Source organism: Blastococcus sp. CT_GayMR16 (assembly GCF_004570875.1).
GTDB lineage: Bacteria > Actinomycetota > Actinomycetes > Mycobacteriales > Geodermatophilaceae > Blastococcus_B.
The window spans coordinates 273,886-329,688 of the sequence record NZ_SPQK01000002.1; the positions used below are offsets into that span (position 1 = coordinate 273,886).

Sequence of the window (55,803 nt, forward strand, 5' to 3'; positions counted from 1 at the left end):
GAGAGCGGGTCCGACGAGGAAGGCCCGTCCCTCAAGAAGTCCGAGGGCTGACCGACCGCACGCCGCCAGGGCCGCCCCCACCGCACGGTGGGGGCGGCCCTGTCGTCTGTCGTTCGCCCGCTGCGGATGATCAGGTCACCTGATCACGTGGGGTCCTGGCTCACCGTCGACAGTGAGTCAGGACCCTTAACGATCAGGTGACCTGATCAACTTCTAGGCGGGGAGGGTGAAGAGACCGTCGTCGGTCTGCTCGACCAGGCCGTCGGTCAGCAAGGAGCCCAGGCAGCGCGACCGCTGGACGGCGTCGTCCCAGACGGCGTCGAGTGCCACGGCCGGCACGGGCGCATGGGCGGCGCGCAGGACGTCGAGCAGCCGCCCGCGCACCTGCCGGTCGGTGCCCGCGAACTTCTGCACCCGGCGCGGCGGTCCGTCGTGCGGCGGGGACCCGGCCAGGACCCACGCGCAGCGGTCACGGACCGGGCACGCACCGCAGCGCGGCGGCCCCGCGACGCAGACGAGCGCGCCGAGCTCCATGGCCGCCACCGAGAACCTCGCCGCCCGCACCGGATCCGGCGGGGTGAGTGCGGCGATGTCGGCCAGATCGGCGGCGCGGGCGTTCCCGGCTTCGGCCCGCCCGTGCACCAGCCGGGCCACCACCCGCCGGACGTTGGTGTCGACGACCGGCTGCGGGTGCCCGTAGCCGAAGCAGGCGACCGCCCGCGCGGTGTACGTGCCGACGCCGGGCAGGGCCTCCAGCGCGGCGACGTCGTCGGGCACCACACCGGCGTGCCGGTCGACGACGGCCACCGCAGCCTCCCGCAGCCGCAGGGCCCGCCGCGGGTAGCCGAGCTTGCCCCAGGCGCGGATGACCTCGGCCGGTGAGACCCCGGCCAGCGCAGCGGGCGTGGGCCAGCGGTCCATCCACTCCCGCCAGACCGGCTCCACCCGGGCCACGGGCGTCTGCTGGAGCATCACCTCGCTGACCAGAACGGCCCAGGCGTCCACACCGGGCCGCCGCCAGGGCAGATCGCGGGCAGCACCGGCGTACCAGTCGACGATGACCTCACCCGGGCTGTCGTCCGCACGGGAAGGGGAGCTGCTCACGGGATCCCAGTCTGCCGTGCCGCCGCAGCGGCGTGCCGAGCCGTACCGGCCCGGAGCCGCCCGATAGCGTTCCCCGGGTGTTGCACCCGGTCGGCAAGTTGCCTGCCGCCGTCTACTGGCGGCGCCGGTTGCTCCTGCTGACCCTGCTGCTCGCCGTCCTCGGCGGCGCCGCCTGGCTCGGGGTCACCCTGCTGGCCGGCCGGGACGGTGCCAGCGGAGCCTCGTCGACGGCCGGCTCCTCCCGCCCGGTGCCTGCCCTGGAGCGCGTGGTGCCCTCGCTGAGCGCCGTCGCGACGCCGACCCCGCCACTCGTGGCGCCGCCGGCCGACGCCGTCGTCACGGCCGCCGCCGTGCCGGACCCCGTTGCGGGCGGACCGTGCACCGACGACATGCTCGGTCTCGAGGTCCGTAGCCCGGGCACCGCCGCGGTCGGCAGCAAGCCCACCTTCGAGCTGCTGGTCTCCAACGTCTCGGCCGTGCCGTGTGTCCGCGCCCTGGACAAGGGCCTGCAGGAGCTGCTGCTCTTCGACCTCTCGGGCAACCGGATCTGGGGCAGCAACGACTGCTTCCCCGAGACGAGCAGCGACCCGCGCACGCTGGCGCCGGGTGAGGTCGTCGCCATTCCGCTCGTCTGGGGTGGGCTCACCAGCGAGCCGACCTGCACGGCCGCGCGCGCGAACCCCGGGCCCGGCGACTACGTGGTGCGCGGCCGCCTGGACACCAAGGTCTCGCCGGACGCGCCGCTCACCCTGGGCTGAGCGTCGAACGGTCCGGCTGGCGGCGGCCGAAGAGGAAGTACGCGAGCGGGGCGCCGCCCACCGAGTTGACGAGGACGACCACGGTGGCCCAGACCCACTTCGAGCCCCGGATCTGCACGGCCGGCCGGCGTCTGAGATCGGCCAGCGCCGCGATCTTGAGGAGACCCTCGACGACGCTGCCGAGCACGATCAGCCTGCGGTTGCGCTCGCTGAGATCACGCCAGCGTCGTGTGGGCATCCTGAGTCCTCCGGCTCGTGCCGCTCGCTTCAGCTGTAGCGGTCGAGGATCGAGGTCTCGGCCAGCCGGGACAGCCCCTCGCGGATACCGCGGGCCCGTGCCTCCCCGACACCTTCGACGGCCAGCAGGTCCTCGATGGTCGCGGCCAGGAGCTTCTGCAGGCCGCCGAAGTGGTCCACCAGCCGGTCGATGATGCCCGACGGCAGCCGCGGCACCCGGTTGAGCAGGCGGTACCCGCGGGGGCTGACGGGGGAGTCGAGAGCGTCCGGTGACGTCGGCAGCCCGTAGCAGCGGGCGACGGCGGACAGGTCGAGCAGCTCGGTGGCCGTCAGCGCGCGCAGGTCGGTGAGGACCTGGTCGATGGTGCGCGGACGCCGCCCACCGCCCGGCAGGTAGTCACGGACGAGGAGACCGCGGTCCTCCTCGACCCCGGCCAGCATCTCGTCGAGCTGGAGGGCCAGCAGCCGGCCGTCGGTACCCAGTTCGACGACGAAGCCTTCGATCTCGTCTGCGATGCGCCGCACCATCTCCAGGCGCTGGCTGACGCTCATCGCGTCGCGGACGGTGACCAGGTCCTCGATCTCGAGCGCCGACAGGGTGCTCGCCACCTCGTCGAGGCGCAGCTTGTAGCGCTCCAGGGCGGCCAGGGCCTGGTTGGCCCGCGCCAGGATCGTCGTGGGGTGCTCGAGGGTGTACCGGCGCCCGGCCACGTAGACGCTGATGATGTGCATCGACTGGCTGACCGAGATCACCGGGAAGCCGGTCTGGATGGCGACCCGCTCGGCCGTCCGGTGCCGGGTGCCCGACTCCTCGGTCGGGATCGTCGGGTCGGGCATCAGGTGCACCCCGGCCCGGACGATGCGGGTGCCGTCGTAGGAGACGATCACCGCGCCGTCCATCTTGGCCAGCTCGCGCAGCCGGGTCGCCGAGAGGGCGACGTCCAGGGCGAACCCGCCGGTGCAGAGGGACTCCACGACGCGGTCGTAGCCCAGGACGATCAGGGCTCCGGTCCGGCCGGCGAGGATGCGCTCCAGACCGTCGCGCAGCGCGGTCCCGGGGGCGATGCGGCCGAGGAGTTCGCGCAGGGCGACCTCGGGGTCCACGTCGGCGGGCACGCGCGCTCCTGACGGTCGAGTGGTACGGCGGCCGAGTCTACGTGTCCCGGGCGACCGGTAGCGCCGTGGTCGCGACGCGTAACGAGACTCTAGAGAGCTAGAACAAGCGCTGGAAGGCGGTACCCAGGTCGGGCACCTCGACCAGCCGCATCCCGGGCGGGGCGGCGCCGGCGTCCGGGGGGACGAGGGCCACCTTGTAGCCCTGCCGGGCGGCCTCGGCGAGGCGCCGTCCGGTGCCACCCACGCGGCGGATCTCGCCGGAGAGCCCGACCTCGCCCAGCGCCACCATCCCCTCCGGCAGGGCGCGGTCCTTCGACGCCGACGCGATCGCGAGCGCGAGTGCGAGATCCGCGGCGGGCTCGGCGATGCGCACCCCGCCGACGGAGGCGGCGAAGACGTCGGCCTCGGCGAGCTTCACCCCGCCGCGGCGCTCGACCACGGCGTTGATCATGGCCACCCGCTGGGCGTCCAGGCCGCTGACCGCCCGCCGCGGCGAGCCGCCACCTCCGGTGCTCGCGACCAGGGCCTGCACCTCGGCCAGCAGCGGCCGGCTGCCCTCGAGGGTCACGGTCACGCAGCTGCCCGGCACCGGCGCGGTCCGCCGGGAGACGAAGAGCGCCGAGGGGTCGGACACGCCCACCACCCCGGCGTCCCCGATCTCGAAGCAGCCGATCTCGTCGGCCGGACCGAAACGGTTCTTGATGGCCCGCACGAGGCGCAGCGACGAGTGCCGCTCCCCGTCGAAGGAGATGACGACGTCGACCAGGTGCTCCAGCGTGCGAGGTCCGGCGATGGCGCCGTCCTTGGTGACGTGGCCGACCAGGATCGTCGTCATCCCGCGGCTCTTCGAGACGGCGGTCAGCGCACTGGCCACCGCGCGGACCTGGGTCGCTCCGCCGTCGGTGCCGTCGCCGGGGGAGCGGACGGTCTGGACGCTGTCGAGGACCAGCAGCGTGGGGTTGACCTGCTCGATGTGGCTCAGGACGGCGGCCAGATCGGTCTCGGCGGCCAGGTAGAGCCGCTCGTGCAGCGCGCCGATCCGCTCGGCCCGGAGCCGGACCTGCCCGGCCGACTCCTCCCCGGACACGACCAGCGCGGGCCCGTTCGAGGCGGCGACCCGGTGGGCGACCTCGAGCAGGAGCGTGGACTTCCCGACTCCCGGCTCGCCGGCCACGAGCAGGACGGCGCCAGGCACGAGACCGCCGCCGAGGACGCGGTCGAACTCCTCGATGCCGGTGGGTACGGCGCGGGCGCCGGCCAGTTCCACCTCGGCGATCGGCCGGGCGGGTGCGGTCACCGGGCCGGCGGACACCGCGCGCAGGGACGCCGCCGTGGCGCCGAACTCCTGGATGCTGCCCCACGCCTGGCACTCCGGGCAGCGGCCGACCCACTTGGCGGAGGCGTAGCCGCATTCGGAACAGCGGTGGGCGGGACGGGCGGTCTTCACTCCGGCGGGCGGCACGACATCGACGCTAACCCCGGGGTCGGACAGTTCCGGGGAGGACGCGGATCGCGGCCGGCTCAGCCCTCTTCTGCGGTGCGCTCTTCCTCGTGGAAGTCGAAGGCCTCGCCGCGCGTCCCGTCCTCGCTCGACGTGGCGACGGTGAGCGGGAGGGTGATCTCGCCGGCGTTCTCGAAGGTGAAGGTCACCTCGATGTACTGCCCGCTGGTGAGGTCCTCGTCGAGGTCGGTGAGCGTCACGGTGAACTCGTCACTGCCCACGAAGACCGACGTGCCGGCCGGGATCTCGATCTCCCCGTCGGAGCCGCGGGACCCGGTGCTCGTGCCGGTGCCCGAGCTCTCGATCTCCGCGGAGCCGAAGCCCTCGCCGTCGACCCCGACCAGGGTGTCGGCCTCGGTACCGCCGTTCACCAGCGCCACCTGCAGCTCGGCGTCGTCGCCCCGCTCGTAGCTGCCGCTCCGGGGGTTCACCAGTTCGGCCTGGCGCACGGAGATCTCCCCGACCTGGCCCTGGGCCCCGGTCTTGTCGCGCTCCTGGGAGGCCGTCTGCGTCACCTGCCCCGCGCTGCAGGCGGACAGCACAACGGGGGAGAGGAACAGCACGCCCATGGTGGCGGCGCGCAGCGCGCGGTTCACAGCCGTCGACCTCCAGCAGGAAACATCGGGCCACCGCGGGATCGGCGGCACGGGGTCGAGCGGAGCGTAACGGGCGGGCCGGGCGGTCTGCCCGGAGGGAACCCTCATCGTCGGCGAGTCCGCCCATCAGGTCCGGTCCGCGCGTCGCCCTGCCGATCCAGAAGGGGATCAGGTTTCGGGCGAAGGAGGGCACGTGCGAACGGGACTGCCCTTCGACGACGTCCTGGCGGCGGCTCAGGCCGGCGCGGCGTGGGCCTTCGAGGTGCTCTACCGCAGCCTGTCGCCGTCGGTCACCGGCTACCTCCGGCTGCACGGGGCGGTCGAACCCGACGACCTGGCCAGCGAGACCTTCATCGGCGTCTTCACCGGGCTGCCGGGATTCTCCGGGGACGAGGACGCGCTGCGCGCCTGGGTGTTCACCATCGCCCACCGCCGGCTCATCGACGACTGGCGGCGCCGCAGCCGCCGTCCTCAGGTCGCCGACGACCCGGGCGACCTCACCGAACTTCTCGGGGGCGACGTCGAGGACGACGCCCTGGTCGGTGTCGGCACCGAGACCGTCCACCGGTTGTGCGCCGCACTCCCGGACGACCAGCGCTCGGTCCTCCTCCTGCGGATCCTCGCGGACCTGACCATGGAGCAGGTGGCCTCCGCGATGGGCCGCTCGGTCGCATCGGTGAAGGCACTCCAGCGCCGCGGGCTCCGGGCGCTGCGCACCCAGGTGGAGAACGCCGAGGAAAGAGTCGGCGCGAACGCGCACCCCTACGAGTCACTCCGGCGATGACAGGAGTGAGATGACCACAGCAGCCGACGACACCACCGACGAGGCCGCCTTCGAGGCGTTCCTCGCCGGACGGCCCCTGCCCGAGGAGGCGGACGGCGGAACTTCCGCCGTCGCGGCCTTCGCCGGTGCGGTCCGGGCGACGGCGACCCTGCCGGGACGGCCGAACGCCGCTCTCGCCGACCTGCTGGCCAGCGGTCTTCTCACCGACCAGTCGAGCCCGTCCACCCGGACGGCCCCATCGGCCGGGAGTTCGCCGCGGCGCTCCCGGGTCCGGAGACGGAGACGCTTCGCCATGTTCTTCCCCGCCCTGCTCGCCAAGTTGCTGTCCGCCGGTGCCGTCGCGCAGGCGGCCACCGGCGCGGGCGTCGTCCTCGTCGCCTTCACCGGAGCCGGTGCCACCGGGGTCCTGGGCGACAACGTCCAGGACACCCTCTCCACCGTCGTGGGCGCCGCCGACGAGACGACCGACGACGTGACGACGCCGGACGAGACGCTCACCGCCGACGAGACGACGACCGACCCCGGAGAGGTCGAGGTGCCGGAGGTCGTGACCGAGGTGACGGTCGAGGCCGAGTTCACGCCAGAGGAGTGGGCGGCGAACGGACCCGTCGAGGGCCAGAAGTTCAGCGACTGGGTGCACGCGGCATTCCCGGACGGCAAGGCCGACGGCCAGGTCGTCAGCCACTGGGCGCGCCTGAAGCACGTGGACCTCGAGGAGGTCGACGGGATCGAGGACGTCGAGGGCATCGACGACTCGGACACCAACCAGCCGACCGCCGAGGTCGAGGCGGAGACCGAGGACGCCGGGGAGGACTCCCGCGGCAACGGAAACGGTCACGGCGGGCACGGGAACGGCAATGGCAACGGGAACGGCCGCGGGCACAACTGACCCCGGCGGGGCTGCGGTCAGCTGATCGCAGCCCCGCCGAGCAGCAGCAGCACGACGTCCTGGACCGTCAGCAGCATGACGGCGGGAAAGGCCAGGCGGCGGAAGCGAAGAGTCCCGGCCAGCGCGGCGATGGCGACCGCGGGCACCGCGAGACCGAGGCCGATCCAGCCCGCGACCGTGGGAGGGCCGTCCGGGCCGACCACGAGCACGACCGACGCAGCCCCCAGCAGCAGCGCGGCGGTCAACGCCGAGACGCGCGCACCGAGCCGGTGCGGGAGGCCGCGCACGCCGGTCGCCAGGTCGTCCTCCAGGTCGGGCGCGACGTTGGCCAGGTGCGCCGCCGCGCCCAGCGCCCCGCCTGCGGTGACGAGCCACCAGGGCGCGATCGGCGTCCCGGGCGCGGCCGCGACGACGCCGGCGGGCAGGGCGCCGAACCCGGTGACGTAGGGCAGCAGGGACGCCGCGGTCCGCTTCAGACCCGCGTTGTAGGCCCAGCCGCTCGCCACCAGGACGAGCAGCAGCAGCCCCGGGAGGACGCCGAGCAGGAGCGACAGGACGACGGCCACCGCGGCCGCGACGAGGGCCGCCGAGCGCAGTCGTGTCGGCTCCACCGCTCCCTGGACGACGGGCTTGTCGGCCCGTGCGACAGCCCGGTCGCGGTCGGCGTCGAGCCAGTCGTTGCTCCAGCCGATGGACGCCTGACCTGCGAGGACGGCGACGCAGACCAGTGCCACCCGCGCGCCGGGAAGTCCCGCGGCGACCGCCAGGAGGGTCGCGACGGTCGTGACGGCGAGCGCCGGCCCCAGGTGGGTCGCGAGGGCCAGTGCGCGCAGGGTGCGGAGCGGCCCACCCGCCGTCCGAGGCACATCGGTCACGCTGTGTCAACCCCTCCGACGTCCCACATCAAGGCCCTGACCTGCAGATTTACGGCCCGGGGCAGATCCGTTCGTCAGTCTGCCGTGGTAACCTAGGGACAGCGAAAGGGGTCACATCCACATGGGCTTCACTGTCGGCGAGACCGTCGTTTACCCGCATCACGGTGCCGCACTGATCGAGGCGATCGAGCAGCGCACCATCAAGGGCGTCGAGAAGGCCTACCTCGTGCTGAAGGTCGCTCAGGGCGACCTCACTGTGCGCGTTCCGGCTGACAACGCAGAGATCGTCGGCGTGCGTGACGTCGTCGGCCAGGAGGGCCTGGACAAGGTCTTCGAGGTCCTGCGCGCTCCGCACACCGAAGAGCCGACCAACTGGTCGCGTCGCTACAAGGCCAACCTCGAGAAGCTGGCCTCCGGTGACGTGAACAAGGTCGCCGAGGTCGTCCGCGACCTCTGGCGCCGTGACAAGGACCGTGGGCTGTCGGCCGGCGAGAAGCGCATGCTCTCGAAGGCCCGCCAGATCCTGGTCAGCGAGCTCGCGCTCGCCGAGGGCACCAACGAGGACAAGGCCGAGATCCTTCTCGACGAGGTCCTCGCCTCCTGAGCACGCTGCACCACCCCAGAGACACCCAGACCACTCCCGTGCACGCTGTCGGCATCGTCGCAGCGGCCGGGAGTGGTCTGCGTCTGGGGGCAGAACTGCCGAAGGCGCTCGTGCCGCTGGCCGGCCGCCCACTCGTGTGCTGGGCCGTCGACACCCTCCGCGCCGGCGGCGTGGCGCAGGTCGTGGTCGTCGTCCCGGCCGACGAGCGGGCCGCGTTCGCGGCGGTCCTGGCCGCCGACGTCGTCGTGGTCGACGGCGGCGCGACCCGCACCGCGTCCGTCCGTGCCGGCCTCGTGGCTGCCGCCGAGGACGCCGACGTCGTCCTCGTCCACGACGCAGCCCGCCCGCTCACCCCGCCGGACGTCGTCGGCCGGGTCCTGACCGCACTGGCCGACGGCGCCCGCGCCGTCGTGCCCGTCCTGCCGGTCGCCGACACCGTCGTCGTCGTCGACGAGGGCGGCGTGGTGACCGACGCCGTTCCCCGGGCGCCGCTGCGCCGTGTGCAGACCCCCCAGGGCTTCGACCGCGCCACGCTCGTCGCCGCCTACGCCGCGCTCGAGGACGACGCCGAGCACACCGACGACGCGTCCGTCCTCCGCGCGGCGGGCGTTCCGGTGCATACCGTCGACGGCGACGAGCGGGCCGCCAAGGTGACCGTCGCGCACGACCTGTTTCTCGCGGAGCTGCAGACATGACCGATCTTCCCCGCGTCGGCATCGGCACCGACGTCCACCCGATAGAGCCTGGGCGCGCCTGCCGGCTGGCCGGCCTGGAATGGCCCGGCGTCGACGGCTGCGCCGGGCACTCCGACGGAGACATCGTGGCCCACGCGATCACCGACGCGGTCCTCTCCGCTGCCGGGCTGGGGGACATCGGGGGGCTGCTCGGCACCGACGACCCGCGCTGGGCCGGCGCACACGGCAATGCCGTGCTGGAGCACGTCCGGGAGGTGCTCGCCCAGGCCGGGTGGCGGGTGGGCAACGTGGCGGTCCAGATGATCGCGACCACCCCGAAGCTGGGTCCTCGGCGGACCGAGGCGGAGTCCGTGCTCTCTGCGGCGCTCGGCGCTCCGGTCAGCATCAGCGCCACCACCAGCGACGGGCTGGGGCTCACCGGTCGCGGCGAGGGCCGGGCGGCGGTAGCGACAGCGCTGGTGCTCCGGGAAAGAAGAGCGCGCCGACGCCCGTAGACTCCCCCCAGTGAGCCTCCGCCTGTACGACACGGCCGCCCGTGCGGTCCGCGACTTCACGCCGCTGCGTGCCGGCCAGGCCTCCGTCTACGTCTGCGGGCTCACCGTCCAGGGACGGCCGCACGTCGGCCACGTCCGGGCCGCCCTCGCCTTCGACGTGCTGCGCCGTTGGCTGATGGTCGGCGGGCTCGACGTCACCTACATCCGCAACGTCACCGACATCGACGACAAGATCCTCGCGAAGGCGGCGGCTCACGACGTCCCGTGGTGGGCCTGGGCGTACGAGAACGAGCGGGCCTGCACCCGCGCCTACGACGTCCTCGGGATCCTGCCGCCCACCTACGAGCCGCGCGCCACCGGCCACATCCCCGAGATGGTCGCGCTCATGCGTCGGCTGATCGACCGCGGGCACGCCTACGCCGTCGACGGCGACGTGTACTTCGACGTCCGGTCGTTCCCGGCCTACGGGGAGCTGACCGGGCAGAAGCTCGAGGACCTGCAGTCGGCTGCGGACACCGAGACCGACGAGCGCAAGCGCGACCCCCGCGACTTCGCCCTGTGGAAGGCGCACAAGGACGGCGAGCCGGAGACGGCGTCGTGGGACACCCCCTGGGGCCGCGGCCGGCCGGGCTGGCACCTGGAGTGCTCGGCCATGGTCGGGCGCTACCTCGGCAGCGACTTCGACATCCACGGCGGCGGGCTGGACCTGCGCTTCCCCCACCACGAGAACGAGCAGGCGCAGTCGCGCGCCGCCGGTGACGGGTTCGCCCGATACTGGCTGCACAACGGCTGGGTCACCCTCGGCGGCGAGAAGATGAGCAAGTCCATGGGCAACACCGCCCTGGTCGACGAGGTCGTGCAGCGGGTCCGCCCCGTCGAGCTGCGCTACTACCTCGCCACCCCGCACTACCGCTCCACCATCGAGTTCACCGACACCGCGCTGGACGAGGCGGGCGTCGCGTACCGACGGCTGGAGTCCTTCGTCCGCCGGGCCGCGGAGCGGGTGGGCGCGGACGCCGGATCTCCCGTGCTCTGCGCCGAGTTCACCGCGGCGCTCGACGACGACCTCGGCACCCCGGCCGCCGTCGCGGCGATCCACGAGACCGTCCACCAGGGCAACACCGCACTGGCGGACGGCGACGACGCCGCGGTCGCCGGCGCGCTCGGCTCGGTGCGCGCGATGCTCGGTGTCCTCGGCCTGGACCCGCTCGACCCCCAGTGGGCCACCGGCGGCAGCGACGAGCAGCTGACGCACGTGACCGACGGACTCGTCTCGCTGGCCCTGGAGCAGCGGCAGGCGGCGCGGGCCCGCAAGGACTTCGCCGCCGCCGACGCGATCCGCGACCAGCTCACCACCCTCGGCGTCTCCGTCGAGGACACCCCCCAGGGACCCCGATGGGAGCTGACCCGCTGATGGCCGGCAACAGCCAGCGCCGCGGCCGCACGACCGGTGCCGGCAAGAAGACCGCGACCGCAGGGACCGGCGGCAAGAACCGCCGCTCGCTCGCCGGACGCGGCGCGACCCCGCCGGCGGAGGCCCGTCCCGGGCATCCGGCGCAGCGCCGCGCGACGGCCGAGGCCAATTCGCGCGCCGAGCGTGCCCGTGCCCGGGCGCGCTCCGAGGAGACCCCGGAGCTGCTGCTCGGGCGCAATCCGGTCGTCGAGGCCCTGCGGGCGAGGATCCCCGCGAACGCGCTCTACGTCGTCACCGGCGACACCAGCCGGGGTGGCACCGACGAGCGGATCACCGAGGCGATCGCGCTGGCCGGCGACCGTGGGCTGCCGCTGCTGGAGGTCGGCAAGGCCGAGTTCGACCGGATGTCCCAGGGCGCCCTGCACCAGGGCATCGGCCTCCAGGTGCCGCCGTACGACTACGCGCACCCCGACGACCTGATCGACCTGGCCCACAACTCGGGGCGCCCGCCGCTGATCGTGGCGTTGGACGGCGTCACCGACCCCCGCAACCTCGGTGCCGTCGTCCGCTCCGCTGCCGCGTTCGACGCGCACGGCGTCGTCGTGCCGCAGCGTCGCGCCGTCGGCATGACGGCATCGGCCTGGCGGACCAGCGCCGGCGCGGCCGCCCGGATCCCGGTGGCCCGCGCGGTCAACCTGGGCCGCGCGCTCGCCTCCTACCAGGAGGCCGGGTTGCAGACCGTGGGTCTGGCCGCCGACGGCGACACCGACCTCGACCGCTACGACGGCTTCGCCGACCCGGTCGCCCTGGTCGTCGGCGCCGAGGGCACGGGGCTCTCGCGCCTGGTGCGGGAGCGCTGCGACGTCGTCGTCCGCATCCCGATCGACCGCGACACCGAGTCGCTCAACGTCAGCGTCGCCGCCGGCATCGCGCTCTACGCCGCCGGTATGGCGCGGCGATGACATCGCGGTCGGACCGCACCGCGCCCAGCGGCCGTCCCCTGATCCGCTGAGCCCCACGTCCGACTCCTCGCGGCGGCCGCCCACGGCGGTGCGGCTCGATCTGCAGCCGCATCCCGAAGGTGGCTGGTACCGCCGTACCTGGACCGCCCCTGTCACGGTCGACGGCGGGCGGCCGGCCGCCAGCGCGATCCACTTCCTGCTGATGCCGGGGGAGCAGTCGGCGCCGCACGTCGTGGACGCCGACGAGCTCTGGTTCTGGCACGGCCCGGGAACCCTCACGCTGCTGGTCGGGGAGGAGCGGCGGGTGCTGGGGCCGGAGAGCCCGCAGGTCCTGGTCCCGGCCGGGACCAGGCAGGCGACCGAGCCCGCCACCGACGAGGTGCTGGTCAGCTGCGTCGTGTCGCCCGGCTTCACCTGGGACGGGTTCCACCTGGCCTGAGGCTCAGCCGAGCAGTTGGGCGACCGTGTAGATGACCAGCCCGGCCAGCCCGCCGACCACGGTGCCGTTGACCCGGATCCACTGCAGGTCCCGGCCCACCTGCAGCTCGATCCGCCGGCTGGTCTCCTCGGTGTCCCAGCGGGCGACCGTGCTGCTGACGAGGTCGGCGATGTCGGCGGAGAACCGCTCGACCAGATAACCGGCGATCGTGTGCGAGTGCCGCTGCACCAGCTCGCGGACCGTCGGGTCGGTCTGCAGCAGCCGGGCGCCGTCGCCGATGAGCCCGGCGAGCCGCGACCGCAGCTCGGAGTCCGGGTCGGCGGCCGCGCTCAGGACGGCGTTCTTGGCGTTGGTCCACAGCGATCCGGACCAGGCGCGGACGGCGGGATGCTCGAGCAGCTCCTTCTTCAGCTCCTCGATCCGTGCGGCGGTGTCGGGGTCGGTCCGCAGCGCGTGCACGTAGGCCCGCAGCCGGGCGTCGTAGGAGCGCCGCAGCTCGTGCCGCGGATCGGTTCCGACCTCCTCGAGGAAGGCCTCGAGACCGGCGAAGACGCGGTCGAACACGCGGTCGTCCACCCAGTCCGGCACCCACGACGGCGAGGCGTCGCCCAGCTGGGCCCGGAAGACCAGCCGGTTCTCCTGCAGGAAGCGGGCCAGTCCGCGCAGGGCGGCCGACATGACCTCCTGGTGCCGGTCGCCCTCGACGACGAGCTCCAGCACACGCGCCACCACAGGTGCGGCGGGCGTGGCGTGCAGCTTGCGGTCCACCAGGTCGGCGACCGCCGGCTCGAGGTCCTCGTCGCGCAGCAGCTCCGAGAGCGCGGAGACCGCAGCCGCGGCGTCCCCGGCGAGCCGTTCCGCGCGACCCGGCGACGCCAGGAACCCGCCGAGCCGGCCGGGCACGTCGATCGTGGTCAGCTTCGCCTCGACCACGCTGCGGGTCAGGAAGTTCTCCTGGACGAAGGTGCCGAGCGATGCGCCGATCTGGTCCTTCTTGCGCGGGATGATCGCGGTGTGCGGGATCGGCAGCCCGAGCGGGTGCCGGAACAGCGCGGTGACCGCGAACCAGTCGGCGAGCGCACCCACCATCGAGGCCTCGGCGGTGGCGCGGACGTAGCCGACCCAGCTGCCGGCGTCCCGGCCGAACAGCACGCACGCGAGGAAGACGACGGCGGCCAGCAGGAACAGGCCGGTCGCCAGCCGCTTCATGCGGGTCAGATCGCTGGCGCGCTCCGGGTCGTCGAGCGAGCCCGCGAGGGGGACGGACGGTCGGGGTTCCGGCACTTGCACCAGCGTAGGGACCCCGCCGTCCGCCGTCCCACTCAGCTGGCCGAACCCAGGGTGACGTCAGCGGTCCGGGTGTCGTTCCCGCGGCGCACGGTCAGGGTGACGGTGTCGCCGGGGGCCTTGCTCCGGACCGCCGCGGTCAGCTCGGTCGAGGTGGTGACGGGCCGGTTGCCGACCGCGGTCACGACGTCGCCGCCCTGCAGCCCTGCCGCCGCCGCCGCGCTGTCCGGCTCCACCGAGACGATCTCCGCGCCGGTCCCGACGCCGGAGTTCTGGTCGTCTGCGGCGGTCTGGGTGCTCACGCCGAGGAAGGCGCGCGTCGCCGTGCCGTTCGCGATGAGCTCCTTGGCGATCCGCTGTGCGGTGTTGGACGGGATGGCGAACCCGACGCCGATGTTCCCGCTCTGCGACTGCGACCCCGGGGCGCCGGAGGCGACGGTCGCGATCGCGCTGTTGATGCCGACGACCTCGCCGGCGCCGTTCACCAGCGCCCCGCCGGAGTTGCCGGGGTTGATGGCCGCGTCGGTCTGCAGCGCGTCGATGACGGTGGCGTCGTCCTGCGTCGAGCCGGTGGCGACCGCCCGGCCGGTGGCGCTGATGATGCCGTCGGTGACGGTGTTCGACAGGCCCAGGGGAGCGCCGATGGCCACGGCCACGTCGCCGACCTGCACCTTGTCGGAGTTCGCGAAGGTGGCCGGGGTGAGCCCGCTCGCGCCGTCGAGACGGACGACGGCGAGGTCTGAGGCCGGGTCGGTGCCGACGACGGTGGCGTCGTAGAGCGTGCCGTCGGCGGTGCGCACCTGCACGGCGCCCGTGCCGGCGCCCTCGAGGGTGACGACGTGGTTGTTGGTCAGCACGTAGCCGTCGTCGGTGAGGACGACGCCCGAGCCGCTGCCGGAGTTCGAACCGCTCGAGACGTAGATGGTCACCACGCTGGGGGCGGCCTTCGCCGCCGCGGCGGTCGCGGTCGTCGCCGTCTCGGGGTTCTTGATGGTGACGTTCTGGGCCGAGGCGCTCGTGCTCGACGTGGCCGCAGGGTCGTCGATCAGCCCGGCGACGCCGGCCCCGGCGCCGCCACCGATGAGTGCGCCCGCGACGAGCCCGGCGATGCCGATGCGGAGGCGGCCGGCCCGGCGGGACGGCGCGACCTGGGCCGGAGGCCCTGCTGCGGGCTCCGGAGCGGGAAGGGGGTGTCCGCCGTAGCCCGGGTAGTTCGGCGGGGCCGGCGGCTGCTGGGCCTGCGGCGGCGCCCAGGGGGCGTGCCCGCCGTAGACCGGCTGGGCAGGTGTGGTGGCGGCTGCCTGCTGGGGCGGCGTCCCCGGCGAGCCCGCCTGGGCGTCGCGGTCCGCGCCGGGCTCGGTTCCGTGTTCGCTCACTTCTGTGGTCCTCCCTCCGCGCGGTCGAGTGACCGCCGCGAGGCCCCACTCTGCGTGCCGCCGCTGGCCCGCTGCTGGAGGTGGCCTGTGAGATTCCTGGAAGTCAGCGTGGGACGTCGTCGAGGATCGAGCCGCGGGCGACGAGCTCGGTGACCGCCCAGACCGCCAGGACCTGGGCGGCCAGCAGCCCGACCAGGACCAGCAGCTGGGCCGCTCCGGCGTCCAGCGGACTCCCACCGCCGAGCAGGACACCGACGAAGGCGCCGGGGAGGGTCACCAGGCCCACGGTCCGCGTCTGGTCCAGTCCGGGCACGAGCGCGGTCGCGACGACCGGACGGCCCACGAGCAGCACGGCGTCCCGGGGGAGGAGACCCAGGGCCAGGGCGGCCTCCAGTTCACCGCGTCGGTCGTGGAGCTCGTCGCGCAGCCGCCGCCCGGCGAGCGACGTCGCCGTCATGGCGCCGCCGATCAGGATGCCGGCGATGGGGATGACGGCGATGCCGCGCAGCGGGACCGCGCCGCTCGCGAGCACCAGCGCCACCACCGGTGCCGCCCCGCCGGCGATCGGCAGGGCGGTGGGCAGCACGCGGCCGAGCACTCCGGGGTGCCGGACGGTGTGCCCGGTGACGCGGCCGGCCGAGGTCAGGGTGGCGACGGTGAGCATCAGGACGACGAAGACGGCCGACAGCAGCAGCGACCGGACGACGACGAGGAGCACCGCCGACACCGCGGCGAGCTGCACCGTGGCGCGGACGACGGCGATCACCACCGGACGGTCCTGGCCCAGGCCGGACAGGCGCCCGGCGACCGCCGCCAGCACCGTCAGGGCGATCAGGACGGCGGCCAGCCGCGGGCCGACGTCGACGACGGAGGAACTCACGGACGCCGATCCTGCCCGGGGGTAGGAACCGGCGTCGGCCGATGCGGCGTCAGCCCGGCGGTGCGGCCTCCCCACGGGCGTGCCGGTCCGTCGGCGGGATCAGCGCCATCGGTGACGTGCAGTGCCGGAGCAACCAGAGGTGCGGCCCGTCGAGCGAGCGGTGCAGCAGGGTGCCGTGGCCGGCGCTGATCATGATCAGCGGCGACGGGCAGGTGGCGCGGAGCACCTGGTTGGCGCGCGCTGCGGGTAGCTCGGAGTGCTGGACCGTCAGGTCAGGGAACCGCTGGGCCCACTCGTCGAGGTCGTCGACCCAACTGGCGGGGACGGTCCGTCCGGACGACCGGGTCTGCAGGACCGACAGCGGGACGCCGGACCGTTGCGCGGTGGCCGCGGCGAACAGGGCGACCGCCTCGTCGTCGGCCCGGTCCCCGACGCCGAGGACCGCGACTGCGGGCCGTCCCTCCGGCTCGGCACCCCGGCGACGGGGCACGATGACGACCGGTGCGGGGGACCGGGCCGCCACCTTGGCTGCCATGGTGGCCAGGACCATCTCGTCGGCCGCACCCGTCGTCGAGCTGCCGAGGACCACGAGCTGACCGGCGGCAGCCGCCCGCAGCAGTGCGGTGACGGGGTCACCCGGCACGACCTCGGTCGAGGACTGCACGCCCGGTTCGGTGTGCCGCGCGACGGTGTAGGCCACAGCGGTGATCCCCCGGGCGCGGGGGAGTTCCGGCGGGGGCCCGCCGGTCGCAGCGGGATGTCCCAGGTAGGGCGCGGCGTGCAGGATCCGCAGCGGTGCGCTGCGGCGGGCCGCCTCCTGGGCCGCCCACCGGACCGCGCCCAGCCCGACCTCGGTCCCGTCGACGCCGACGACCACCTCGCGGCCCGGTGGATCCTCGCCGTCCTTGGCCGACGCCGCGTTGGCGTCCTCCTCGCGGCTGGTCGGGGCGAGCGGGGCTGACATCGACACGGTGCACCTCCGGGAGCAGTGGGTCCGTCCCTGGGTCGAGCGTCCTCGCCGCGATGCCGTGAGGGAAGACCCCACCGCATCCAGTGCATCAGCCACCGCCGAAGGGGTAGTGCAGAGCGAGCGCGTGGGTTCCGAACGCCCGCGGGCCGCTCGCATCGGCTTGTCCGAGCGAACCTGGAGGCCGCCTGTGTCCATCGCCCGACCGCTCTCCCGGGTGCTGCTGGGCGGCGCGCTGCTCGGCGGTGCTGCGTTCGCCGTCGCCGGAGGACTGGCCCTGGGCGGTCCGGGACTGATCGGCGTGGGCCTCGCGGCGACGCTCGCCGGCTGCACCGCCGCCGGGATCGCCCGGGAGTCGCCGGCCGCCGGCCGCGGCTCGGCCGTCGAGTCCGCCGTGTGGGCAGCGGGCTGGACCGCTGCGGCGGTGCTGGTCGTCGCCGGCGTCGCCACGGTCGCCGGCGGGACGGTGGCCGCGCTCGCCGTCGCAGCGGGGGTGATCGTGTTCCTCGGTCTCCGCCTGAACCGGGCGCGCCGGGCCACTGCCGGCACCGGCTCGAGGAGGGGACGGCAGCGGCCGGTCCATGGTGGGCCCACGCAGCGGCCGGTGCATCGGGGCGGCACGACCGGGCTCGCCCGCTATCTCCAGCCGGTGGGAGCACTGACGACGCGCGCACTCGGCGACGAGTGGCTGCGGACGACGGCGGCGCTGGCCGGCCGATTGGACCCAGCGGCCCGGCAGTCGCTGGTGGCCCGTCGCGAGGAAGCGCTCGACGAACTCGAACGGCGCGACCCCGACGGCTTCGCCCGCTGGTTGGCCGCGGGACCGACACCGGCGAGCGACCCGGCCGAGTTCGTGCGGGGAGGACCGGTGCAGCACGGTCCCGTGGCGGACACCGACGCCGCCTGAGCGTCGAGTCGCCCCCTACGATCGACGCGGTCACCTTGGTGGCCGTCCGCCGACGTGGCGCAATTGGTAGCGCACCCGACTTGTAATCGGGCGGTTAGGGGTTCAAGTCCCCTCGTCGGCTCCAGACCCCCTCCCGGCGGGTCGCCCAGGGCGGCGGAACATTCTTCCCGAGTTTTTCGGAATAGGTCTTTACGACGCCTGAGGTGTGCAGTAGTTTCCTCCGCGCCGACAGGTCGTAGTCCCCGATCAATGGCCCGCAGAGGGCCCGCCGGCTTCCTTTCCCATTCTCTTGCGGAGGTTCCGCCATGCCTTTCAAGCTCTCCGAGATCAGCGGCCTCGCCGATGGCATCTCCAGTGGTCTGCAGTCCACCGTCGACACCGGTGCAGGCACCTCTCTGCACGATGGCCTCCCCGGCCAGCTCCTGACCTCCGGCCTCGACGGATCGGCCACCCCGCTGGTCTCGGCAGCACTGCTGCTGGCCGCCGGTGGGATCTTCGCCGTCCGCAACCGCCTCGCGAGCGTCACTTCCCTCTCCGGCGCGCTGCCGGTCTGAGCCCCCTCTCGGCGGGCGCCATTTCCGGACGCATCCGGTCTCTTTCTCCGGAACCTTTCGGCCACGCGCAGTAATTGCTTCTGCGACGCATCGCAGGCAATGGCGCGTACCGGTCCCCGCGCACCCAGGAATGGCGGAAGCCCGTATTCCGGCCGCGGCTCTCGGGCGAGGACGCAGCACCGGGCGCGCCCGGGAGTCTGGACGCCGGGGGGTGCTCGCGGCAGGATGACCCGGTGATCGGGACGGCGGGGGTCCCCTACATCGGGCGGACGCACCACCGGGCGACCGTGGCTGCCGCGTTCGCCGAACCCGGTCACGTCGTCCTCGTCTGCGGCGAGGCCGGTGTCGGCAAGTCCTCGCTCGTCGCGGCCGAGCGTGCGGGCGCATCGACCGACGTCATCGAGGGGTCCTGCCTGCAGGTGGCGGGTCAGTCGCTGCCGCTGGCGGCACTGGAGCAGATCTTCGACGCCCGGGGTGGCTGGCCGGCCGCCGCCGACGGTGCGGAGCAGCAGTCCGCCGAGGAGCGCCTCAAGGCGATCCGGTTGTGGGCCGACGCGCTGGCCCCCAGCGGGTCGCCGACGGCGACGACCATCGTCATCGACGACCTGCAGTGGGCCGACGAGACCACCTGCGACTTCCTCGTCTACCTGGCCTGCACCGCGACCCGTCGCGGGCTGAGCCTCGTCCTCACCCTCCGGGACGACGAGACACCGCGGATCGGCCGGGTCGAACAGGCGGTCTCCGAACTGACCCGCCTGCCGGGCGCGAGCTGCGTGGAGCTCCAGCGCCTCGACCGGTCGGAGACGCGGGAGCTCGTCTCGGCTCTGACCGGGGACGTCGATGTCGACGTCGACGCCTGGTACGAGCAGACCCAGGGCAATCCCTATCTCCTGGGCGAGCTGGTGAAGGACCCGGGCTCGCGCCGCGTCAAGGACGTGCTGCTCGCCCGGGTGCGCCGGCTCGGTCCCGACGCCGCCGAGCTGGTCGGCCTGGCGGCCATCTTCGGGTTGTGGGTTCCGGATCAGCAGCTCTGCCAGGCGTCCGGCTTCGCCCCGTCGCGCTACGGAGCCGCTGTCCGGGAGGCCGTGGCTGCCGGCGTGCTGGTCGTCGAGGGCGGCGACTACGCCTTCCGGCACAGCCTGATGTGCGAGGCCGTGCTGGCCCAGCTGCTGCCGTTCGAGCGTCGCGACCTGCACCAGCGGGCGGCGGAGGCGCTGGGCGGGTCCGCTCCGGACGACGTCGTCACGGCGGCGGCCGTGAGCATGCACTGGACCGCGGCGGGGATGACCGAGCAGGCCGCCGAGTGGAGCCTGCGTGCGGCCCGGAAGGCGCGATCCCGGAGCGCGTTCGCGGAGTCCTGGGGCTACTACCAGCGGGTCCTGGAGTCGGCACGTCGCCCCGGGGACGCGGGCGGCCGGCTCGAGCTGGCGCTGGAGGCGGCGGGGACCGCGCGGCTCGCCGGTGACCCTGCCGCTGCCGCCGCCACGCTGGACGAGGCCCTGAAGTCCGAACCGGCCCCCGCGGCCGCCCGGGCCGGAGCCCTCGAGCGGCTGGGGTGCTTCCTGTGGGAGGCCGGGCAGACGGCGCGCAGCAGGACGGCCTACCTGGAGGCGGCGCGGGCGCTCGGGCCGGACGTCACCGCCGTGCACGCGCAGGTGTGGGGCGCGCTGGCCCGTGCGGCGTTCATCATGGCCGACTTCGAGGAGGCCGTCCGCCTCGCGGAGCGCGCGGTCGCGGCTGCGCGGGAACACGGCACACCGGGCGTCCTGGCCGACGCCCTCACCACCCGGGGGACTGCCGGAGCGATCGTCCGCGAGCCCGGCGCCCTCGACCTGCTGCGCGAGGGGGTGCGACTGGCGCGCGACGTCGAGGACCGCGCCGTGCTGTGCCGTGCCTACGCCAACCTGGTCGTCGCCTACGAGTTCACCGGCCTGCCCAGCGAGGCGTGCGAGGCGGCCCTGGAGGGGCTCGAGCTCCTGCCCGAGTACGGGCTGGAGCTGGCCGTGGGTGCCGCGCTCGCGTGCAATGCCGCGAACATGCTCGTCCGGCGCGGGCAGTACGAACGCTGCGCTGCCGTGCTCGAGGACCTGCTCGAGGGGCGGGTCGTCACCGGTCAGGCCCTGCACCTGCACCTCGAGCGCGCCGAGCTGCGCCTGCGGATGGGCGACCCGGCCGGTGCGCGGGCGAGTCTGGAGGCCGCGGCACCCCTCCGGGAGGCCGACGAGCCAGCCGTCGTCGCGGCCCTCGCCACGGCGACCGCCGAACTGCTCGCCCAGGAGGGCGACCGGGAGGGCTGCCGGCGCACCGTCGAGGAGGCCCTGTCGCGGCTGGCCGGTACCCCGGACCGGCGGTTCCGGACGGAGCTGCTGGTGATCGGACTGCGGAACGAGGCCGAGCGTCCCGGGCCGATGCCGGCACGCATCGATTCGGCCGCCACCGCCCGGCTGGACGAGCTGGGGGCCGCTCTGGACGGGCTGGCGCCGGAGGCGGACGACGACATCGACCACGCCGCCCACCACCGGACGGCCCGGAACGAACTCGCCCGCGCGCGCGGTACGGCGACCGCGGAGGACTGGGCGGAGGCCGTCCGGCTGTGGCAGGCGGCGGTGCGACCGCGCGAGGAGGCGTACTGCCTGCTGCGGGAGGCGGAGTGCCACGCCGACGCCAGGCGCCGGGACAAGGCCGCCGCCGCGGCGTCGGCAGCACGCGCGCTGGCCGAGCGCCTGGGCGCGGCGCCGATCGTCGTCGAGGTGGACGCGTTGCTCACTCGCACCCGGCTGTCGGTGGCCCCTGCACCGCGGGCGGCGGCCGACGACCGGCCGTTCGGACTGACCGAGCGCGAGTACGAGGTCCTCGCCCTGCTCGGGACCGGTGCGACCAACCGCCAGATCGCCCGAAAACTGTTCATCAGCGATCGCACAGTGGGTGTTCACGTGTCCCGCGTGCTGCATAAGCTCCAGGTCACGAACCGGGCACAGGCCGCGGCCGTCGCCGTCAAGGTCGCCCGGTAACCGTCGACCGGTCTGCGGGAAGGACACCCATGTCGCCGTTGAAGCTGTCGCTGTTCGGTGGGGGAGATGACAGGGAGGAGACGGTGGAGCTGGACGACGACGAGTTGGTCGGCAAGCTCCGCGAGGTGGTCGACGCCCACCCCGACCTCACCCTGACCGAGGCGCTCCGGCAGGGCCTCCAGCACGTCGTCGACAACGGTCCGACGACGAAGGGCTGATCCCGGCGCTCAACGGAGGCTGGGCTCGAGCTGAGCGCGCAGGGCGCGGACGGCACGCCCGCGAAGCGGGCCCAGGCTGCCCCGCGGGATGCCCAGTTCCTGGCTGACCGCGTCGTAGGACGCCGGCTCGCGGAGCAGGGCCTGCACGATCAGGCGCTGGCTCAGCGGCAGCTTCTCGACCGCCTCGTCCAGCGCCCGGCGCAGCTCCTCGTCCATGAGCGCCGTCGCCATGTCGGTGTCGTCCGGGGCGACGCGGTCGGCCACGTCCTCGCTCGGGATCGCGCGCTGCTGACCCCGCAGGATGGACAGGGCCTCGCGGCGTGCGGTGGTGGACAGCCAGCCGGGCAGGCACTGCGGGTCGTTGATGCGGTCCGCGTTGCGCAGCAGCAGCACCCAGGTGCGCTGCACGGCCTCGTCGACGTCGGCGTCGCTGCGGAGGACCACGCGGGCGGCGGAGCGCAGCAGCGCCTCGTAGCGCCGCACCGTCGTGTGCCAGGTCGCCTCGTCGCCGGCGGCGAGGGCCGTCAGCAGCTCCCGGTCGACAGGACCGCTGGTGGGGGCTTCGGCGAGAGTCAGAACGGACATGGGCTGGGCTCCTTCGAGGACGTTTGGGAACGCCTGCGAAGTCTTCGGAGGGAGCCGGTGGCCAACATCCGTCGGACGACGTATTCAGGGGCCCCGGAAGTACGTACGCCGGGTGCCCGGGGTCACCCGTACGACGTACTCCGTCGCCCGCCGGGAGAGCGCGCGAGGGCCCGGACGGGGCGGCGACGTGCCAGGGTCGAGGGCCACGTCCGGCACCTAGGAGGAGACCCCGTGAGCGAGCACGTGTACAGGCTGAGCGAGATCGTCGGCACCAGTCCGACGAGCATCGACGACGCGATCCGGACGGGGCTGAAGAAGGCCGCCCAGACGGTCCGGAACATCGAGTGGTTCCAGACCGGGGAGATCCGCGGTCAGGTCGTGGACGGCGAGGTCGCCCACTTCCAGGTCACGATGAAGGTCGGCTTCCGCGTCGACTGACGGACGGGGTCCCTCGTCAGTCGAAGCTGCCCGCACCGCCCCGGCGGTAGGGCGATCGGCGCTCGATGCGGTCGCGCTCGGCGCGTTCGGCGCGGATCCGGGCCGCTGTGCCCGCCGGGTACCCCGCCTTGGCGACCCGGTGCTCGATGGTCTCGGTCATGAACGCGATCGAGAACATCAACCCCAGGACGAGGCCGCCGACGGCTGCCGAGAGCCGGTAGGACAGGGGCACCGGGACGGCGACGATGCACACGACCAGCACGGGCGACATCTGGACGACGGCCCGCAGCAGGTGCCGGACGATCCACGTGCGCCCGGTCGTGTCGGCGAGCACCCAGGGGGAGAGGTGGCGGGGGAGCCCACCCCCGAGGGCGTACCAGATCCACTGGACCGGATTCGGTCGCTGGGCGGACACACCCGTCACGGTATGCCTGGTCGGGGCCCCGTTGCCGTCCGCCGCGGACGGGTGCACACTCCCCGCACCGTTCCGCGAGGAGGTCGCAGTGCAGATCAGCCAACTGCTCCGTCACAAGGGCCGCGAGGTCGCCACGATCGACGGGTCCGAGAGCGTCCGCACCGCTCTCGGTGTGCTCGCCGACAAGGGGATCGGCGCCCTGGTGGTGTCCTCCGACGGGCGGACCATCGACGGGATCGTCTCCGAGCGGGACGTCGCCCGCGGACTGCACAGCCACGGCGCCGGTCTGCTGGCCGAACCGGTGTCCAGCGTGATGACGGCGCAGGTGCACACCTGCTCACCGAACATGAGCGTGCACGACCTCGCCCGCACGATGACCGACCACCGCGTACGGCACGTCCCCGTGGTGGACGACGGAGCCCTGATCGGGATCGTCTCGATCGGCGACGTCGTCAAGGCCCGGTTGGACGAGCTCGAGGAGGAGCGCAAGCAGCTGGTGGACTACATCCAGACCGCCTAGCGCCTCGGCCCCGTCCAGGGCACCGCTGCGAGCTTGCGAGTGGCGGGGAGGACGGGCCGCGTACGGTGCGGCCGTGGACGACCGTCGCCTGGGAGTGCTGTCCGGGCTGGCGGCCTATTCGCTGTGGGGACTGTTCCCCCTCTACTTCCCGTTGCTCGAGCCGGCCGGTGGGCTCGAGATCGTGGCGCACCGGGTGCTCTGGTCGCTGGTGTTCGTGGGCCTGCTGCTCACCGTCCGGCGCCACTGGTCGCAGGTGCGGGCGCTGGTCACCGACCGGCGACGGCTGCTCGTCCTCGCCGGTGCAGCGGTGCTCATCGCCGTCAACTGGCTGGTCTTCGTCTACGGCGTGAACTCCGGCCAGGTCGTCGAGACCTCGCTGGGCTACTTCATCAATCCGCTCGTGAGCGTGCTGCTCGGGGTCGTGGTGTTCAGCGAGCGGCTGCGGGTCCTGCAGTGGGTGGCCGTGGGCATCGCCGCCGTCGCGGTCGCCGTCCTCACGATCGACTACGGGCGCCCGCCGTGGATCGCGCTCGCGCTCGCCGCCAGCTTCGGCCTGTACGGCGTGATGAAGAAGCTGGTCCGGGTCGAGGCAGCTCCCGGCCTCTTCGTCGAGACGGCGCTGGTCGCGGTCCCGGCCGCGGTCGTGCTGGCGGTCCTGCACTCGGGCGGGAACGGCACCTTCGGCAACGCCGGGGCGGGGCACGCCCTGCTCCTCGTCACCTCCGGGATCGCCACCGCCATCCCGCTCCTGCTGTTCGCCGCCGCTGCGCGGCGCATCCCGCTGTCGACGGTGGGGCTGCTGCAGTACCTGACCCCGTTGATGCAGCTGGCGATCGGGGTCTTCGTCTACGACGAGCCGATGCCGCCCGCGCGCCTGGCCGGTTTCGTGATCGTCTGGGTGGCCCTGGCGGTGTTCACCGCGGACAGCCTGCGACACGCCCGGGCCGGGAGTCGTCGTCCGGCTGCGGAGATCGTTCCCGCAGGTCTCTGAGGCCTCTTCCGACCCATGGCCGGGGAGCGATCCCCTGCGCGCCGGGAACTGTCGGTACCCGGCGCTACGGTCGTTCCCGAGTCGCTCCCACGCCGGGGGCGAACGGGTACGGCAGGAGTTCGACGACCGATGACCGACGACCCGACCGTGGTGGTCTCCCCGCCCCCGGCCGAGGGCCTCGACGAGGCTTTCGTGCAGGTCGCGCCCATGGGCCTGTCCCGTCGGGAGCACGAGATGCTCACCTTCGAGCGGCAGTGGTGGCGGCAGGCGGGGGCGAAGGAGACGGCGATCCGAGACCGTTTCGGAGTTCCGCCGACTCGCTACTACCAGGTGCTCAACGCCCTGGTCGACCGACCCGATGCGTTGGCCGCCGACCCGCTGCTGGTCCGGCGGCTGCGGCGGTTGCGACGCGCGCGGGCACGGACACGTTCGTCTCAGGGTTCTAGTCAATGAGAGTTACAACGATTAGATTTCCTCACTGTGGGCAGGCACGGCGGGTCAGAGAGTGACGGGCGGGACTGGGGTAATCCCCCGGTCGCCGCGAATCGTCGACGTACGGACGCCCCCGATGGTTTGTGGCGGGGCTCCTCGGCGGGGGTGAGCGATCATCCGACCGCGCGCAGTCATGACCGGTCCGGCGACTCGGGCCGGTCCGCCGGACGCCCTGCGCCGTCCGGTGGGACCCGTGCCCCCGACGGCCAGCGCCAGGTCTCGCGCTCCCGGCTGCCGCTCCCTCCTGTGCCGGCCGCCTCCCGGGCCGCTGCACCCCGCCCGCCGGCCGGCCCGCGCACGACGGCCGCTCCGTTCTCCGCGGTGCCGTCTCCCGAGCCGCGCATGGAGCTCACCCTCGACGGCGACTTCCCGGGTGCCGCAGCGATCGAGCGCAGCGGTGGCTGCGCCCCCGCCATCTCGCGCCCCAGCCGCACCTGGGTCGACGCCGAGGCAGAGCTGGTCTCCACCGGCCCCAGCAACTCCGGCGGCTTCCGCTCCTCCGTCCCCTCCCCGCGGGTGCCCCGGCAGACCACGGCGGCCGGATCCCCGTCGCCTGCCTACGGCGACTGGACCAAGCCCTCCCGGTCCGAGGACGTCGACCTCGCTGTCGACGACGACCAGCAGGCCCGCGCCTTCCGCGCCCCGGCGCCCGGCACGACCGCCATCCCCGAGCGCCGCATGTCGGGACGCCGTCGCCAGCAGGTCGCTCCGATCCGTGACTCGATCGATCACGAGGTCGACCACGACACCGAGCACTCGTTCGACGAGGACCTCGCACCCGCTCCGGTCCGCGGTCCGGGCACCGGTTCCGTCGTCGGCGGCCGCGCCGCCATGCGCGCCGAGCGTCAGGCGGCCGACATGGTCCGTCGCAAGGCCGAGAAGCGCACCGGCTCGGCCGTGGCCGTCCTGGACGAGCTCGACGCCGAGGGCGAGGTCCGCAAGCCGCGGCGCGTCGTCAAGGGCCTGCTCGCGATGACCGTCGTCGCCCTCGGGGTCCTCGGCGTCTACTCCTTCGTCTCGCCCGAGACGCAGGAGGCGGCGTCCTTGTCGGCGGAGAACTCCCCGGCTCCGTTCGTCCCCGACGCCTCCGCGCCGCTGCCGTCCCTGCCGAGCCCCCCGGTCGAGGTCGCGCCGACGCCCACGGCGCCGGTACGGGTCCCGGTCACCGTCCTCAACGCCACCGAGACCAACGGCCTGGCCGCCAAGGCGGCCGAGGCGTTCGGTACCGGCGGGTGGGAGACCCCCGGCATCGGTGGCTACACCGCCGGTGACGTCGCCGCGAGCACGGTGTTCTTCACCGAGGGCGACGAGACGCAGCGACAGGCCGCCGTCCAGCTGGTCGACGCGTTCCCGCAGCTGACCGGTCCCGCGGTGCGGTTCTTCGAGCTCCCGGCCGATGTCACCGCACCCGGCCTGGTCGTCGTCCTGACCGGCGACTGGCAGCCCTGATCCGTCGCACCACCTCGGTTCCACCGTCTGCCCGCCACGGGCGGAACACGGCGCGGCTGCCGTCCGTTGGCCGCAGCGTGCGCTCCCTCCGCGGGCTCGTGCGTCCCCGCCCGCGCCCCGGCGCACGTGCGACGCTCGCCGCCCTGCTCGCCGTCCCGCTGCTCGCCGGCGCCGTCCTGCTCGCGCCCGGCGCCACCGCTGCCGACGACACCCGCACCGAGGACGCCCGGGTGCCCTCCGGGTCCGGCGCGGACGCGGTGGAGCTCGACACGACCACCTACCTGCCCGCGGGGGACGGTCCCTCCCCGGCCGTGGTCCTCGCTCACGGCTTCGGCGGGAGCAAGGACTCCGTGGCCGACGACGCGCGCGACCTGGCCGGCCGCGGCTACGTCGTCCTGACCTACTCGGCCCGCGGCTTCGGCCGCAGCACGGGTCAGATCGGGCTCGACGACCCGCGGTTCGAGATCGTGGACCTCTCCACGCTGATCGACCGGCTCGCCGAGCGGGACGACGTCGAACTGGACGGCGACGGCGACCCGCGCGTCGGCGTGGCCGGCGGCTCCTACGGCGGTGCGCTGGCCCTGCTCGGTGCCGCCTACGACGACCGCATCGACGCCATCGCCCCGCAGATCACCTGGAACTCGCTGACCTCGGCACTCTTCCCCTCGCAGACCGGCGAGGTGGACGCGCAGACCGTCGCGGCCACCCCCGAGGACGGCGACACCGGCGTCTACAAGCGGCTGTGGTCCGGGCTGTTCTTCGGGGTGGGGTCCTCGCCCTCCGGCGGCCTGCTGGACGCGCTCGGCGGGGGTGGCGGGGACGGCGCAGCGCCCGACCTCTCCGAGCTCGATACGTCCTCGCTGGACCCCACCGCTGTCGAGCAGGCCCTCACCTGCGGTCGGTTCCGCGCCGACATCTGCGCCGCCTACCAGACGGCGGCCGCCACCGGCACGCTGACGCCGGAGATCGCGGCGGTGCTGGACCGCAGCAGCCCGGCGGGTGTGCTCGACCGGATCGAGGCACCCACCCTGCTCATCCAGGGCACCCAGGACTCCTTGTTCGGACTCGGGCAGGCCGACGCCAATGCTCGCGGGATCGCGGCGAACGGCACCGCGGTGAAGGTGGTCTGGTACTCGGGCGGCCACGACTCGCAGGCGTCGGAGGGCGTCACCGCCGACCTGCGCGACCAGGTGGCCGGGTGGTTCGACTTCCACCTGCGCGGACAGGGCGGTGACCCGGGCACCGGCTTCCAGTACCCCGCACCCACCGGGCTGGGCAGCACCGCCGGCGTGGGCCGCGTGCAGGGCGGCAACCAGACCGTCGTGGCCGACGCGTACCCCGGGCTCGACGGCGGGGAGCCGGCCGAGCGCGCCGACGTACCGCTCAGCGGCCGCACCCAGCCGATCGTCACCCCGGCAGGCGGAACCCCGGCAGCTCTGACCACGGTGCCCGGACTGGGCGCGCTCACCGCGGCACTGGGCGGGACGACGCTGGAGATCCCCGGCCAGTTCGCGAGGTTCGACAGCGAGCCCCTGGACGGCGCGGTCGAGGTCGTGGGCGCACCCACCACCGAGATCGCCGTCGCCGCCCCCGGAGGCACCGCGACCCTCTTCGCCAAGCTCTACGACGTCGCCCCCGGCGGCGGCACCACCCTTCCGGGCGGGCTGGTCGCGCCGCTGGCGCTCACCGGGCTTTCGGCCGACCCGGCCCAGCCGACCCGGGTGTCGATCACGCTGCCGGGCATCGTGCACCGCTTCGAGGCCGGCCACACGATGCGGCTCGTCGTGTCGTCCACCGACCAGGGGTTCGCGCTGCCCGCCGAGCCGGGGGTGTACTCCGTCGCGCTCGCCGGCGACTCCGTCGGGCTGGCGGTCCCCGAGGTCGGCGGCCGGACGGAGGCCGATGCGGGCACCTCGCGCTGGTGGGTGCTGCTCGGCGTGCTCGCCGGGCTCGGGCTGCTGGCCTGGGGCGTCGCCGAGCTGTGGGGCCGCCACCGTCGCCGGAGCGTCTCGGCCGTCGAGCCCGACGGGGAGGACGTGCCGCTGCGCTTCGAGGGCGTGAGCAAGGCCTACAAGGACGGGTTCGTGGCGGTGCGCGACCTGTCGTTCGAAGTGCGCCGCGGCCAGGTGCTGGGCCTGCTCGGGCCCAACGGGGCGGGCAAGACGACGTCCCTGCGGATGCTCATGGGGCTGATCCGGCCGACCGAGGGACGGATCAGCATCTTCGGCCATGCCGCCGGCCCGGGCGCCCCCGTGCTCTCCCGGCTCGGCTCCTTCGTCGAGGGCACCGGCCTGCAGCCGCACCTGTCCGGCCGCGACAACCTGACCCTCTACTGGGCGGCGACCGGCCGCCCGGCCGAGGACGCCCACATGGCCGAGGCGATCGAGGTCGCAGGGCTCGGGACGGCGATCGACAAGCGGGTGCGCAGCTACAGCCAGGGCATGCGCCAGCGGGTCGCCATCGCCCAGGCGATGCTGGGTCTCCCGGACCTGCTCGTGCTCGACGAGCCGACGAACGGCCTGGACCCGCCGCAGATCCACGCGATGCGGGAGGTGCTGCGGTCCTACGCCGCGACCGGGCGCACCGTGATCGTCTCCAGCCACCTGCTCAGCGAGATCGAACAGACCTGCAGCCATGTCGTCGTCATGGCCAAGGGGCAGAAGATCGCGCAGGGCACGGTCGAGGAGATCGTGGGCACCGGCGGTGCGGTGTCGATCGGACTGGTCGACGACGCGGACACCGGGCGCGCGATCGCCGTCCTGGAGGGCCTGCCCGGAGTCAGCGCGGAGCTGACCGACGAGGGCCTGGTCGCCGACCTGGACGGGTACGGCCGGGCCGCGGCGCTGCAGGCGCTGATCGGGGCCGGCATCGAGGTCGACGAGTTCACGCCGCGCCGCCGGCTCGAGGACGCGTTCCTGGCACTGGTGGGGGAGTCATGAGTTCGGTGACCGAGCACGTGCAGCCGACGGGTGCGGTCGCGGGCTACCGGCCCAACCGCACCCTGCGGCTGTCCGTCGAGCTCCGCCGGCAGTTCAAGCGCCGGCGCACGATCGGCGTCTTCGCGTTGATGATCGCGCTCCCGCTGATCCTCATCGCCGCCCTGCAGCTGGGGGCGAGCGAGGAGGCGGCGGAGAACAACCGGCTGAACCTGGTCGACGTCGCCACGTCCAGCGGGCTGAACTTCACGCTGTTCGTGCTCTTCGCAACCACCGGCTTCTTCCTGGTCGTCGTGTACGCGCTGTGCTTCGGCGACACCGTCGCCAGCGAGGCGCAGTGGGGGTCGCTGCGCTACACGCTCGCCACCCCCGTGCCGCGGATGCGGCTGCTCCGGCAGAAGTTCTACGCGGCCCTGGTGCTGTCGGTGGGTGCGCTGCTCACCCTCGCCGCGGTGGCCGTGGTGGCCGGAGGCATCGCGTTCGGCTTCGAGGACATCCAGACCCCGGTCGGGATCACCCTCGGCCAGGGCGAGGGCATGCTGCGGCTGGCCGGCATGCTCGGCTACCTCGCCGTCCACCTGCTCGTCGTCGGCTCACTGGCGTTCTGGTTCTCGACCATCACCGACGCGCCGCTGGCCGCCGTCGGCGGCGCGGTGTTCACGATGTTCGTGTTCGCGATCCTCGACCAGGTCGAGCAGCTCGGCGCGATCCGCGACTGGTTCCCGACCGCCGGCGAGTTCGCCTGGACCGACCTGTTGCAGACCCCGGTCGACTCCGCCGACCTGTACCGCGGCGTCATCCAGTCGCTGGTCTACGCGGCCGTGTTCATCGCGCTTTCCTTCCGGCACTTCGCCCGGCGCGACGTGACCTCGTAGGACGCACTTGGTCACGCTGGCTCCGGCCCCCGACTCGATCGTGGGGCTCTCAACACCCGCGCGGGTGTCTCTTAAAGTGGCCTGTGGGACAGTCGTCGCCTTGCCTGAGCGCGAACGTCGGTGCAAGCCGGGCTCGACCAGTCGGAGCGACCCGTGATTCCGCGCGAGGCTTAGGCCTCCTCGGCGCCCCAGCGTCCGAGCGCGACGATCGCCTCGCGTAAGGCAAGGCCGCGATCGGTCAGCGCGTAGGCCCGGGTGTTGTGCCGGAGCGGCAGACGGGTCAGTACGCCGGCCGCTTCGAGCTCGCGCAGGCGGGTCGCGAGCATGTTCGTCGGCACTCCGAGGTCGCGCTGCAGATCGCCGTAGCGCTGCGGCCCGTCGAGCAGCCGCTCCACGACGAGCAGGGCCCACCGTGCTCCGACGATGTCGAGGGCCGCGGCGAGGTCGCTCATGCGGTCGGATCGGCGTCCGGCTTCATCCAGAACGGCGAGTAGTGGTAGCCGTCGGGGTCGTCGAACTGGCGCTGGTACATGAAGGGGTAGTCGTCGGTGTCACCGATTCGCCCGCCGGCGACGCCGGCGCGCTCGGCGAGCTCGTCGACCGCCTCGCGGCTGCCGAGGTCGAACGAGACCGTGACTTTCGAGGGCGTGTGGGGTCCACCGACCAGCTCCTCAGCGCCGCCGACGCTCGCGTACATCTCGCGGCTGCCGAGCATGACGTACTGCTCGGGCGCGATCGCGAAGCACGACACGTTGTGGTCGGACATCTCGGCGTTGAGGGTCCAGCCGAGGGCTGTGTAGAAGGCGGTCGCGCGCTCGACGCTCTCGACGGGGCAGGTGATGAAGAGGCTCATGCGGCCAACACTTGCAAAATGCAAGTGTGACGTCAAGGCCCGAGCCCGCATCACCGGCCGCCTCGACGCGCTGCAGTTCGACCGTGTCCTGAGTTCCACCGGGCCAAGGAGGTGTCCCTAGGTGGGCCGCTACGGGACACCCCGCCTGGGCGATGTGCCCTGCCCCGCGGCCGGGCTGGATGCTGTTCGCCGGTCGTGACGCCCTAGGCGGGGACCGCCTGGAAGGCGCGGACTTCTATCCGGGCGCCGAGCGCCTTGGATGCCTTCGCGGCCCCGGCGACGGCCGCCTCCTGGTCCGGTGCCTCGACCACCCACAGGCCGCCGAGGTACTCCGGCGCCTGCCTGTACGGGCCGTCGGCGAGGGCGAGCACGTCGCCTGTGTGGTCGACGGTGACCGCAGTCGACGGCGGGTGCAGTCCACCCGCGAAGACCAGGGCGCCGGACGCCGCCAGCTCTTCGAGGAAAGCGCCGGCCACGGCCATCACGGCCGCCAGTTCGGCCGGATCCATCGACGCCATCGTTGGCTCCTCGGCCGCGTCGTGCGGCATGGATAGCAGGTAGTGCGTCACGGTCATCCTCCGAGGTGGTCACGGCGTACCGTCCGGCCGCGCTCACGAGCAACGACGCAGGGCGCTGCCGGATCTCATCGGTCGGGGCCGGTCGGTGACAGGTGTTCGTCGTGCGGTGGGTGTCCCGCGGTCAGCTGCGGCGTAGTCAGCGATGCGCGGACCGCCTGCGCCCAGCCCTCGCCCATCGCGGCGTCGGTGATGCTCGCGTTCGGGATTGCCTCGATGAGGCCGAGCATGCCGTCGACGGCGGCGCCGTTGGCGGTGATCCACAGCCTGCCGACGGCCGGCGCCATCTCGAGGTCGCTGACGCTGTCGCCGATGGCGACGGCGTCGGCCGGGGTGAGGCCGCGCCGTTCGAGGTCCCAGGCGATCGCCGCGCCCTTGGTGATGCCGCGCGGCATCAGATGGAAGACGTGCGGCGGCAGGGGGTCGTCGTCCAGGCTCATGCGGGACGTCGCCGGGATCGCGCCGTTGTCCTTCAGCGTCAGCCAGCCCAGATCGTGATCCGCCAGCCATGCGTCCACCGCGATCGGGTCGACGCGGCCGCGGAGCAGTGCGTCCGTGTCGTGGGTGGTGTGCCAGGGCGCGTGCCATTCCAGCCGGCCGGGGTACTCGGCGATGAGCTCCTCGACGACGCCCAGCTCGGCCATTGCCGCCATCGGTGTCTGATCGCCGAAGCCTTCGGGGAACTCGCCGCGGAGGCGGTGCACGCCGCGACCGGCGTCCCAGGCCACCGTGGCGCCGAGTTCGGCGATGGCGCCGTCCGCGGCGAAGATCCGCGCGGCCTCGATCACCTGCTCGAACGTCCGGCCGCTGACCAGCACCAACGGCACGCCCGCCCGGTGCAGCTCGAGCAGTGCCGTGGCCGGACCGGCCGTCAGTTCCCGCCCCGCGGTGTGCCAGAACGAGCCCCGTGGGCCGACCATCGTGCCGTCGAGGTCGGTGTAGACGATGCGCGCCGGGGGCAGGGAGGTCACGGATCACATCCTGGCCATGCACCGGGAGGCATCGCGGACTGGGTACAGTCAGACCCGTTCCACTCATCCAGAGGGGCAGAGGGACACGGCCCGATGAAGCCCCGGCAACCGCCGCACGCGCATGCGCGTCGGAAGGTGCCAATTCCGTCCCGCGCGGCTCGACGGCCCGGTGCGGGAAAGATGAGGAGGTAGTCGTCGCATGACTCTGACCGCTCCCGGATCTGCCCAGGCTGATTCCACGTCCGGTGGTCCCGTTCCGCCGTGTCCCGCGCGCGGGCTGGTGTGCCGCAACTGCGGTGCCACCTTCGGACTGGTGGCCGAGCACGCCTGCGCGGAGTGCTTCGGTCCCCTCGAGGTCGACTACGACCCCGAGCTGATGCGCGCGGTGACCCGCGAGCAGATCGAGGCCGGCCCGCAGAACATCTGGCGCTACGCGGCCCTGCTGCCGGTGGGCCAGAACCCGGCCGACCGCGTCACCCTGGACCCCGGCATGACCCCGCTGGTGCGGGCCGACCGGCTGGCCGAGGAGCTGGGACTCACCGGCGGCCTGTGGGTGAAGGACGACTCGGCTAATCCGACGCACTCGTTCAAGGACCGCGTCGTCAGCCTCGCCGCCACCGCCGCGAAGGGCCTCGGCTACCACAAGATCGCCGCCGCCTCGACGGGCAACCTGGCGAACTCCGTCGCCGCGCACGCCGCCCGCGCGGGCCTGCCCTCCTTCGTGTTCATCCCGTCCGACCTCGAGCCGGGCAAGGTCGTGCAGTCGGCGGTCTACGGCCAGACGCTGGTCGCCGTCGACGGGTCCTACGACGACGTCAACCGGCTGACCAGCGAGCTCGCGGAGACCGACGAGTTCGAGGACACCGCCTTCGTCAACCAGAACGTGCGGCCCTACTACGCCGAGGGCTCCAAGACGATGGGCTACGAGATCGCCGAGCAGCTCGGCTGGCGGATCCCGGCGCAGGTCGTCATCCCGATGGCGTCCGGGTCGCTGCTCACCAAGGTGGACAAGGCGTTCCGCGAGCTCACCGCGGCCGGCATCGTCGAGGCCACCGAGTGGACGATCTTCGGCGCCCAGTCCGCCGGGTGCGACCCCATCGCCACTGCGTTCGACAACGGCTGGGACGTCATCAAGCCGGTCAAGCCGACCGGCATCGCCAAGTCGCTCAACATCGGCAACCCCGCCGACGGCCCCTACGCGCTGGACGCGATCCGGCGCACCGGCGGTTCGGTCGGCCGGGTCGGCGACGACGAGATCGTGCAGGGCATCCGCGACCTCGCCCGCACGACCGGTGTCTTCGCCGAGACCGCCGGCGGCGTGACGGTCGCGGTGCTGCGCCAGCTGGTCGACAACGGCCGGCTGGACAGGGCCAAGGAGACCGTCGTCCTCAACACCGGCGAGGGACTGAAGACCCTCGACCCGCTGGAGCCGGTCGTCGGTCCCACGCACCACGTCGAGCCGTCCCTGAAGTCGGCGCGGGCGGCCGGGCTCATCGGCTGAAAGACGCCCCGCCCCCGCACGCTCGGGGCGGTGCCCTGGACGGCGTCATCCCGCGTGGATTGCCCGTTTTCCGGGCTTTCCTGATGTACCTTTCCGCGCGGTTCGAGTTCCACGTTCGTGATCGACGGGCGGAAGAGCGAGATCCCGGCCCCCCGATCGAGAGGGGTCGTCCGACACGCGTTCGTGGGAGCACACGTGGCAGAGGGCACCGTGAAGTGGTTCAACTCCGAGAAGGGCTTCGGATTCATCGCCGTCGACGGCGGTCAGGACGTCTTCGTCCACTACTCGGCCATCCAGATGGACGGGTACAAGAGCCTCGAAGAGGGCCAGCGGGTCAGCTTCGAGGTCGTCCAGGGCGCCAAGGGCCCCCAGGCGGACGCCGTCACCGCCGCCTGAACCGAAGCCGCGAAGGCCCGGTTCCCCGCTCGGGGACCGGGCCTTCGTCGTTCCGGAAGCCGCGGGAACAGCGGGCGCTCACCCCCCGTTCTTGCACTCACAAGGGTCGAGTGCCAGACTCGTTTCTGGCACTCGGGACACCCGAGTGCCAATCAGGTCGGAACGGTGAGGTACCGGTCCGTGGGCCGAAGGAGCGCCCACGCGGCTGGTGCCGTCCGTCGCGGGCACCAACCCGGCCGTGCAGCGATCAATGCATGGAGGACATCACCACATGGCCAAGATGATCGCGTTCGACGAAGAGGCGCGCCGTGGCCTCGAGCGGGGAATGAACATCCTCGCCGACGCCGTCAAGGTGACGCTCGGCCCCAAGGGCCGCAACGTCGTACTCGAGAAGAAGTGGGGCGCGCCCACCATCACCAACGATGGTGTGAGCATCGCCAAGGAGATCGAGCTCGAGGACCCGTACGAGAAGATCGGGGCCGAGCTCGTCAAGGAGGTCGCGAAGAAGACCGACGACGTCGCGGGTGACGGCACCACCACCGCCACCGTGCTGGCCCAGGCGCTCGTGCGCGAGGGTCTGCGCAACGTCGCCGCCGGCGCGAACCCGATGGCCCTGAAGAAGGGCATCGAGAAGGCCGTCGCTGCCGTCTCGGAGTACCTGCTCTCGACGGCCAAGGATGTCGAGACCAAGGAGCAGATCGCCGCCACCGCGTCGATCTCCGCCGCTGACCCCGCGATCGGCGAGCTCATCGCCGAGGCGATGGACAAGGTCGGCAAGGAAGGTGTCATCACCGTCGAGGAGAGCAACACCTTCGGCCTCGAGCTCGAGCTCACCGAGGGCATGCGCTTCGACAAGGGTCACCTGTCGGCGTACTTCGTCACCGACCCCGAGCGCATGGAGACCGTCCTCGACGACCCGTACATCCTGGTCGTCAACAGCAAGATCAGCTCCGTCAAGGACCTGCTCCCGCTGCTGGAGAAGGTCATGCAGGGTGGCAAGCCGCTGGCGATCATCGCCGAGGACGTCGAGGGCGAGGCCCTCGCGACCCTGGTGGTCAACAAGATCCGGGGCACCTTCAAGTCCGTCGCCGTCAAGGCCCCGGGCTTCGGTGACCGCCGCAAGGCCATGCTGGCCGACATCGCCATCCTCACCGGTGGCCAGGTCGTCAGCGAGGAGGTCGGTCTCAAGCTCGAGAACGCCGACCTGTCCCTGCTGGGCCGCGCGCGCAAGTTCGTCACCACCAAGGACGAGACGACGATCATCGAAGGTGCGGGTGACGCCGACCAGATCACCGGTCGCGTGAACCAGATCCGCGCCGAGATCGAGAAGTCGGACTCCGACTACGACCGCGAGAAGCTCCAGGAGCGCCTGGCCAAGCTGGCCGGTGGCGTCGCCGTCATCAAGGCCGGCGCCGCGACCGAGGTCGAGCTCAAGGAGCGCAAGCACCGCATCGAGGACGCGGTGCGCAACGCCAAGGCCGCCGTCGAGGAGGGCATCGTCGCCGGTGGTGGCGTCGCTCTCGCGCAGGCCACCTCGGCGTTCGACAAGCTCGAGCTGGAGGGTGACGAGGCGACCGGTGCCAACATCGTGCGCGTCGCGCTCGAGGCGCCGCTGAAGCAGATCGCGATCAACGCCGGCCTCGAGGGTGGCGTCGTCGCGGAGAAGGTCCGCAACTCCGAGCTCGGCTGGGGCCTCAACGCCGCCACCGGGGAGTACGTGGACCTGATCAAGGCCGGCATCATCGACCCGGCCAAGGTCACCCGCTCGGCGCTGCAGAACGCCGCCTCCATCGCGGCGCTCTTCCTCACCACCGAGGCCGTCATCGCCGACAAGCCGGAGAAGAACGCTCCGGCCATGCCCGGCGGCGACGGCGGCATGGGCGGCATGGACTTCTGACGAAGGACCCCTCTACCCCCCACGCCTCGCACGCTCGGCGCGGGACCCTGTAGAGGAGCCGCACTGCACTACAGCACTGCCCGTCAGGGGCGGTCCGCTTCGGCGGGCCGCCCCTGACGGCGTTCGTGGCCCGACTTCGGGGAAGTCGGTCCCCGGGAGCCGCCGCGGCGCCCGACTTCGGGGAAGTCGGGGTCCAGCCGACCACCGTCACTCCGGGGAGAAGACGCAGAACTCGTTGCCCTCGGGGTCTGCGAGGACGTCCCACTCGATCGCCCCGTCCGCTTCGGTGTCGAGGTCGCGGGGGCGGACCAGCGTCGCGCCCGCCGCCTGCAGTGCCGCGGTGTCACCCAGGACGTCGAAGTGCATCCGGTTCTTGACGATCTTCGGTTCGGGCACCGGCACGATCCACATCAGCGGGCCGGCGCCGTCCCGGTCGACGATGGGCACCGGCCACTCGGCGGGTCCAGCCCACCTCCGGCGGCGCGACCTCGTCGCGGCGGACGTAGCCGAGGGCGGCGCACCACCAGTCGGCGAGCCCCTGGTGGTCGCCGGCGTCGAGGCAGAGGTCCTTGAACCGGGCGGGTGCGTCAGCCATGACGGGAGAGGGTAGGCGGCCTCCCGTGACCGTGATCATCGGGACCTCGGGCTGGCAGTACCGCGACTGGCGCGGCCGCTTCTATCCGCAGAAGCTGCCGCAGCGGTTGTGGCTGGAGCACTACGTCGCCCACTTCGCCACGGTCGAGAGCAACAACGCCTTCTACCGGCTGCCCGAGCTCACCACCTTCGTGTCGTGGCGCGAGCGCACGCCCGCGGACTTCCGGTGGGCGGTCAAGGCCAGCCGCTTCCTCACCCACATCAAGCGGCTGCGGGAGCCAGAGGAGCCGGTCGGGCGGCTGATGGAGCGGGCGGCCGGGCTGGAGCACAAGCTCGACACGATCCTGCTGCAGCTGCCGCCCACGCTGAGGGCCGACGCCGACCTCCTCCGCGAGTGCCTCGCCCAGTTTCCGGCCGGCACCCGGGTGGCCGTCGAGCCGCGGCACGAGAGCTGGTGGACCGACGAGATCCGCGCCCTGCTCGAGCGCTACGGGGCGGCGCTGTGCTGGGCGGACCGCGACGAGAAGCCGATCGCGCCGCTGTGGCGGACCACCGACTGGGGCTACCTGCGCTTCCACCACGGCGCCGACGGCTGGGCCTACCGACCGGAGACGCTGCAGCTCTGGGCCGACCGGCTCGTGGCGGCCTACGGCCAGGGCGATGTACTCGTCTACTTCAACAACGACCCCGGTTGTGCGGCGGTCGCCGACTCGGTCGTCTTCGCCGAGGCCGTCCGCCGGGCCGGTGGGGTGCCGACCCGCGTGCCGACAGCCGAGCAGGCGGCCGGCCTCGCCTGGATCGCGACCTAGTCGTCCCCGCCGCCGTGCCCGGAGTTGTCGTCTCCGCCGCCGGAGTCGTGGCCGGAGTCGTCGTCCCCCCCGTGGCCGGAGCGGTCCTCGTTGTCGTCCGACTGGTTCTCGGAGTGGTGTGTCTCTACTTCGGGCGTGTCGTCGGCCTCGGTCTCCTGAGAGTCGTCGGAGTCGTCCGAGTCGTCGACGTCGTTGTCGTTGTCGTTGTCGTCGGAGTCGGAGTCGGAGTCGTTGTCGTCGGTCTCGGACGACGGTGTCGGGACCACGCCGGGCCCCTGGGTCGGGTCCGCAACCGGCACGACCGGGGTGGAGGCGGTATCCGGCGACACGATCTGGACCACGCTGACTGTCCGGGTGCCTGGGTTGTCGGCAGAGTCCGGCACGTCGAAGGGAGTCACGGTCTCGATCGCGCCGGCGACCTGGTCCTGGATCGCGCCAGGCAGCACCCCCGCCGCGCCGGCCCCGGTGACGCCGGCCGCGGCGATTCCGAGCCCGGCGATGGCCTGGGTCAACGTACCGGCACCGACAAACTTCGTCGCGATCGCGGCGACAGTTTCGAAGATGAACATGCGGTGGAACTCCTTCTGGGGCGGGACTGACGACGGGTGCCCGATCTCTGTCCGCTAGATCGGCGCGGCCGGCACGAACCCGTAGGACGTTCACTCGCGCGGGGGAGCCCCGTCTCCTGGGAGAGCGGCAGGGTCCTCGGCGTGGCGGACACCGAGCTGCTCGGCTGCCTGCCCGAGCAGAGACTGCACAGCGAGGGTGTCCGCGAGCGGCATGACGGCGCTCTCCGTCCGCCCGGCGCGCACGCACTCGGTCACCTCGATCAGCTCGTGCGCGTAGCCGGCGCCGATCGTCTCGCGGGTGATCGTCTCGGGCTCGGCGCCCGCGCGGTGCAGCACGATCGTCGTCGGGTGGTGGAAGCGGGGGAGGACGTCGATCCAGCCCGTCGTCCCGAAGACCCGGGCCTGGCCGGGCAGCGCGTTGCGCAGCGACGTCATGAGAGTCGCCGTCCGCCCGTCGCCGTAGTCGAACAGCAGCGAGGCCTCGGCGTCGGCGCCGGAGGGGAACAGTGAGCCGGCGGCGACCACCCGTTCCGGCGTCCCGAGCAGCATCTGCGCGAACGAGGCCACGTAGACGCCCAGGTCCAGCAGGGCACCGCCGCCGAGCGCGAGGTCGAAGAGCCGGTCGGCGGGGTCGTACTCCCGCGCGACCCCGAGGTCGGCCTGCACCGAGCGCACCTCCCCGATCGCGCCGCCGGCGACGAGCTCACGGAGCTCCACGACGGCGGGCTGGAAGCGGGTCCACATCGCCTCCATGACGAAGACGCCTGTCTGCCGGGCGACGGCGACGACCTCCTCGGCACCGGCGGTCGTGGCGGTGAAGGCCTTCTCGACCAGCAGTGCCTTCCCGGCCCGCAGCGCGGCGAGCGCGATGTCGTGGTGCTGGGGGTGCGGCGTCGCGACGTAGAGGACGTCGACGTCCGGGTCGGCGAGGATCTCGGCGTAGGACCCGTAGGCGCGATCGATCCCGTGCCTGCCGGCGAAGGCCTGGGCGCGGTCGATCGACCGCGAGGCCACCGCCACGGCGCGGGCACCGTCGACGACGGCGAAGTCCTTGACGAGGTTCTCGGCGATGCGGCCCGGCCCGACGACGCCCCAGCGGATCTCTGCGGTCACGGACGCGACGCTAGCGGGGACCCGAATCGCAGCAGGTTGCCGTCCGGATCGATGTGCCAGCCCTCGCGCAGGCCGTAGTCGGTGTCGACGGGGGCGCCGGTCCGCTCGACGTGCGCCCACTCGGCCGCCAGGGCATCGGCGTCGGCCACGTGCAGGTAGGCGGCGGAGGCCGTCCGCAGCGGGTCGTGGTCGGGCACGACCGTCAGGTGCAGCTCGATGCCGGCCCGCGCGGCGAAGCCGTACGTCTCGTCGTGCTGGGTGACGTGGCAGCCGAGGGCGGCGTAATGGGCGAGCGCCCGCGGCAGGTCGGTCACCGGGAAGATTGGGGAGACCCGGACGTGCGCGTGTTCGTGCGGCATGGCGGGCAGACTGCCACCGTGTCCGTCCTGATCGACAGCCCGGTGTGGCCGTGGCGGGGCCGCCGGTGGTCGCACCTCGTCAGCGACGTCTCCTACGAGGAGCTGCACGCCTTCGTCGCGGCCGAGCTCGGCATCCCGCGGCGCGCGTTCCAGGGCGACCACTACGACATCCCGGAGGACCTCTACGACGTCGCCGTGGCCGCCGGTGCGGAGCCGGTCGGTGCGCGGGAACTGCTCAGCCGGCTGCTGGCGGCGGGGTTGCGGGTCCGGAAGCCGCGCGGCGCCTGAGCAGGGCCAGCTCGGCGGTCATGTTCGCCGCCGCACGGTCGGCCCACTGGCGGGCTGCCTCGGGCGTCCGGTACAGCGCCGGCAGGGCGAGCAGGTGCTCGAGGACGGCGATCCGCCCGGCCGTGAACTCCTCGTCGGAGAGGTGGCCGTACTCCTCGCGTACGGCCGAGGCGTACGTCGCGTAGGCGTCCGGCGGACCCGCGAGGACGGCGAGATCTGCGTCGCAGAGCACCGCGCCGTTGGCGTCGTCCGGCGCGGGGTCGTGCCCCGCCGTCAGCAGCACGAGGCGCTCGACCTCGTCCACCCGGCCGTCGGGGACCAGCCCCCGGAGGCCGACCCGCGCCCGTGCGGCGCTGACCTGCTCGTTGTCGGTGCGTTCCGGCTCGTAGGCGATGTCGTGGTACCAGGCCGCCAGCCGGACGGCGGCGGGGTCGTCCGCGGCCCCGGCCAGCTCGCCGATGAGTCCCAGGACGGCGGCCAGGTGGGCGAGGTCGTGGTACCGGCGGTGCGGCTCGCTCCACGCGGCGACGACGGCGGCCCATTCGGTGCGGGACGTGGGCGAGTCGCCGGCCAGCTCGGCCCACGCGTCGAAGTCGACGAGCCCGGTCATCGGACGCCGCAGCTGCGCAGGATGAGCAGGGCGAAGGCGCGGGCAGCCGTCACCACCTCGGCGACGGGCACCTGCTCCATCGGCCCGTGGGCGAGGTGCAGGTCGCCGGGCCCGTAGTGCAGCGTCGGCACCCCGGCGGCCACGTACTGCCGCAGGTCGCTGCCGGCGGCGATGGCGCGCTCCGGCGGAGGCGCACCCCCTGCCAGGACCACGGCCTCCCGCATGGCCCCGAGCAGCGGGTGCCCGGCAGGAAGCTGACCGCTGGCGAACGCGCCGCCGGCCCAGGTGATCCGGACCGGGTGCTCGGCCAGCCAGGGATGCGCGGCACAGATCTCGGCCAGCCGCGTCTCGAACGCCCGTTGCGCGGCGCCGACCGGCTCGCCCAGGCGGACGCCGTACCGGCCTTCGGCGACCAGCCGGTCCGGCACCGAACTGGCCCAGTCGCCGGCCTGCAGTCGCCCGATCGAGATCCCGTACGGATACCGCGATTCGCCGAACCGCGGATCGGCGTCCCGTTGCCGTTCGGCCTCGAACTCCTGCAGTCCGGCGTGCACCACGGCGAACAGCTCCACCGCGCTGACGCCCCGGTCGCGGTGTGCCGCGTGCGCGGCGTGCCCGGTGACCTCGAGCGTGAAGGTCAGCGCACCCGCGTTGGCGGTCACGACCGCCTGGGCGGTCGGCTCCGGGATCACGCAGACGTCGCCGAGGTGCCCGCGGCGCAGGGTGGCCCAGGCGCCGAGTCCGCCGTCCTCCTCGCCGATCACCCCGTGCAGGGCCACCGGACGCACCAGCCGCACGCCCGCCGTCCGTACCGCGGCCACTGCCGCCAGCGAGGAGACGACGCCGGCCTTCATGTCGCACGCACCCCGTGCGTGGATCGCCCCGTCGCCGAGCCGGGGGACGAACGGGTCGCCGGCCCACAGGGAGAGATCGCCGGCCGGGACGACGTCGGTGTGGCCGGAGAGGACCAGTGCGGGGACGCCGTCCTCGGCTGCGGGCACCGTGCCGACGACGCCCCACGCCTCGTCCCGCATGACCTCCTGGCCGGGTGCGTCGGGCTCGATCGCGGCCTCGGCGAGGTCGATCTGCCAGGTGTCGACGTCGCAGCCGAGCTCGTCGAGCCACCCGGCCAGCAGATGCTGCACCTCGCACTCGGCCGGAGTGCCGCCGATCGAGGGGACGGCGATCAGGCGGCAGAGCCGGTCGACCACCCAATCCTGGTCGACGGCGTCCAGGACGCGGGCCTCGGCGTCGGTGAGCTCGGCCATGGCCGGAGTCTGGCACGCGTCGCCCGAGCCACGGGGTGCCCGGGGGCGCTAGCTTGACCGCCGTGACTCAGCCGCCGCCCCCGCCGGGCTGGTACCCCGATCCTGCCGGCAGTGGAGGAACCCGCTGGTGGGACGGTCAGACCTGGACCGACCACGTCCAGCAGGCCGCTCCACCGCCGCCGCCGCCCCCTCCGCCGCCTCCGCCACCGCCCCCACCGCCTCCGGCCGTACCGCCACCTCCGCCCGCGCCCGGGTACGGCGCCGGGCCGTCGCTGTACGAGCAGCCGGTCCTGGTGGTCTCGCAGAAGACCAAGCTGATCGAGCTGACGAACGAGTACGCCGTCTTCGACGGCGAGGGCCGGCAGATCGGCGCCGTCGTCCAGGTGGGGCAGAGCGGGCTGAAGAAGGCGGTCCGCCTCGTCTCCAACATCGACCAGTTCCTCACCCATCACCTCGAGGTGCGCGACGCCTCCGGTCCGGTGCTGGTGCTGACCCGGCCGGCCAAGTTCGTGAAGTCCCGGGTCGTGGTCCAGCGGCCGAACGGGCAGCCGATCGGCGAGATCGTGCAGGCCAACGTCTTCGGCAAGATCCGGTTCGACCTGGTCGCGAACGGCCAGCTCGTGGGTTCGATCCAGGCGGAGAACTGGCGGGCCTGGGACTTCGCGATCCTGGATGCCGCCGGCACGGAGGTCGCCCGGATCACGAAGAAGTGGGAGGGCCTGGCGCGGACGCTGTTCACCACGGCCGACCGGTACGTCGTCCTCGTGCACTTCCGGCTGCCCGAGCCGCTGGCGAGCATGGTCGTGGCGTCGGCACTCACGGTGGACACCGCCCTCAAGCAGGACGACCGCGGCTTCAATTGACACTGCGGTCCTCCGGACCGCACCGCGGCCATGACACTGCGGTCCTCCGGACCGCACCGCGGCCATGACATTGCGGTCCTCCGGACCGCACCGCGGCCATGACATTGCGGTCCTCCGGACCGCACCGCGGCCATGACATTGCGGTCCTCCGGACCGCACCGCGGCCAATGGCCGTCCCCGGCTCGTCTGGAGCCCCATCGTCGCGCCTGCGCGGACCCCTCCGGGGCCCACTCGGCGCGAGCCCCATCGTCGCGCCTGCGCGGACCCCTCCGGGGCCCACTCGGCGCGAGCCCCATCGTCGCGCCTGCGCGGACCCCTCCGGGGCCCACTCGGCGCGACATGATCTACCGCTGGGCGGGTAGCCTTGCTTCTGTCCGGACCGGGTGCACGTGCCCCCGGGTGCCATTTGGTTACGCCTTCACGGACTACCGCCCCGACTTCGGTCGGGGGCCTGGAGCCGCGTTGTGCATCTCGCCGCGAGGCGGCCGCCATCCGGTCCGGACCCTGCTTCCACGAGAGCCCCCGCCCTATCGGCGCGGGGGCTCTCGTGCGTTCCTGTCCCCGGACGCGCGACAGCCCCCGTCGTCCGAGGACGGGGGCTGTCGCTGGTCTACCCGACGGCGTCGGTCAGTAGGTCTCCTCGGTGGTGCTCCGGCGGACCGGCGCGCCGTCGGCCGGGGCGCCGTAGCCCTCGGTGTGGGTGACCCGGCGGCGTGACCGCGGAGCCCAGACGGCGAGCTCGAGGACGATGCCGAGGGCGCCGGCGATCATCAGGATCCAGCCGACCACCTGCAGGTCGACGCCGCTCACGTCGACGCGCAGGGCGAAGGTGAGGATCGCGCCCAGGGCAAGCAGGACGATGGCAGTTCCGAGTCGCATGTGCACTCCCTTCCTCACGGTTCCGGGCGCACGGAGATGTCTCGGGGCAGGCCGGACCGGCGGCGGGTGCCGCGGCAGGAAAAGTGCCCCTACCTGCTGATTCCAACCGTTCCGGCGCCGAGGTGTCCCTCGTTCGGGTGCCCTAAGGGGGCCTCAGACGCCGAACGATCGCAGGAGTGCGTGATCGCCCGATGCCGCCGAGCCGGCCTCAGCACGAATGTTGTCGTCGTCCACAAGGGACGACGAAAGGGAAATGTCATGTCGCCGAACTACGCGAATCCGGCTCTCGACGCCGAGCTCGCCTACCGCCGTGAGGTCCTCCAGGCCGCCATGCAGGGCACCCACAGCCGACGCGGCGCCTGGTTCCGCAACCGCCGCCGGCCGCGCTGACCCGGCCCGACCGGGTGACATCGGCATCGGTCCTGTCGGAGGCCCGTGCCACGATCGGCGTCGTGCCACGCTGGGACGACGCCCCGATCGTGGGCCGGGCCGATGAGCTCGGCCGCCTGCTGACGCATGTCGACCGGGCGGCGGCCGGTCGCAGCTCGGCAGTGCTGCTCGCGGGGGACGCCGGGGTCGGCAAGACCCGACTGCTCGACGAGCTCACCGTCCGGGCGGCCCAGCGGGGGGTCCGCGTGCTGACCGGGCACTGCGTCGACCTCGGCGACGTCGGGCTGCCCTACCTGCCGTTCGTCGACCTGCTGCGTCCGGTCGCCGCGGAGCCCGAGCTCGCACCCGTCTCCTCCGCCAACCCCGCCCTCGCGGGCCTGCTGGCCGGCCGTACCGGGGGGCTCCCGCCGGTGCCCCCGGCGAGCGAGGGCCGTGACCTGAGCCGTCCCTTGCCGAACAGGGCGGCGCCCCAGCCGGTCGACGACGGCCGGCTGCAGCTGTTCGAGTCGGTCGCCGGGCTGATCTGCGAGCTCGCGGCGTCGGGCCCGCTGCTGATCCTGCTGGAGGACGTGCACTGGGCCGACCGGTCCAGCCGCGACCTGCTCCGCTACCTCCTGGCCCGGTTGGTCGACGAGCCGGTCGCGGTGGTGGCCTCCTACCGCGCCGACGACCTGCACCGCCGTCACCCGCTCCGGCCACTGCTCGCCGAGCTCGTACGCCTGCCGGGGGTCGAGCGGATCGAGCTCGCGCCGCTGCCGGACGCCGAGGTGGGCGCCCTGGTCCGTGGCCTGGCCGAGTCGACCGGCGGGCTGCCGGAGTCGACCGTCGACGACGTCGTCGCCCGCGCCGAGGGCAATGCGTTCTACGCCGAGGAGCTGCTCGCCGCGGGGCTGCACGGCGAGGCGCTGCCGCTGGGCCTGACCGACGTCCTGCTGGCGCGGGTGGAGCAGCGTTCCCCCGCCGCCCAGCAGGTGCTGCGCATCGCGGCCGTGGCCGGCCGGCGGGTCCGGCACGAGCTGGTGGCCGCGGTCGGCGGGCTGTCCGCGGGTGACCTCGAGGAGGCGCTGGCCGAGGCGGTGCACCACCACCTCCTGGTCGTCTCCGACGACGGCCGTTACCGGTTCCGGCACGCGCTGCTGCGCGAGGCCGTGCTGGCCGACCTGCTGCCGGGCGAGCGGGTGCGGCTGCACTCCTCGATCGCCGCGTACCTGGCGGAGACGCCCGGGGCGGGCACGGCGGCCGAGCGCGCCCACCACGCCCGCGAGAGCAATGACCTGCCGCGCGCGTTCAGTGCCTCCCTCGAGGCCGCGGTCGACGCCTGCTCGGTGGGGGCGCCCGCGGAGCAGTTGCAGCACCTCGAGGCGGCGCTCGCCCTGTGGCCGGCCGTTCCCGACGCCGTGGAGCGCGCCGGCCGCGACCAGGCGGCGCTCCTGCTGGAGACCGCTGCTGCCGCGCGTACGGTGGGGGAGCTGCACCGGGCGGTGGCGCTGCTGCGTGCGGCGCTGGAACTGCTCGGTCCCGCTGCGGATCCGGCGACGCGGGCGCGGGTCCACTACACGCTCGCCCAGGCAATGGTGCGAGTCGAGGACATCACGGGTGCCCACCGGGAGAGCGCGGCGGCGATGGCGCTCGTGCCGGCGGAGCCGCCGTCGGAGGTGCGTACGTGGGCGGCCGCCACCCATGCGCGGATGAGCTACTCCCTGGGGCGGATGGAGGAGGCCGACGCGGCGGCGGACGAGGCGCTGGCGGCGGCCGACGCCCTCGGGCTGGACGGAGCCTGGTCCGACACCGCCGTGTCGCAGGTGCGGTCGCGCGCCGACGCCGACCCGGCCGCGGTGCGCCGCCGGCTCGACGAGGCGCTCCAGCGTGCCCGGCGTTCCGGGGACGACGACGTGGAGATGCGGGTCCTGTTCAACCAGGCGTCCGTGGCATTCGAGGCGGGCCGGATCGACGAAGCGGTGACCTGGACGCGACGGGCGACCCGGCGGGCGCACGACCTCGGCATCGAGTGGTCGTTCTACCCGGCGGAGCTCCGGCATCTGCACGTCACGGCGCTGTACATGGCCGGCAACTGGGACGAGAGCCTGGCCGAGGCCGATCTGCTGGCCCGGGTGCCGGAGATGGCCGCCCACGTGCGCGCCGCCGGTCTGCTCGTCCAGGTCGGTCGGGGCGACCCGGCCGCGCGGGCCCGGCTGGACTGGGCCCGGGCGCTGATCCCGCGCCTGAACGAGCACGTGCTGCTCGGCCTGGTCACCGCCGGTTCGGAGATCGATCTGGCGGCCTGGGACGGCGACCCGGCAGCCGCGGTGAAGGTCGCCGTCGCGGCCAGCCACCGGCTGCAGACGCAGTGGGACGACGACCACCTGGGCGTGCTGCGGCTGGCCGGCACGGCGCTGGCGCCGGTGGCCGACGCCGCTGCGGCTGCCCGGGTGGTGGGCGACACCGGCGCGGTTGCCCGCTGGGTGGGCGCAGGGGAGGAGCTGGCGGGTCTGGCCTGGTCGGCCGTCGACGTCTACGGCAAGACGTACGGGGCGATGGGCGCCGAGGCCGCCGCGTGGTTGGCCCGCGTCGAGGCCGAGGCCGCCCGGTTGCACGGGGACGCGGCCCCGGAGCTCTGGCGGGCCGCGGTCGACGGCTTCGGGTTCGGGCACGTCTACGAGGAGGCGCGCTCCCGATGGCGGCTGGCAGAGGCGCTGCTGGCCACCGGTGACCGCGCCGGCGCCGCCGAGGAGGCCCGTGCCGCGCACGAGGTCGCGGTCCGGCTCGGCGCGGTGCCGTTGCGGACGGCCGTCGAGGCGCTCGTTCGGCGCGGGCGGCTGGACGTCGCACTGCCGGGGGTGGCTCGGACGCCCGACGTGGCCGCCGTCCTCACGCCCCGCGAGGCGGAGGTGCTGGCGCTGCTCGCCCAGGGGCGGACGAACCGGCAGATCGGCAAGGAGCTCTTCATCAGCGAGAAGACCGCGAGCGTGCACGTCAGCAACATCATCGCGAAGCTCGGCGCCAACGGGCGCACCGAAGCGGTGGCGATCGCCGGACAGCGGGGTCTGCTGGCGACGCCCTGACCGACCGTTGGGCAGGGCGACCAGGTACTGCTCGTGTCGCGTGTGCGGGAACCCGGGCAGCAGCCGCATTCCTTGGCGCTGCTCGTCGCCGAACGTCCGCGGCCGTCACGGACGTTCCCGCGGGAAGGCCATCCTGCGGACTGACGCCGATCAGGAAGCTTGTGCTCTGCGTCCGGTGGTACGCAGAGCACAAGGATGCCGGACACCCACGCGCCCCGAACGGAAGGAGCGCCCTCAGAGCATCGTGCGGAGGCGCTCGCGGCGGGCGCGCAGGACGTCCACCGACGCGGACGCCGACGGCGGACCGGGCACGGTCGCCCGCAGCTGCGTGTGGATCACCGCGTGGGGCTGGGAGGTCCGGGAGGCAACCCGGCTCACCAGCCGGTTGATCTCCCGACGAAGCTCCGCGGCGTCACGCCACGACCCGCCGCTCTCCACGTCGGGCAGCTCCTCGACGAGCAGAAAGTCCTCGCCGTCGGCCCGGTGGCTCGCGGCGATCCGCACCCGCAGCTCGTCGTCGCGCTTGGACAGCAACTCGGCCGTCTGTGCCGGCGTGAGCAGGCCGGGGATGCCGAGGAACTCCTCGTCCTCGGGCGCGACCACGACGGGGCCGGTGCCCTCACCGGTGTGCGCCGTCCCGCCGTGGAGGACGTGGGCGAACCGCGCGTCGGCCTCCAGCGCCTCCCAATGCGGGAGCCCGTCCTCCTTCTCCTTCGGCGGCAGCGGTTCCAGGTCGAGCTCGTCCCCCACCTCGGTCTTCGGCGGCGGCATGACGTGGTTGCGCTCCTCCTCCATGGACGCCGCGAGGGAGAGCAGCGGCCGCACGGCAGGGAGGAACACGGTCGCCGACTCGTGCGGTGCGCGGGAGCGGACCACGCGGCCGACGGCCTGGGCGAAGAACAGCGGCGTCCGGTACGAGGTCATCCACGCGAGGACGGCGGCGCGCGGGACGTCGACGCCCTCGGAGATCATCCGCACGCAGACCGCGATCCGGGCCGAGCCGGTCGCGAAGCGCTCGATCTTCTTCGACGCCTTCGGGTCGTCGGAGAGGATCAGCTCGGCGGCCTTGCCGGTCACCCGGCGGACGATCTTGGCGTAGGCGCGGGCGTCGTCCTGGTCGCTGGCGAGGATCAGTCCGGCGGCGTCGGGCATCCCGCTCTCGCGCAGGTGGGTGATGCGATCGTCCATGGCGGCGATGACGTGCGGCACCCACTGGCCCTTGGGGTCCAGCGCCGTCCGCCAGGCCTGCATCTCCACCGACTTGGTGCCGGCCTCCGACAGGGAGGCGGCGACGACCTCACCCGCGGAGTTCCGCCAGCGCGACGTCCCGGTGTAGGCGGCGAAGACGACCGGCCGGACGACGGAGTCGGCCAGCGCCTCCTTGTAGCCGTAGGTGAAGTCCGCACGGCTGACGAGGCCGCCCTGGCCCTCGAAGCTGTCCTCGTCGTACCGGACGAACGGGATGCGCTCGTCGGCCTTGGTGCGGAACGGGGTCCCGGTCAGGCAGAGCCGGCGGGCCGCGCGTCCGAAGGCCTCCTCGGCGGCCTCGCCCCACGAGAGGCCGTCACCGGCGTGGTGCACCTCATCGAGGATCACCAGCGTCTTGAGCGAGGTCGCGCGAGCCGCGTGCAGCATCGGCTTGCCCGCGACCTGCGCGTAGGTGGTCACGTAGCCCTGGGTGCCGGCCCGCACCGGTCCGACCGCGTTGGTCAGGCCGGGGTCCAGCACGATGCCCATCTGGTCTGCGGCGTCGGCCCACTGCAGGCGCAGGTGGTCGGTGGGGCACACGACGATGACGCGCGCGACCTCGCGGCGGGAGAGCAGCCGCGCGGCCAGGGTCAGGGCGAACGTCGTCTTCCCCGCCCCGGGCGTCGCGGTCACCAGGAAGTCCTTCGGGGACTGCTCCTCGTACTGCCCGAGGGCCCCCTGCTGCCAGGCTCTGAGCGGTCGGCTCGACGTCTGCGGGCTCAGGGCCTCCGCTCGTGCTGCACTCCCCATATCGGGACCCATTCTGCTGTCCGCGGCGGCAACACGCCCAACCGGTCACCTCCCGCGCGCCTCCCCGCTACCGACGTATGGGCGCGGCGTGCAGGCCGCTGACCTGCGAAGATACGAGTCAAGGGCTGAGCGTGTGGGGATCCTCATGTCCGTGCCGGACCGGCACGTCACGCCCCGCCGGTCCCGACGATCCCAGCCGTCCCGCGGACCCCGACGGACCGTTCCCGACTGGGTTCGGAAGGTCACGAACGCGCCCGGAGCGGGCCACCGGCCACCACGCCCCGCGGCTACGGTCTGGCCGCATGACGCGCTTCGTGATCGACGCCCCGACGTTGCTGCATGTGGTGGCCGAGGGCGTCCCGATCGGGCCCGGCCACCGACTGGTCGGGCCTCCGCTCCTTCGCTCGCAGGCCCTCGCGCTGCTGTTCGAGGCGGTGCGCCGGAGCGAGCTCACCGAGGACGAGGCCCTGGGGCATCACGACGTGATGACGCGCATGAAGGTGCGCCTGCTCGGCGACCGCGTCTCCCGCCGGGTCGCCTGGCAGATCGCCCGCGAGCACGGCCTCGACTCCACGGTCGACGCGGAGTACCTCGCCGTCACGCGACTGCAGGCCGATGCCTACGTCACCGTGGACGACGTCGTCCGGGGGCGGGCCGAGGGGATCGTGCCCCTCGCAACGGTCGTCCGGCTGTCGCACTGATGGCGGTCCTGGCCGGCGCGGGTCCTCAGGCAGGGCCGAGGAGGTCCCACCGGTTGCCGGCGACATCGAGGAAGACGGCGACCCGGCCATAGGGCTCCGAGCGCGGCTCGGTCACGAACCGGACCCCCGCGGCGGCCATCCGCTCGTGGGCGGCGGCGAAGTCGTCGACCCGCAGGAAGAAGCCGACCCGGCCGGCGACCTGGTTCCCGATCACGCGGGCCTGGTGCTCGTCGGCGCGGGCCAGCAGCAGCCCCGTCGCTGCCCCCGGCGGGCGTACGACCACCCACCGCTTCGGCCGCCCGTCGTTGGTCGTCGACGGGGAGTCCTCCACCAGGTCGAAGCCGAGGACGTCCACGAAGAAGCGGATCGCCGGGTCGTACTCCTCCACGACGACGGCGACGAGATCCAGGTGCATGGCCCGCAGCCTTCCATCGGGTCATTCGTCAGTCGGCGGGCTCGTCCACCCAGCCGGGGCCGTTGACCTCGCCCGGGCCGGCCAGGTCGGCGGCGTCGACGATCGTGTACGCGTAGCCCTGCTCGGCGAGGAAGCGCTGCCGGTGGGCGGCGTACTCGCTGTCGAGGGTGTCGCGGCTGACGACCGTGTAGAAGTGCGCCTGCCGGCCGTCGGCCTTGGGGCGGAGCACCCGGCCGAGCCGCTGCGCCTCCTCCTGCCGCGACCCGAAGGTTCCCGACACCTGGACGGCGACGGCCGCCTCGGGCAGGTCGATGGAGAAGTTCGCGACCTTGGAGACGACCAGCACACGGATCTCCCCGTTGCGGAACTGGTCGAACAGGCGCTCGCGCTCCTTGTTCGTCGTCGACCCCTGGATGACCGGTGCGTCCAGTGCGGCGCCGAGCTCCTCGAGCTGGTCGAGGTAGGCGCCGATCACCAGCGACGGCTCGTCGGGGTGCCGCTCGAGCACCCGGCGGATCACCGGCAGCTTCGACTGCGCGGTGGCCGCGATCCGGTAGCGCTCCTCGGGCTCGGCGACGGCGTAGGTCATCCGCTCCTCGTCGTCGAGGGAGACGCGCACCTCGATGCACTCGGCCGGCGCGATGTAGCCCTGCGCCTCGATGTCCCGCCACGGGGCGTCGTAGCGCTTGGGCCCGATGAGGGAGAAGACGTCGTCCTCCCGGCCGTCCTCGCGCACGAGCGTGGCCGTCAGGCCGAGCCGGCGACGGGACTGCAGGTCGGCGGTCAGCCGGAAGATCGGCGCCGGCAGCAGGTGCACCTCGTCGTAGACGATCAGCCCCCAGTCCTGCGCGTCGAACAGGCTGAGGTGCCGGTACTCGCCGTTGCGGCGGGTGGTGATCACCTGGTAGGTCGCGATCGTGACCGGGCGGATCTCCTTGCGCTCACCGGAGTACTCGCCGATCTCCTCCTCGGTGAGCGAGGTGCGCGCGATCAGCTCGCGCTTCCACTGGCGCCCGGCGACGGTGTTGGTGACCAGGATCAGCGTGGTCGCCTTCGCCTCGGCCATCGCCGCCGCGCCGACCAGCGTCTTGCCCGCACCACACGGGAGGACGACGACGCCCGAGCCGCCGGCCCAGAAGCCCTCGACGGCCTCCTGCTGGTAATCCCGCAGGTGCCAGTTCGACTGGTCGAGCTCGATCGGGTGGGCCTGGCCGTCGACGTAGCCGGCGAGGTCCTCGGCCGGCCAGCCGATCTTCAGCAGCGCCTGCTTGAGCCGGCCCCGCTCGGAGGCGTGCACGATCACGGAGTCCTGGTCGATGCGCGCGCCCAGCATCGGGGCCACCCGCTTGGACCGGACGACCTCCTCCAGCACCGCGCGGTCCGACGACGTGAGGGTCAGACCGTGCACGGGGTGGTTGGCCAGGGTCAGCCGGCCGAAGCGGTCCATCGTGTCGGCGATGTCGACCAGCAGCGCGTGCGGCACCGGGTAGCGGGAGAACCGCACCAGCGCGTCGACGACCTGCTCGGCGTCGTGCCCGGCCGCGCGGGCGTTCCACAGCGCGAGCGGCGTCACCCGGTAGGTGTGCACGTGCTCGGGGGAGCGCTCCAGCTCGGCGAACGGGGCGATCGCCGCCCGGCAGTCGCGGGCCAGCGGGTGGTCGACCTCGAGCAGCAGGGTCTTGTCCGACTGGACGATCAGGGGGCCGTCACTCACCAGGCGTTGGTTCCTCTTCCGGGATGGGGGTCCGATCCGCGGGCGCGCACCAGGGCGCCAGGAGGATCGGGGACTCTCCACCGTAACCGTCCGGCGGGGCGCTTACTTCCCGGGAGGAGGTCTCAGATCCAGTCCCGCCGCAGCGGTGGCGGAGTTTCCCCGGGCTTCTGCAGCAGCACCTGGTGCACGCCCAGCTTGCCCGCCTCGAAGGCGAGCGCACTGGCCGACATGTAGAGCCGCCACACGCGGGCGCGTCCTTCGCTCGTCAGCGCGACGGCGTCGTCCCAGTGCTTCTCGAGGTTGTCCACCCAGGCCCGCAGGGTGAGGGCGTAGTGCTGTCGCAGCGCCTCGACGTCGAGCACCTCGAGGTCGTCGGAGGTCAGCGCGGTGACCATGTCGCCGAGGCTGATGAGTTCCCCGTCGGGGAAGACGTACCGGGCGATGAAGGTGTCGTCGTTCCAGGTGGTGGCCTCTTCGGCCCAGGAGATCGCGTGGTTGAGCAGCCGGCCACCCGGACGCAGCAGCACCCCGAGCGTGGCGGCATAGCCGGGCAGCTTCGCCCGCCCGACGTGCTCGGCCATGCCCACGGAGCTGATCGCGTCGAAGGGCCCGTCGTCGACCGCCCGGTAGTCCTGGACCCGGATCTCGACGGAACCGGTGAGACCCGCCTCGGCCACCCGCTTGCGGGCCAGCACCGCCTGCTCCTGGGACAGCGTGATGCCGACGACCTCGGCGCCGTACTCCCGTGCGGCGTGTATCGCCAGGCTGCCCCAGCCGCAGCCGACGTCCAGGAGGCGGACACCGGGGCGCAGTCCGAGCTTCCGGCAGACCAGGTCGAGCTTGGCGTCCTGGGCGGCCTCCAGACCGACGCTCTCGTCGTCCCAGACGGCGCAGGAGTAGACCATCGACGGCCCGAGGACCAGCCGGTAGAAGTCGTTGCCGATGTCGTAGTGGTGTGCCACGGCGGCGGCGTCCCGGCGCTTGCTGTGCAGGCGGCCGTACCGGCGGAGGCGCACCTCCTCGGGGGGAGGTGGCGGCTCGCGTCCGATGACGCCGAGGGCCAGGCCCGTGCGCACCAGGGCGAGTCGCTCGGCGACGGACGGGGCCGGAGACTCACCCGGCGCCAGGCGGCCGGTCGAGCTGAGGGCGGCGAAGGGCGTGTAGAGGTCGTCCTCGACGTCGAGCTCACCGGCGACGTAGGCGCGGGCCAGGCCCACCTCGTCAGGTGCCCACACGAGCCGGCGGATCGCCTGGGGGGACCGGATGATCACCAGCGGCGCGTCGTCCGGGCCGGCCACGCTGCCGTCCCACGCCTGCAGTCGCACCGGCAACCGGTCGACCCCGAGGACCGGTGCCAGCGCCCCGGCCAGCTGCTCGGCGACAGTCGTCTTCTCCGCCATCTGCGCCTCCTGAGTGACGCGGTGATCATCCGCCCCGTGACCGGTGCGGCACCACAGTCAGAATGGTTGCGCAGCGCAACCTACGCCTGTGCGGCCCCGGATGGCTTGTCTTCCTCCACGAGCGCGACGGATGTGATGCGATGCACGGCGAAGGTGCTGTTCTCCCCGCGGCGCTCGTCGTAGCCCTGGAGGAAACCGCCGGCCAGTGACACCGGACGGACCACGCGCTGACTGCCGCTGCCCTGGGCGTCGACGTACCCGAGCCAGATCGGCAGGCCCGCGCTGACGGCGCGGGAGAGGAGCTCCAGCGTGCTCGCGGTGGTGACGCCCGGGATCTGGCGGACCGCCTCCCCGCGGCGGGCCGACAGCGCCGCGTCACCCGCGCGCATCTGCCGCACGGTGGTGTCGAGCTCGTCCGGCGTCAGGGGGCGCGGCGCGGGGGAGTGCTCGGTGCCGGTCCGTCGTCCGGCGGCGCGTGGTCGGGCCGCGGGCCGGGTGAGGACGGCGCCGCCCGGGTTCTCGCCGGCGGGGGCGTAGCCCGCGTCGCGCAGCACCGTGAGGATCTCGTCGGCACCCAGGCCGCTCACCAGCACCCCCGGGGCCAGCCGGCGTAGCTCGGCCGAGGCGGCCCGCCGGTCGTTGAGCACCTGGGACAGCAGGCCGTGGTCGTCGGAGCGCACGTAGGACTCGAAGGCGCCGACCCGGAGCCGGCCGTGCTGCCGGGCGACGTCGTCGATCAGGTAGTCCAGGGCCTGGGGCACGGGGGTCCGGGAGGCCTTGGTGAAGAAGTCGTGCAGGTCCGTCGCCGACCAACCTGCATCGAGGGCCCGCCGGACGCTGGACTCCGAGACGCGGAAGACCGTCGCGCCGCCCGAGGACTCGACGTCGGCGACGACGGCAAGGGTGTCGGCCAGCTCGGAGACCAGTGGGCCCGGGGCGATCAGCGAGAGGTCGGGCTGGGTGAGCACGTGGTCGACCGGCTCGGGCAGCAGACCGCGCATGCCGTCGGAGGCGCCGTCCTCACCGCGGGCCAGCAGCCCCCGCCCGGCCGTGGAAAGCACCCCGCCGACGACGAGCCCGAGCCGGGCGGCCTCCGCCAGCATCGCGGGTACCGGTGCCAGCCGGTCGGCCCGGCGTGGGGTGCGCCAGCGCAGCAGGGCGACCAGGTCGTCGTCGGACAGCCCCGACCCCGGCCGGAACTCGCCGAGCACGGTCAGCGCCGAGCGGCGGATCGCGGGGGCGGTGTGCCGGACCAGGTCGGGCGACAGCGGGTTGACGGCCTTGCCGGCGACGTCGCGCTGTCCCACGAGCGACGGCAACCGGACGCCGCCCAGCCACCCGGCCGCGAGAGCAGCCCAGCGGTCGGGGAGGTCCTGCTCGCGCCAGATGTCGTAGCTGCGGGTGGGCAGCCACTCGTCGCGGTGCGGGCCCCCGACGTCGAGGAGTCCGGCGGCGTAGGCGAGCTCCAGCAACCACGCGGCCTCGGGCTCGCCGACGTGCAGCACGCGCGCCAGCCGCTTCTGGTCCCGGACGCCCACGCCGCCGCTGCGCAGCAGTCCTGCCGGTTCCTCCTCGAGGAGGCCGAGCAGCTCGCCGACCTTGCCGACGCTCTCCAATGCGGCACCCGCCGCCCGTCGGTCCACCGAGCCCTGCTCGTGGGTGGCGACCGCGGGTTCCGGGCGCAGCCGCGGCGGACCGAAGGGCCGGTCGCCCCGCAGGTGCAGACCGATCTCCCGCGGCAGCTCCACGTTCAGGGCGTCGATCCGGGCGAGCAGGCCCCGCTGGAGGAGGCGGCGGGCCGGCGTCCCGGCGCCGTCGGACGGGCCGTCGGGCAGGTGTCCCACGGGTCGCTCCCCGGCCAGGCGCTCGAGCACCGCACGCTCGTCGGGCTGGAGCTCGTCGAGCGCCCCGGCGAGGTCGGCCGGCAACTGGATGCGCAGCTCGGCGGCGCGGCGGCCCAGCCCGGCGGGGTGCCGCACGGAGCGCCGGACCGGGTCGGGGGCGCGCAGGAGCTCGTCGCCCCAGAGCAGCGCGCGAGCCGTGAGCCGCTCGAGGGACGCGGTCAGGACGTCGTCGGGCAGGTCGGGCAGGGCGCCGGGGAGCTCGCCCGTGGCGACGCCGTCCGTGGGGGCGAGCAGCACCACGTCGAGCACCTGGAGCGTGGCGGCGTCCAGCTCGTCGAGGGCCCGGTCGACCGAGACGGGCACCG

58 protein-coding genes, 1 tRNA gene and 1 riboswitch (2 of these 60 cut by a window edge) are annotated in these 55,803 nt (G+C 73.3%); of the genes, 31 read left to right on the top strand and 28 right to left on the bottom strand.

Going from position 1 to position 55,803, the window contains the following annotated elements; all coding sequences use genetic code 11:
* Positions 1-51, top strand: partial view of an ATP-dependent Clp protease ATP-binding subunit gene (locus E4P38_RS03990; protein ID WP_135130433.1) — the end only. 2,502 nt of this gene lie to the left of the window's left edge; 51 of the gene's 2,553 nt are visible here — the last part of the coding sequence; the start codon falls outside the window, past its left edge; its stop codon occupies positions 49-51.
* Between the two features lie 162 nt (positions 52-213).
* Here the strand turns inward: E4P38_RS03990 and E4P38_RS03995 are convergent, their stop codons facing one another.
* Positions 214-1,104 carry an A/G-specific adenine glycosylase gene (locus E4P38_RS03995; RefSeq protein WP_135130435.1) on the bottom strand — a complete coding sequence of 297 codons (891 nt, stop codon included), beginning with the start codon at positions 1,102-1,104 and terminating at the stop codon, positions 214-216.
* Positions 1,105-1,181: 77 nt separating this feature from the next.
* Here E4P38_RS03995 and E4P38_RS04000 point away from each other — a divergent pair, with 77 nt between their 5' ends.
* A complete protein-coding gene (locus tag E4P38_RS04000; RefSeq protein ID WP_135130436.1) occupies positions 1,182-1,862 on the top strand; it encodes a MucR family transcriptional regulator in 681 nt (226 codons plus the stop codon).
* Here the strand turns inward: E4P38_RS04000 and E4P38_RS04005 are convergent.
* The 4 genes from E4P38_RS04005 to E4P38_RS04020 all read right to left on the bottom strand — a co-directional run bounded on the left by E4P38_RS04005 (position 1,849) and on the right by E4P38_RS04020 (position 5,312).
* Positions 1,849-2,100 carry a PLD nuclease N-terminal domain-containing protein gene (locus E4P38_RS04005; protein ID WP_135130438.1) on the bottom strand — a complete coding sequence of 84 codons (252 nt, stop codon included), beginning with the start codon at positions 2,098-2,100 and terminating at the stop codon, positions 1,849-1,851. The genes E4P38_RS04000 and E4P38_RS04005 overlap by 14 nt on opposite strands.
* Before the next feature lie 29 nt (positions 2,101-2,129).
* Positions 2,130-3,215, bottom strand: coding sequence for a DNA integrity scanning diadenylate cyclase DisA (gene disA, locus E4P38_RS04010; protein ID WP_135130440.1), 1,086 nt, complete (start codon positions 3,213-3,215; stop codon positions 2,130-2,132).
* Positions 3,216-3,312: 97 nt separating this feature from the next.
* Positions 3,313-4,677, bottom strand: coding sequence for a DNA repair protein RadA (radA, locus tag E4P38_RS04015; RefSeq protein ID WP_135130442.1), 1,365 nt, complete (start codon positions 4,675-4,677; stop codon positions 3,313-3,315).
* A 59-nt stretch (positions 4,678-4,736) separates the two neighbouring features.
* Positions 4,737-5,312: a copper chaperone PCu(A)C gene (locus E4P38_RS04020; RefSeq protein ID WP_135130444.1), complete on the bottom strand. Its 576-nt coding sequence runs from the start codon at positions 5,310-5,312 to the stop codon at positions 4,737-4,739.
* 193 nt (positions 5,313-5,505) lie between these two features.
* On the opposite strand from E4P38_RS04020, the gene E4P38_RS04025 reads away from it, so the two are divergent.
* The gene (locus E4P38_RS04025) at positions 5,506-6,096 is read left to right on the top strand and encodes an RNA polymerase sigma factor (RefSeq protein ID WP_167760439.1); all 591 of its coding nucleotides are present in this window, start codon (positions 5,506-5,508) and stop codon (positions 6,094-6,096) included.
* Between the two features lie 10 nt (positions 6,097-6,106).
* Complete coding sequence (locus E4P38_RS04030; RefSeq protein ID WP_135130447.1) at positions 6,107-6,985, top strand: hypothetical protein; 879 nt, start codon at positions 6,107-6,109, stop codon at positions 6,983-6,985.
* A 17-nt stretch (positions 6,986-7,002) separates the two neighbouring features.
* Here the strand turns inward: E4P38_RS04030 and E4P38_RS04035 are convergent, their stop codons facing one another.
* On the bottom strand, positions 7,003-7,860 hold the full coding sequence (locus E4P38_RS04035; RefSeq protein WP_245160766.1) for a UbiA family prenyltransferase: 858 nt from the start codon (positions 7,858-7,860) through the stop codon (positions 7,003-7,005).
* Positions 7,861-7,981: 121 nt separating this feature from the next.
* On the opposite strand from E4P38_RS04035, the gene E4P38_RS04040 reads away from it, so the two are divergent.
* From E4P38_RS04040 to E4P38_RS04065, 6 genes are all read left to right on the top strand, one after another.
* Positions 7,982-8,464, top strand: a complete 483-nt coding sequence (locus tag E4P38_RS04040; protein WP_029431001.1) for a CarD family transcriptional regulator — start codon at positions 7,982-7,984, stop codon at positions 8,462-8,464.
* A 38-nt stretch (positions 8,465-8,502) separates the two neighbouring features.
* On the top strand, positions 8,503-9,159 hold the full coding sequence (gene ispD, locus E4P38_RS04045) for a 2-C-methyl-D-erythritol 4-phosphate cytidylyltransferase (protein ID WP_135130448.1): 657 nt from the start codon (positions 8,503-8,505) through the stop codon (positions 9,157-9,159).
* Positions 9,156-9,653 (top strand): 2-C-methyl-D-erythritol 2,4-cyclodiphosphate synthase, encoded by a 498-nt coding sequence (ispF, locus tag E4P38_RS04050; RefSeq protein ID WP_135130450.1) that lies wholly within the window; start codon positions 9,156-9,158, stop codon positions 9,651-9,653. Before ispD ends, ispF begins: the two co-directional genes overlap by 4 nt.
* Positions 9,654-9,663: 10 nt before the next feature.
* The gene (gene cysS / locus E4P38_RS04055; protein WP_135130452.1) at positions 9,664-11,067 is read left to right on the top strand and encodes a cysteine--tRNA ligase; all 1,404 of its coding nucleotides are present in this window, start codon (positions 9,664-9,666) and stop codon (positions 11,065-11,067) included.
* Positions 11,049-12,029 (top strand): 23S rRNA (guanosine(2251)-2'-O)-methyltransferase RlmB, encoded by a 981-nt coding sequence (gene rlmB / locus E4P38_RS04060; protein WP_245160767.1) that lies wholly within the window; start codon positions 11,049-11,051, stop codon positions 12,027-12,029. Before cysS ends, rlmB begins: the two co-directional genes overlap by 19 nt.
* Positions 12,030-12,117: 88 nt before the next feature.
* The gene (locus E4P38_RS04065; RefSeq protein WP_209308920.1) at positions 12,118-12,468 is read left to right on the top strand and encodes a cupin domain-containing protein; all 351 of its coding nucleotides are present in this window, start codon (positions 12,118-12,120) and stop codon (positions 12,466-12,468) included.
* Between the two features lie 3 nt (positions 12,469-12,471).
* Here the strand turns inward: E4P38_RS04065 and E4P38_RS04070 are convergent, their stop codons facing one another.
* The 4 genes from E4P38_RS04070 to E4P38_RS04085 all read right to left on the bottom strand — a co-directional run bounded on the left by E4P38_RS04070 (position 12,472) and on the right by E4P38_RS04085 (position 16,975).
* The gene (locus E4P38_RS04070) at positions 12,472-13,752 is read right to left on the bottom strand and encodes a DUF445 domain-containing protein (protein ID WP_245160768.1); all 1,281 of its coding nucleotides are present in this window, start codon (positions 13,750-13,752) and stop codon (positions 12,472-12,474) included.
* Positions 13,753-13,790: 38 nt separating this feature from the next.
* Positions 13,791-15,131 (bottom strand): trypsin-like peptidase domain-containing protein, encoded by a 1,341-nt coding sequence (locus E4P38_RS04075; protein WP_135130455.1) that lies wholly within the window; start codon positions 15,129-15,131, stop codon positions 13,791-13,793.
* A 103-nt stretch (positions 15,132-15,234) separates the two neighbouring features.
* Positions 15,235-16,011: an ABC transporter permease gene (locus E4P38_RS04080; protein ID WP_135130457.1), complete on the bottom strand. Its 777-nt coding sequence runs from the start codon at positions 16,009-16,011 to the stop codon at positions 15,235-15,237.
* A gap of 49 nt (positions 16,012-16,060) precedes the next feature.
* Positions 16,061-16,975, bottom strand: coding sequence for a universal stress protein (locus E4P38_RS04085; RefSeq protein WP_135130459.1), 915 nt, complete (start codon positions 16,973-16,975; stop codon positions 16,061-16,063).
* A 193-nt stretch (positions 16,976-17,168) separates the two neighbouring features.
* Between E4P38_RS04085 and E4P38_RS04090 the strand changes: the two genes are divergently transcribed.
* The 5 genes from E4P38_RS04090 to E4P38_RS04110 all read left to right on the top strand — a co-directional run bounded on the left by E4P38_RS04090 (position 17,169) and on the right by E4P38_RS04110 (position 21,668).
* Positions 17,169-17,885: a hypothetical protein gene (locus E4P38_RS04090; RefSeq protein ID WP_135130461.1), complete on the top strand. Its 717-nt coding sequence runs from the start codon at positions 17,169-17,171 to the stop codon at positions 17,883-17,885.
* A 48-nt stretch (positions 17,886-17,933) separates the two neighbouring features.
* Positions 17,934-18,009 (top strand) — tRNA-Thr (locus E4P38_RS04095).
* A 181-nt stretch (positions 18,010-18,190) separates the two neighbouring features.
* Positions 18,191-18,439, top strand: a complete 249-nt coding sequence (locus E4P38_RS04100; protein WP_135130463.1) for a hypothetical protein — start codon at positions 18,191-18,193, stop codon at positions 18,437-18,439.
* Positions 18,440-18,672: 233 nt separating this feature from the next.
* The gene (locus E4P38_RS23745; RefSeq protein WP_167760440.1) at positions 18,673-21,450 is read left to right on the top strand and encodes a LuxR family transcriptional regulator; all 2,778 of its coding nucleotides are present in this window, start codon (positions 18,673-18,675) and stop codon (positions 21,448-21,450) included.
* A 29-nt stretch (positions 21,451-21,479) separates the two neighbouring features.
* The gene (locus tag E4P38_RS04110; RefSeq protein WP_135130466.1) at positions 21,480-21,668 is read left to right on the top strand and encodes a hypothetical protein; all 189 of its coding nucleotides are present in this window, start codon (positions 21,480-21,482) and stop codon (positions 21,666-21,668) included.
* 9 nt (positions 21,669-21,677) lie between these two features.
* Here E4P38_RS04110 and E4P38_RS04115 read toward each other — a convergent pair whose 3' ends face one another.
* Positions 21,678-22,253 (bottom strand): sigma-70 family RNA polymerase sigma factor, encoded by a 576-nt coding sequence (locus E4P38_RS04115; protein ID WP_135130468.1) that lies wholly within the window; start codon positions 22,251-22,253, stop codon positions 21,678-21,680.
* A 231-nt stretch (positions 22,254-22,484) separates the two neighbouring features.
* Between E4P38_RS04115 and E4P38_RS04120 the strand changes: the two genes are divergently transcribed.
* Positions 22,485-22,691: a dodecin gene (locus E4P38_RS04120; protein WP_135130470.1), complete on the top strand. Its 207-nt coding sequence runs from the start codon at positions 22,485-22,487 to the stop codon at positions 22,689-22,691.
* Positions 22,692-22,707: 16 nt separating this feature from the next.
* Here E4P38_RS04120 and E4P38_RS04125 read toward each other — a convergent pair whose 3' ends face one another.
* Positions 22,708-23,106 carry a DUF5313 family protein gene (locus E4P38_RS04125; RefSeq protein WP_135130472.1) on the bottom strand — a complete coding sequence of 133 codons (399 nt, stop codon included), beginning with the start codon at positions 23,104-23,106 and terminating at the stop codon, positions 22,708-22,710.
* Positions 23,107-23,194: 88 nt separating this feature from the next.
* On the opposite strand from E4P38_RS04125, the gene E4P38_RS04130 reads away from it, so the two are divergent.
* The 6 genes from E4P38_RS04130 (at position 23,195) to E4P38_RS04155 (ending at position 30,369) form a co-directional block, all read left to right on the top strand.
* Complete coding sequence (locus E4P38_RS04130; RefSeq protein WP_135130474.1) at positions 23,195-23,626, top strand: CBS domain-containing protein; 432 nt, start codon at positions 23,195-23,197, stop codon at positions 23,624-23,626.
* Between the two features lie 73 nt (positions 23,627-23,699).
* Positions 23,700-24,617 (top strand): EamA family transporter RarD, encoded by a 918-nt coding sequence (gene rarD / locus E4P38_RS04135; protein WP_135130476.1) that lies wholly within the window; start codon positions 23,700-23,702, stop codon positions 24,615-24,617.
* A gap of 129 nt (positions 24,618-24,746) precedes the next feature.
* Positions 24,747-25,070 carry a DUF3263 domain-containing protein gene (locus tag E4P38_RS04140; protein WP_135130477.1) on the top strand — a complete coding sequence of 108 codons (324 nt, stop codon included), beginning with the start codon at positions 24,747-24,749 and terminating at the stop codon, positions 25,068-25,070.
* Positions 25,071-25,430: 360 nt separating this feature from the next.
* Positions 25,431-26,558 (top strand): LytR C-terminal domain-containing protein, encoded by a 1,128-nt coding sequence (locus E4P38_RS04145; protein ID WP_135130479.1) that lies wholly within the window; start codon positions 25,431-25,433, stop codon positions 26,556-26,558.
* Positions 26,559-26,635: 77 nt separating this feature from the next.
* Positions 26,636-29,497, top strand: coding sequence for an alpha/beta fold hydrolase (locus E4P38_RS04150; RefSeq protein WP_135130481.1), 2,862 nt, complete (start codon positions 26,636-26,638; stop codon positions 29,495-29,497).
* A complete protein-coding gene (locus E4P38_RS04155) occupies positions 29,494-30,369 on the top strand; it encodes an ABC transporter permease subunit (protein WP_135130483.1) in 876 nt (291 codons plus the stop codon). Before E4P38_RS04150 ends, E4P38_RS04155 begins: the two co-directional genes overlap by 4 nt.
* 170 nt (positions 30,370-30,539) lie before the next feature.
* Here the strand turns inward: E4P38_RS04155 and E4P38_RS04160 are convergent, their stop codons facing one another.
* From E4P38_RS04160 to E4P38_RS04175, 4 genes are all read right to left on the bottom strand, one after another.
* Positions 30,540-30,821 carry a helix-turn-helix domain-containing protein gene (locus E4P38_RS04160; RefSeq protein WP_135130485.1) on the bottom strand — a complete coding sequence of 94 codons (282 nt, stop codon included), beginning with the start codon at positions 30,819-30,821 and terminating at the stop codon, positions 30,540-30,542.
* Positions 30,818-31,222 (bottom strand): VOC family protein, encoded by a 405-nt coding sequence (locus E4P38_RS04165; RefSeq protein ID WP_135130486.1) that lies wholly within the window; start codon positions 31,220-31,222, stop codon positions 30,818-30,820. Before E4P38_RS04165 ends, E4P38_RS04160 begins: the two co-directional genes overlap by 4 nt.
* Positions 31,223-31,425: 203 nt before the next feature.
* A complete protein-coding gene (locus tag E4P38_RS04170) occupies positions 31,426-31,791 on the bottom strand; it encodes a YciI family protein (protein ID WP_135130488.1) in 366 nt (121 codons plus the stop codon).
* Positions 31,792-31,865: 74 nt separating this feature from the next.
* Positions 31,866-32,768 (bottom strand): HAD-IIB family hydrolase, encoded by a 903-nt coding sequence (locus tag E4P38_RS04175; protein ID WP_245160769.1) that lies wholly within the window; start codon positions 32,766-32,768, stop codon positions 31,866-31,868.
* Positions 32,769-32,828: 60 nt separating this feature from the next.
* Positions 32,829-32,955: riboswitch (SAM riboswitch) on the top strand.
* 126 nt (positions 32,956-33,081) lie between these two features.
* Between E4P38_RS04175 and thrC the strand changes: the two genes are divergently transcribed.
* The 3 genes from thrC to groL all read left to right on the top strand — a co-directional run bounded on the left by thrC (position 33,082) and on the right by groL (position 36,562).
* Positions 33,082-34,269: a threonine synthase gene (gene thrC / locus E4P38_RS04180; protein ID WP_245160770.1), complete on the top strand. Its 1,188-nt coding sequence runs from the start codon at positions 33,082-33,084 to the stop codon at positions 34,267-34,269.
* A 195-nt stretch (positions 34,270-34,464) separates the two neighbouring features.
* Positions 34,465-34,665: a cold-shock protein gene (locus E4P38_RS04185; RefSeq protein ID WP_135130490.1), complete on the top strand. Its 201-nt coding sequence runs from the start codon at positions 34,465-34,467 to the stop codon at positions 34,663-34,665.
* A 271-nt stretch (positions 34,666-34,936) separates the two neighbouring features.
* Complete coding sequence (gene groL, locus E4P38_RS04190; RefSeq protein WP_135130492.1) at positions 34,937-36,562, top strand: chaperonin GroEL; 1,626 nt, start codon at positions 34,937-34,939, stop codon at positions 36,560-36,562.
* A 207-nt stretch (positions 36,563-36,769) separates the two neighbouring features.
* Here the strand turns inward: groL and E4P38_RS23360 are convergent, their stop codons facing one another.
* Positions 36,770-37,009 (bottom strand): VOC family protein, encoded by a 240-nt coding sequence (locus E4P38_RS23360; protein WP_245160771.1) that lies wholly within the window; start codon positions 37,007-37,009, stop codon positions 36,770-36,772.
* A 173-nt stretch (positions 37,010-37,182) separates the two neighbouring features.
* Here E4P38_RS23360 and E4P38_RS04200 point away from each other — a divergent pair, with 173 nt between their 5' ends.
* The gene (locus tag E4P38_RS04200) at positions 37,183-37,965 is read left to right on the top strand and encodes a DUF72 domain-containing protein (RefSeq protein WP_135130494.1); all 783 of its coding nucleotides are present in this window, start codon (positions 37,183-37,185) and stop codon (positions 37,963-37,965) included.
* Here E4P38_RS04200 and E4P38_RS22795 read toward each other — a convergent pair.
* From E4P38_RS22795 to E4P38_RS04210, 3 genes are all read right to left on the bottom strand, one after another.
* Entirely contained in the window at positions 37,962-38,534 is a 573-nt protein-coding gene (locus tag E4P38_RS22795) for a hypothetical protein (protein ID WP_167760441.1), read from the bottom strand. The genes E4P38_RS04200 and E4P38_RS22795 overlap by 4 nt on opposite strands.
* Before the next feature lie 90 nt (positions 38,535-38,624).
* On the bottom strand, positions 38,625-39,647 hold the full coding sequence (locus tag E4P38_RS04205) for a Gfo/Idh/MocA family oxidoreductase (RefSeq protein WP_135130496.1): 1,023 nt from the start codon (positions 39,645-39,647) through the stop codon (positions 38,625-38,627).
* Positions 39,644-40,006, bottom strand: coding sequence for a VOC family protein (locus E4P38_RS04210; protein WP_135130498.1), 363 nt, complete (start codon positions 40,004-40,006; stop codon positions 39,644-39,646). The genes E4P38_RS04205 and E4P38_RS04210 overlap by 4 nt, the downstream gene beginning before the upstream one ends.
* 18 nt (positions 40,007-40,024) lie before the next feature.
* Between E4P38_RS04210 and E4P38_RS04215 the strand changes: the two genes are divergently transcribed.
* Positions 40,025-40,294 (top strand): DUF4031 domain-containing protein, encoded by a 270-nt coding sequence (locus E4P38_RS04215; RefSeq protein ID WP_135130500.1) that lies wholly within the window; start codon positions 40,025-40,027, stop codon positions 40,292-40,294.
* On the opposite strand, the gene E4P38_RS04220 is transcribed toward E4P38_RS04215, so the two are convergent.
* Both E4P38_RS04220 and E4P38_RS04225 read right to left on the bottom strand, forming a co-directional pair.
* A complete protein-coding gene (locus E4P38_RS04220) occupies positions 40,242-40,904 on the bottom strand; it encodes a metal-dependent phosphohydrolase (RefSeq protein WP_135130502.1) in 663 nt (220 codons plus the stop codon). The genes E4P38_RS04215 and E4P38_RS04220 overlap by 53 nt on opposite strands.
* On the bottom strand, positions 40,901-42,172 hold the full coding sequence (locus E4P38_RS04225) for an ArgE/DapE family deacylase (RefSeq protein WP_135130503.1): 1,272 nt from the start codon (positions 42,170-42,172) through the stop codon (positions 40,901-40,903). The genes E4P38_RS04220 and E4P38_RS04225 overlap by 4 nt, the downstream gene beginning before the upstream one ends.
* 62 nt (positions 42,173-42,234) lie before the next feature.
* Here E4P38_RS04225 and E4P38_RS04230 point away from each other — a divergent pair, with 62 nt between their 5' ends.
* A complete protein-coding gene (locus E4P38_RS04230; protein WP_135130504.1) occupies positions 42,235-43,035 on the top strand; it encodes a phospholipid scramblase-related protein in 801 nt (266 codons plus the stop codon).
* 627 nt (positions 43,036-43,662) lie between these two features.
* Here E4P38_RS04230 and E4P38_RS04235 read toward each other — a convergent pair.
* Positions 43,663-43,914: a DUF6458 family protein gene (locus tag E4P38_RS04235; RefSeq protein ID WP_209308922.1), complete on the bottom strand. Its 252-nt coding sequence runs from the start codon at positions 43,912-43,914 to the stop codon at positions 43,663-43,665.
* Positions 43,915-44,172: 258 nt separating this feature from the next.
* Here E4P38_RS04235 and E4P38_RS23750 point away from each other — a divergent pair, with 258 nt between their 5' ends.
* Positions 44,173-44,304: a hypothetical protein gene (locus tag E4P38_RS23750; RefSeq protein WP_280791042.1), complete on the top strand. Its 132-nt coding sequence runs from the start codon at positions 44,173-44,175 to the stop codon at positions 44,302-44,304.
* A gap of 62 nt (positions 44,305-44,366) precedes the next feature.
* Entirely contained in the window at positions 44,367-47,366 is a 3,000-nt protein-coding gene (locus E4P38_RS23755; protein WP_135130505.1) for a helix-turn-helix transcriptional regulator, read from the top strand.
* A 234-nt stretch (positions 47,367-47,600) separates the two neighbouring features.
* Here the strand turns inward: E4P38_RS23755 and E4P38_RS04245 are convergent, their stop codons facing one another.
* Positions 47,601-49,376, bottom strand: coding sequence for a DEAD/DEAH box helicase family protein (locus tag E4P38_RS04245; protein ID WP_348633776.1), 1,776 nt, complete (start codon positions 49,374-49,376; stop codon positions 47,601-47,603).
* Positions 49,377-49,666: 290 nt separating this feature from the next.
* Between E4P38_RS04245 and E4P38_RS04250 the strand changes: the two genes are divergently transcribed.
* Positions 49,667-50,065 carry a hypothetical protein gene (locus E4P38_RS04250; RefSeq protein WP_135130506.1) on the top strand — a complete coding sequence of 133 codons (399 nt, stop codon included), beginning with the start codon at positions 49,667-49,669 and terminating at the stop codon, positions 50,063-50,065.
* 25 nt (positions 50,066-50,090) lie between these two features.
* On the opposite strand, the gene E4P38_RS04255 is transcribed toward E4P38_RS04250, so the two are convergent.
* From E4P38_RS04255 to E4P38_RS04270, 4 genes are all read right to left on the bottom strand, one after another.
* Positions 50,091-50,480, bottom strand: coding sequence for a VOC family protein (locus tag E4P38_RS04255; RefSeq protein WP_135130507.1), 390 nt, complete (start codon positions 50,478-50,480; stop codon positions 50,091-50,093).
* Positions 50,481-50,508: 28 nt separating this feature from the next.
* Entirely contained in the window at positions 50,509-52,194 is a 1,686-nt protein-coding gene (locus E4P38_RS04260; protein ID WP_135130508.1) for a DNA repair helicase XPB, read from the bottom strand.
* Between the two features lie 122 nt (positions 52,195-52,316).
* Positions 52,317-53,594, bottom strand: a complete 1,278-nt coding sequence (locus E4P38_RS04265; protein ID WP_135130509.1) for a class I SAM-dependent methyltransferase — start codon at positions 53,592-53,594, stop codon at positions 52,317-52,319.
* Positions 53,595-53,674: 80 nt separating this feature from the next.
* Positions 53,675-55,803: the 3' portion of a helicase C-terminal domain-containing protein gene (locus E4P38_RS04270; protein ID WP_135130510.1), read on the bottom strand. The gene runs 139 nt beyond the window's last position; only the last 2,129 of its 2,268 coding nucleotides appear in the window; its start codon lies off the right edge, out of view; it ends in the stop codon at positions 53,675-53,677.

Coding starts and splice junctions, on each gene's coding strand:
- E4P38_RS04250 (WP_135130506.1), top strand. CDS start 49,667: ATGACGCGCTTCGTGATCGACGCCCCGACGTTGCTGCATGTGGTGGCC.
- E4P38_RS04245 (WP_348633776.1), bottom strand. CDS start 49,376: ATGGGTCCCGATATGGGGAGTGCAGCACGAGCGGAGGCCCTGAGCCCG.
- E4P38_RS04210 (WP_135130498.1), bottom strand. CDS start 40,006: ATGCCGCACGAACACGCGCACGTCCGGGTCTCCCCAATCTTCCCGGTG.
- E4P38_RS23750 (WP_280791042.1), top strand. CDS start 44,173: ATGTCGCCGAACTACGCGAATCCGGCTCTCGACGCCGAGCTCGCCTAC.
- E4P38_RS04165 (WP_135130486.1), bottom strand. CDS start 31,222: ATGAGCCTCTTCATCACCTGCCCCGTCGAGAGCGTCGAGCGCGCGACC.
- E4P38_RS04220 (WP_135130502.1), bottom strand. CDS start 40,904: ATGACCGGGCTCGTCGACTTCGACGCGTGGGCCGAGCTGGCCGGCGAC.
- ispF (WP_135130450.1), top strand. CDS start 9,156: ATGACCGATCTTCCCCGCGTCGGCATCGGCACCGACGTCCACCCGATA.
- E4P38_RS04155 (WP_135130483.1), top strand. CDS start 29,494: ATGAGTTCGGTGACCGAGCACGTGCAGCCGACGGGTGCGGTCGCGGGC.
- E4P38_RS04040 (WP_029431001.1), top strand. CDS start 7,982: ATGGGCTTCACTGTCGGCGAGACCGTCGTTTACCCGCATCACGGTGCC.
- E4P38_RS04110 (WP_135130466.1), top strand. CDS start 21,480: ATGTCGCCGTTGAAGCTGTCGCTGTTCGGTGGGGGAGATGACAGGGAG.
- E4P38_RS04140 (WP_135130477.1), top strand. CDS start 24,747: ATGACCGACGACCCGACCGTGGTGGTCTCCCCGCCCCCGGCCGAGGGC.
- E4P38_RS22795 (WP_167760441.1), bottom strand. CDS start 38,534: ATGTTCATCTTCGAAACTGTCGCCGCGATCGCGACGAAGTTTGTCGGT.
- E4P38_RS04235 (WP_209308922.1), bottom strand. CDS start 43,914: ATGCGACTCGGAACTGCCATCGTCCTGCTTGCCCTGGGCGCGATCCTC.
- E4P38_RS04005 (WP_135130438.1), bottom strand. CDS start 2,100: ATGCCCACACGACGCTGGCGTGATCTCAGCGAGCGCAACCGCAGGCTG.
- rlmB (WP_245160767.1), top strand. CDS start 11,049: ATGGGAGCTGACCCGCTGATGGCCGGCAACAGCCAGCGCCGCGGCCGC.
- E4P38_RS04100 (WP_135130463.1), top strand. CDS start 18,191: ATGCCTTTCAAGCTCTCCGAGATCAGCGGCCTCGCCGATGGCATCTCC.
- E4P38_RS04115 (WP_135130468.1), bottom strand. CDS start 22,253: ATGTCCGTTCTGACTCTCGCCGAAGCCCCCACCAGCGGTCCTGTCGAC.
- E4P38_RS04225 (WP_135130503.1), bottom strand. CDS start 42,172: ATGGCCGAGCTCACCGACGCCGAGGCCCGCGTCCTGGACGCCGTCGAC.
- E4P38_RS04160 (WP_135130485.1), bottom strand. CDS start 30,821: ATGAGCGACCTCGCCGCGGCCCTCGACATCGTCGGAGCACGGTGGGCC.
- E4P38_RS04255 (WP_135130507.1), bottom strand. CDS start 50,480: ATGCACCTGGATCTCGTCGCCGTCGTCGTGGAGGAGTACGACCCGGCG.
- E4P38_RS04030 (WP_135130447.1), top strand. CDS start 6,107: ATGACCACAGCAGCCGACGACACCACCGACGAGGCCGCCTTCGAGGCG.
- E4P38_RS04265 (WP_135130509.1), bottom strand. CDS start 53,594: ATGGCGGAGAAGACGACTGTCGCCGAGCAGCTGGCCGGGGCGCTGGCA.
- groL (WP_135130492.1), top strand. CDS start 34,937: ATGGCCAAGATGATCGCGTTCGACGAAGAGGCGCGCCGTGGCCTCGAG.
- E4P38_RS04085 (WP_135130459.1), bottom strand. CDS start 16,975: ATGTCAGCCCCGCTCGCCCCGACCAGCCGCGAGGAGGACGCCAACGCG.